Origin of the sequence: Pseudomonas sp., from assembly GCF_049301935.1 — a bacterium.
Taxonomy (GTDB): domain Bacteria; phylum Pseudomonadota; class Gammaproteobacteria; order Pseudomonadales; family Pseudomonadaceae; genus Aquipseudomonas.
Genome location: NZ_JBAQLP010000080.1, coordinates 1 through 47,542 on the forward strand (window position 1 = coordinate 1; position 47,542 = coordinate 47,542).

Sequence of the window (47,542 nt, forward strand, 5' to 3'; positions counted from 1 at the left end):
GTCCATCGTCACTGGCAGCCAGGAAGAAGCCGGCCGCGTGCTGTCGCAAGCCAAGCGCGTAATTCGCACCAACTACTCCAACCCGCCGACCCACGGCGCCACCGTGGTGGCCAGCGTGCTGAACAGCCTTGAGCTGCGCGCCCTGTGGGAAGAAGAGCTGGCCGGCATGCGCGAACGTATTCGCGGCATGCGCATGGCCATGGTCGAGCAGTTGGCCGCACTCAACTGCAAGCGCGACTTCGGCTTCGTCGCCCAGCAGCGCGGCATGTTCTCCTACTCCGGCCTCTCCGCCGAGCAGGTCGAGCGGCTGAAAAGCGAGTTTGGCATCTACGCCGTCAGCACCGGGCGCATCTGCGTCGCTGCACTCAACCAGCGCAACCTGCCGGCCGTTACGCAGGCGATTGCGGCCGTTCTCTGAGTCACCGGGGAAGTCGATCAGGTATTGACTTCCCCTTGCTAATCAGTAGGATACGCGCCGTTGTTCCGCGATAGCTCAGTCGGTAGAGCAAATGACTGTTAATCATTGGGTCCCAGGTTCGAGTCCTGGTCGCGGAGCCAGCAGTACATCGGGGTATAGCGCAGTCCGGTAGCGCGCCTGCTTTGGGAGCAGGATGTCGGGAGTTCGAATCCCCCTACCCCGACCATTTTTGGGTCGTTGGCTTAGCTGGTCGTGCAGTTGGTTTTAACCAATTACTCATAGGCCAGAAAACCATATGAACCACCCCTTCAAGCCTGCTTGAACGTAAAAACCCGCCTAGTGCGGGTTTTTTATTGGCTGTGCCTGAGTTAGCTGTTGCACATTCCTATACCCCAGCGACTCACCCAAGCAACTCAATGGGTTGAGCGGCTCTTTATAACGTTCAAACAGAATATGGCCAGGTTTCACTGGGTCACATTAGTCGTTAGCCACAGCCTGCCCAGCGCCTATCTGCAAGAGCTTATCGACGGGTCATAGCCAAAAGCCTTGGGCTCGCTATACCAGGCCCGCAGAGACCCGTTGTTTGGGCAGAGCTGAGTACTTAGGCCGCCACCGGCGACTGCTCGGGCGGGTCGGTGAGCAGATAAGCCTCGAAACCAAACTGGTTGAGCAGGTGCACCGCCAGTTCGCTGCGGATGCCGCCTTCCGGGGTGACCGCATACAGGGTGTGGCGGTCCAGGCTCTCGGCATGGGTGCGCAGATTGGCCACCGGCAGGCTGATGCTGCCGGCTTGGTGGCCGAGCCGGTACTCCATGGGCAAGCGCACGTCCAACAAGAGGAATTGGCGCTGACCCAGGCGGGTCATCCGATGCAACTGCTCACTGCTGATCTGCGGAATCAAGGTCGGGTGCACCAGTTCGACAAATAGCTCGCGTTCCAGGCGAGCCAGCACACCATCTTCCAGCATGGTGACGGTGGCCGAGCGCACCGCACCGCTGACCAGCGCTTCCTCGCCAAAAAAGTCCCCGACCTGCAAGATCTGCCGCGGCTCCTGTTGGTAGGCCGAGGGTAGCGTGACCGCCGCCCGCCCCTGTTTGAGCACGAAGAAATGCTCACCCGGCTCGCCATAACGGACCACGGCCTCGCCGCCTGCCACCTCGATAAACTCGAAACGCGCCAGCAGCTTATGCAAGTGGGGAGGCGGTAGGCGGCCAAACAAGGGAGAACGCAGCAACTTGGCCAGCCAATCGTCATGCCCCTGCTGCTCTTCGGCCTGCATGCTCAAGCTGACCACGCCGTAATCGGCACTTTGACTCCAGTTCAACAGGCGCTCAAGTAACCCCCGCTCCAGGGCGAACAGGGTGACATCACTCAAGGCCACCACCGCTTGCGCCTGCGGCTGCGTCTCGTTGAGCGCATGGCAGGCCTCCAGGCTGCCGCCCAGCATGGGTTTGCGCGTGCCCTCCTCACCAAGCCCCACCTTGCCTTCCAGCAGGTAATACAACGCCAAGGACTTTTCGCCGCGTTTGAATAGCGGGGTTCCGGCCTTGCGTTGCACATATTGCAGGCTATCCAGCGCCTGCTGCTGGTAGTGCGGGGTGAGAAAATCGAACGGGCTGAAGCGCAGCAGCAGCTCCAGTGTCAGGCGTGGTGTTGCATTGCTCATGATGATGCCCTCCGCGAGGGCGGCTGGCGCATGCTGGTTTGGGGTCAGGCGCAGCAGCTAGCCACCCATCTATTTACCCTAGTTGCATCGCCGCCAGGGGGGTAGTCCATTTCGTCTGATAGCCCTTTGCCTCTGTAACCACCGACGGCCTCGGTGTCACTGTGCGGGCCATATTGCCTCCCTTGCTATCGGCTGCGCTGCTGCGCAACGGCCCCCTCTGTATGAATAGCCCTTGGCGCCCGTGCCTGCCCGCTGCGCCCTTGTACTCGTCAGGCGCGCCTGGATAGCGATAGAGCCTTAAAACAGCCAGCCGCTGGCGGGGCAATCCGCTACTATGCGCGGCTCAACCACCATACGCGTCAGACCATGCCTGCTACTTCTCGCTTCCCTGCTGCTTATCTGTTTGCCTGCCTGCTTGGCCTGCTGGCGCTTTTCGGCCTGTGGTATGGCATTGGCCAACCGGTCGAGTTGGCGGATGCCGCAACGCCCACACACAAACTGCAGTGCGCCTCCTACACGCCGTTCGACAAAGACCAATCGCCCTTCGATCAGCCCATTGAGCTGCGCCCCGAGCGTATGGAAGCGGATGTGGCACTTTTGGCCGAACGCTTCGAGTGCCTGCGCACCTACTCGGTAACCGGCCTGGAAGAGCTGCCGAACATGGCGCGCAAGCATGGCCTGAAACTGATCGTCGGCGCCTGGGTCAGCCGTAATCCGGCCGATACGGCGGTTGAGATCGCCGGCCTGGTGAAAATTGCCAACGCCCACCCGGATGTGGTGCAGGCGGTGATCGTCGGTAACGAAGCGCTGCTGCGCAAGGAAGTTACCCCGCAGCAATTGGTCACGCTGATCGAACAGGTCAAGGCGCAGATCGAGCAGCCGGTGACCTACGCGGATGTCTGGGAGTTCTGGCTCAAGCACCCGGAAGTCGCTCCGGCCGTGGATTTCATCACCATCCACCTGCTGCCCTACTGGGAAGATAACCCCGCCGGCATCGAAACGGCCCTGCATGAAGTCGCCGAGGTGCGCCAGACCTTTGGTAATGCCTACGCACCCAAGGACATCCTGATCGGCGAAACCGGCTGGCCAAGCGAAGGCCGCCAGCGTGAAACTGCAGTGCCGAGCCTGGTCAACCAAGCCAAGTTTATCCGTGGTTTTGTCGCCATGGCCGAGCAGAACGGCTGGCGCTACAACCTGATCGAGGCGTTTGACCAGCCGTGGAAACGCATCAGCGAAGGCGCGGTGGGCGGTTACTGGGGGCTGTATGACGCCGACCGTCAGGACAAATCGATTCTCGCCGGCGCCGTATCCAACCTGCCGCACTGGCCGGTATGGCTGACCTTCAGCCTGATCATTGCTGCCGCTACTCTGCTGTTCGCCGGTCGTCCGGCATCCAGCCGCGCCGCCTTGCTGCTACCGCTGCTGGCCGCGTTGGGCGCCGGCTGTATCGGTCTATTTGCCGAATTAACGCTGGTTACCAGCCGTTACCTCGGCGAATGGCTCTGGGCTGGCGCGCTGATTGTGCTGAATCTACTGGTGCTGGCCCACGCCGCCCTGCTGCTCAGCCAGCGGACTGGCTGGCGCGCGCGGCCATTTAACTGGCTGCATAGCAAGGGCGCGCTGTGGCTAGCGCTAAGCGGCTTTGCCGGGGCGGTGACGATGCTCGCGCTGGTGGTGGATGCGCGCTACCGCAGCTTCCCCAGCGCCGCGCTAGTGCTGCCGGCGCTGGTCTATCTGTACCGTCCGGTGGGCGGTTATCGCCCTGAAATCGCCCTGCTCGCCCTGCTGATCGGCGCGGGCATTGCGCCGCAGCTGTATCAGGAAACCCTGAGCAACTGGCAGGCCCTGGGCTGGGCGCTGACCTGCGTGCTACTGGTGGCGGCGCTGTGGCGCAGCCTGCGGGTTAACGCGCAAACCGCCTGATCAGGCGGTTCGCGGCGCGCGTACCCAGCGCAGCAGCGCCAGCACCACGGCCAATACCGCCAGGCTGGCACTGTACAACACCAGCGCCGGCAGACCGAGCAGCAATGCCGGTACCGCCAGGCGCTTGCCCCAGACGCCCGGCAACACAAATGCAAACACCGCGCACAGCAACGCAGCCCAGGCCAATACGCGGAAGTGAATCAACCAGCCAAGGCTCGTGCGCACCAGGCAGGCCAACTGCTGCGGGGCGTCGACGCACAGGCCGACCCACTGCGCGCCCTCCATCAGTTGGTAACGCAGCGCCAAGCTGAGTGCCAGACACAGGGCTGCAGCAATCAGCAGAGCAGTCAGGGGCAGATAACGGGACATGGGCAACTCAGGCAGCTAAACGGCTGCGTAGGATAAGCCGCCGCGTCATGGATATCACCCTGATCTCACCTAAATCGTCGTCTCTGCGGCGAGAGGCCGATGCTCACCCCGTAGCGCATCAGCCGCCGGATCGCTGCCATTTCGGCTGTGTGATACCGATTAGCATCGGCCGCAGGCCTGGTGAAATACACGGCGCAGCTGCGCCTGAGCCGGCAACCCCTGGCGGCCCTGGAGCACATTAAGGCGAACCAGCAGGCTTATCTAAACCAGCACCAGCAACTGCTAACCTGGGCTTCGACATGACACTTACGCCTAAAACCTGAGCATTTATAACTAAACGGCACTTAGCCGAGCTTATGTGGTCAAATCGTTTCGCACCTGACCCGTTCCATCAGCATCAACCCTAGCTCTCCAGAGATTTAGCCATGTCGCACGTCCCCCGCCTGCTTGCCCTGCTCAGCTGCCTGGCCCTGACTGCCCCCGTCAGCGCCGCTGATATCGATGCCAGCAGTTATGGCTATCCGATCAGCAACCCATTTGAAGCCACCCTGGCGACCACCCCGCTCGAGCTACGCCCGGAGCTTCCGGCCGACGCCGAGATCAACCAGAGTGACTATCAGATCAAACTGCGCCCGGAGCGCGAGTTCGAGCTGCCAGACAACTTCTGGCCGGTGACCAAGATGCGTTACCGCATGGCCAAACAGTCCGGTGAAGCGCCGCTGATCTTTATCATCGCCGGCACCGGCGCGCATTACGCCAGCAGCACCCCGGAATACCTGAAGAAGCTGTTCTACGGCGCCGGTTATCATGTGGTGCAACTGTCGTCGCCGACCAGCTATGACTTTATGACCTCGGCCTCGCGCTTTGCCACCCCCGGCATTACCCGCGAAGACGCCGACGATCTGTACCGCACCATGCAGGCCGTGCGTGCACAGCATCCGCGTCTGAAAGTCAGCGCATACCACCTCACCGGCTACAGCCTGGGCGCGCTGCAGGCGGCCTTTGTCAGCGAGCTGGATGAAACCCGGCGCAGCTTCAACTTCAAGCGCGTACTGCTGCTCAACCCGCCAGTCAACCTCTACACCTCGACCACCAACCTCGACCGCATGGTGCAAACCAAGGTTGCGGGCATCGATAACAGCACCACCTTCTATGAGCTGGTGCTGGGTAAATTGACCCGTTACTTCCAGAACAAGGGCTACGTCGATATCAACGACGCCCTGCTCTATGACTTCCAGAACTCTGGCGAGCAGCTCAACGACGAGCAGATGGCCATGCTGATCGGCGCAGCATTCCGCTTCTCTGCCGCCGATATCGCCTTTACCTCGGACCTGATCAACCGCCGCGGCCTGATCACTCCGATCAACTACCCGATCACCCAGGGCACCAGCCTCACACCATTCTTCAAACGCGCCCTGCAGTGCGACTTCGACTGCTACCTGACCGAACAACTGATCCCCATGTGGCGCGCCCGCACTGATGGCGGCAGCGTGGCGCAGTTGATCGACCAGGTCAGCCTGTATGCCGTGGCCGATTACCTGAAAAACAGCAGCAAGATCGCCGTTATGCACAACGCCGATGATGTAATCCTCGGCCCTGGTGACCTGGGCTTTCTGCGTCGCACCCTGGGTGATCGCCTGACCCTTTACCCGCTGGGTGGCCATTGCGGCAACCTCAACTACCGCGTCAATAGCGACGCCATGCTGGAGTTCTTCCGTGGCTAAGCCAATCCCCCTTGCCGTGTTTTTCACCCTGTTGCTGGGCAGCAGCCTGGCGTACGCCCAGCCAGCCGTTGATGACGACGGTTTCAAGCAACCATTGCAGCGCCTGCAGTTCAACCCGGGGCTGGATCAGCGCGAGTTCGAGCGCTCGACCCTCAGCGCGCTGCAAGTCTATGACCCGCTGGAGTCGTGGAACCGCCGCGTCTATCACTTCAACTACCGCTTCGATGAGTGGGTATTCCTGCCGATTGTCGACGGCTATCGCTATATCACCCCCAAGCTGGTGCAGAGCGGCGTCAGCAACTTCTTCAGCAACCTGGGTGATGTACCCAACCTGCTCAACAGTGCGCTGCAACTCAAGGGCAAACGCGCCATGCAGACCACCGGCCGCCTGCTGCTCAACACCACCCTGGGGGTCGCCGGCCTGTGGGACCCGGCCACACGCATGGGCCTGCCCAAGCAGCGCGAAGACTTCGGCCAGACCCTTGGCTACTACGGCACGCCCGCCGGCCCCTACCTGATTCTGCCGCTGCTGGGTCCATCGAACCTGCGTGACACCGGCGGTCTGGTGGCGGATTTTGCGGCGAAAAGCCAGGTCAACTGGCTGAATGTCGCCGAAGCCAGCGTCAACCACCCGGAAATCACCCTGCTGGAAGTGGTTGATCAGCGCTCCACGGTGAACTTCCGCTACGGCCAGCTCAACTCGCCGTTCGAGTACGAGAAAATTCGCTTCGTCTACCACGAGGCGCGCAAGCTGCAGATCGCCGAATAAATCTGCGAGCTTGACCCGAGGGCCGCCCCCAGGTTTTAACCTGGCGCGGCCTTTGTCTTTTCCGGAGTCTTGATCTATGCGCGTCGCCCAACTGGCCAAAGCCGCCGCCGTCAGCAGTGAGACCGTGCGTCACTACACCGACCTTGGCCTGCTCAGGCCCACGCGCAACCCAGATAACGGCTACCAGGAGTACTCCAGCACCGACCTGCAACGCCTGCGCTTTATCGCCCGCGCCCGCCGCCTGGGTTTTAGCCTGAAAGACAGCCAGCAGATACTCGCCAGCGCCGATAACGGCGATGCGCCCTGCGCTGAAGTGCGCGACCTGCTGAGCGAACGCCTGGTGTCGCTGCAGGCGCATATCGAGGAATGCCAGCGCCTGGCGCTGGTGATGCAGAACGCCTTCGCCGACTGGGCCGACAAGGGCGAGTGCGCTCCTGATGGCCAGGCCATCTGCCATTTGATCGAAGATTTCGAGCCGGATATCGAGCGCCGCCCGACGATGCCCTGCCCCGCACACTAACCCCTAGTAGTTACTGGGCATAACGGCGAAACAAACCTGGCGGCACACCGCTGCTGTCGGTTGGCAACCAGGGGCCCTGCGGGTTACTGGCCCAGCTCCAGCCGGAATTCCAGCGGTAGTAGGTGCGCTCGCGGTAGTACAGATGAGAGGCGCCACCGACCACGTACACCCCCAATTGCGCATCCCACTGGCTGGCCACCCCAGGTGGCGGGGCAAACCTGGGGTGGTTGCTGCTGCCGCTCGGGTTGGTCACCGGTGCCGTGACCAGCGGACTCTGCACACAGGCCCCGAGCCCCAGCAGGCCGACCAGCAGCGCACCACGCCATAACAACTTCATGGCGCTTTGCTGTCAGCGCTGTCGATCAACAGCTGCTGCAGCTCCTTAGTTTTGCTGGCCAACGGCTGGCTGCTGCCGATCCACTCACCGGCCGTGGCGTTGCCGCTACGGGAGACCCGCGCGACCAGCTGCACCTGTTCAAAGCCGGAGATCTTCAGCTGCGGCATCATCGCATCGCTGTCTGACAGGCTGACTTCAGCCGGCAGGTCCGCCACGCTCAGGCGCTTGACCGCCAGCGGCATCGGCGGTCCGGAGACCGCGCGAGCGAAGATAAACACCGCATCACCTGGTTGCACCTTGGCTTGCAGCTCGGCGGCCAAGGCAACACGCACGGTCAGGCCCTGGCTGGCTGCAGGCGCAGCATCGGCCGCAGGCGCACCAAGCTGCTCACGGGCGCGGTCAATCCCGCCCTGAATCGCCATGCGTGAAGGGTCTTCGGCCGGCAGCACCGCCACCAACTGCTGCCAGCGCTCAATCGCCTGCTGAAACTGCCCGGCTTCATAGGCGGCAATGCCCAGCAGCCCGAGGCTGGTAACTTCCGCTGGGTCAGCTTTCAGCGCCTCATCGGTGAGCGCCTGCAGCTGTTCGGTCCATTGTTTGTTGCCGGAAAAATACAGCGCCTGCGCCCACTGCCCAAGCAGCTCCGGCTCACGCCCGGCTACATCTATGGCGCGTTCGAAGGCCACGGCCGCATCGCCGGCACGCTCCTGAGCCATATAGGTACGGCCGAGGAAGTACCAGCTTTCGGCGGACTTGGGATCGTTTTGCACCGCCGCTTCCAGGCGTGCGGTCATTTCCTCGATGGTCTTCGGCTGCGCAGCAAAGGTCTGCGCGCGCTCGACATCATCGATGGCGCCCCAGTGCTGGTACAGGCCATAGCCCAGCAGCGGCATCAACAGCGCGGCAATCAGCGGAATCGTGCCGCCCAGCGCGCGCTGGGTCGGCTGCGCCTGCGCGCCTTCGGTATCGGCGAGCAGCTCGCGGGCGGCCTCATCACGGCCATTGGCCAGTTGCTCGGCATTCAGCGCACCCGCCTCGTGCTGGCCTTGTAGGTCCAGCAGACGTTCCTGATACAGGGTCACGTTAAGGGCCGTACGGTCTTCTTCGGCCTGCACCTTGCGCGCACGCAGCACCGGGATCAGCAGAAACGCCAGGGCCGTCAGCAACAGCAGGCCGGCGCATAACCAGAATTCAATCATCAGTCTTTCTTATCCACAGGCGTTTGATTAAGCAGAGCAGCCAGACGCTGCTGTTCATCGGCAGACAGGCCGCTGGCGACGACGCCCGGCTTGCGGCGACGGCGCACCAGGATGACCCCAAGCAGGACGAAACCACCGACCAGCAAACCGGCCGGGCCGTACCACAGCAGCAGGGTACGTGGCGTTACCGGGGGCTTGTAGAGAACGAAGTCACCATAGCGGCTGACCAGAAAATCGATGATCTGCTCATTGCTCTGGCCCTCCTCCAGCATGCGGAAGATCTGCGCGCGCAGGTCCATGGCAATCGGCGCATCGGAGTCGGCGATGTTCTGGTTCTGGCACTTGGGGCAACGCAGCTCTTCCACCAGATTGCGGTAACGCTGGCGCTCGGCTTCAGTAGCAAATTCGTAGGTGTCGATAGCGGCCTGGGCGCTGCCGAGCAACGCCAGGCCGAGTACGGCGGCAACCAGCAAGCGCTTCATGGTTGCACCTCATCTACCAGCTCCTGATACAGCGGAGCCAGCTGCTCGCGCCAGACGCGCTCATCGATCACCCCGACAAACTTGTGACGAATGATGCCGTGCTTGTCGATCAGGAAGGTCTCGGGTGCACCGTACACGCCCAGGTCCAGGCCCAGGGTGCCGCGCGCATCGTTGATATTCAGCTGATAGGGGTCGTGGAACTCCACCAGCCACTTCTGCGCGGCGGCGTTGTCATCCTTGTAGTTGACCCCGTGAATGGTCACGCCGAGCCCGGCCAGCTTGTTCAGCACCGGATGCTCAACGCGGCAGGCCACACACCAGGTGGCCCAGACATTGACCAGCGCCGGCTTGCCCTTGAGGTCGGCCTCGGTGAGCGTCTTGCCATCCTGCACCGCTGGCAGGGAGAACGCCGGAAACGGCTTGCCGATCAGCGCCGAAGGCAGCTCGGTGGGATCGAGGAACAGCCCGCGGTAGAGAAACACCGCCACGCCGAGAAAGACCAGCAGCGGTAACAGCAGCAGTAAACGCTTCATGCCTGCGCCTCCGCCATGCCCAGCGCATCACGTACGCGGGTGCGTACCTTCATCCGGTAGCGCTTGTCGCTGGCAGCCAGGAAACCGCCAAGCCCCATCAACAGCGCGCCGAACCAGATCCAGCGGACGAACGGCTTGATATGCACGCGCACCGCCCAGGCGCCGTTTTCCAGCGGCTCACCCAGGGCGACGAACAGATCGCGGGTGATCCCGGCGTCGATGCCCGCCTCGGTCATCACCGACTGCTGCACGGTATACAGACGCTTCTCCGGGTGCAGCACGGCAATCTGTTTGCCCGCTTCGAGGATGCGCACCGTGCCTTTGTCCGAGGTAAAGTTCGGTCCTTCGAAGTGCTCGGCGCCTTCAAAGATAAACTGGTAGCCACCAATTTCCACGGATTCCCCCGGCGCCATGCGCATATCGCGCTCGAAGCTGCCCATGCTGGTCAGCACCACACCCAGGGCGCACACCGCCATGCCCAGGTGCGCCGTCTGCATGCCCCAGTAACTGCGGGTCAAGGTCGGCAAACCACGGAAAAAGCCCTTGTGGCGGGTTTTCTCGACTATATCGCGCAGCCCGGCCAGCACCACCCAGGCGGCCAGCAGGCACACGCCCAGCACCGCCCAGTTGAAGTCGCCGACCAGCAAGGTGGCAATCACCGCCAGCAGCACACTGCCGATCAGCACCGGCGCGAGCATGCTCAGCAGCCACTGCAGCGGGGTGTCTTTCCAGCGCACCAGCACGCCGACCGCGATCATCGCCATCAGCAGGCCCATTAACGGCACAAACAAGGCGTTGAAGTACGGCGGGCCGACCGACAGCTTGGCACCGGTCATGGCGTCCAGCACCAGCGGGTAGAGGGTGCCGAGCAGAATCATCGCGGCTGACACCACCAGAATCAGGTTATTCACCAGCAGCAGGGTTTCCCGCGACCACAGGGCAAAGCCAACCTGGCTCTTGACCACCGGCGCGCGAATGGCGAACAGCGCCAGCGAGCTCCCCACCACAATCAGCAGGAAGGCCAGGATAAACACGCCGCGCTCAGGGTCGCTGGCAAAGGCATGCACCGAGGTCAGCACCCCGGAGCGCACCAGGAAGGTCCCCAACAGGCTGAGGGAAAACGCCGCGATGGCCAGCAGCACGGTCCAGCTCTTGAACACGCCGCGTTTTTCCGTCACGGCCAGGGAGTGGATCAGCGCGGTGCCGACCAGCCAGGGCATAAAGGAGGCGTTTTCCACCGGGTCCCAGAACCACCAGCCGCCCCAGCCAAGTTCGTAGTAGGCCCACCAGGAGCCCAGGGCGATACCAATGCCGAGGAAAGCCCAGGCAATGATGGTCCACGGCCGCGACCAGCGTGCCCAGGCGGCGTCCAGCTTGCCGCCAAGCAAGGCGGCGATGGCAAAAGCAAAGGCCACGGAAAAGCCGACATAGCCCATATAGAGCATCGGCGGGTGAATGATCAGGCCGAAGTCCTGCAGCAGCGGATTGAGGTCACGGCCATTGGTCGGCGTGTCGAACAGCAGGCGCGCGAACGGGTTGGAGGTGATGATCAGAAACAGCAAGAAACCGATGCTGATAATCCCCATCACCGCCAGCACGCGGGCGAGCATCTCTTCCGGCAACTGGCGCGAGAATATCGATACGGCAAAGGTCCAACCGGCGAGGATCAGCCCCCACAGCAGCAGCGAGCCTTCGTGGGCGCCCCACACGGCGCTGAACTTGTAATACCAGGGCAGTGCGCTGTTGGAGTTGTTGGCCACATAGGCGACGGTAAAGTCGTCGACCATAAAGGCGTAGGTGAGGCAGATAAAGGCAAACAGCATAAAACTGAACTGGCCCCAGGCGGCCGGCTGCGCCAGGCTCATCCACTGGCGATCACCGCGCCAGGCACCGATCAGCGGCAGCGTCGCCTGCACCAGCGCCATGCACAGCGCCAGAATCATCGCCAGATGGCCGAGTTCGGGAATCATTGCGCGTACTCCGCTGGGGACGCTTGCTTGGCCGCTTTGGCTGCGTCGTGTTGCTGTTTCATACCGCTCTGCTCCAGGGCCTGCATGACCTCTGGCGGCATATAGTTTTCATCGTGTTTGGCCAGCACTTCGTCGGCAATCAACACGCCATTGGCGTCGAGCTTGCCCATGGCGACAATGCCCTGCCCTTCGCGGAACAGGTCCGGGAGGATGCCGCTGTAGCGAATCGTCACGTTCTTGGCGCCGTCAGTGACGACGAAATCGGTGTCCAGGGAGTCGCTGGAGCGCTTCACCGAACCCTCCTCGACCAGGCCGCCGGCACGGATGCGGGTGTCCTGCGGGGCGTCGCCGTTGGCGATCTGCGTGGGGGTATAAAACAGGTTGATGTTCTGCTGCAACGCGCTGAGAGCCAGGGCCACGGCGATGCCGACACCGGCGATGATCGCCAGGACGATATACAGGCGCTTTTTACGCACGGGGTTCACTTCGACTCCTCCCGGCGCAAACGACGCGCCTCGTCTTGCAGAAAACGGCGCCGCGCCAGGATGGGCAGCGCCACATTCAGCCCCAGCACAGCCAGGCTGATGGCATAACAGGACCAGACATAAGGCCCGTGGGTGCCCATGGCGAGAAATTCGCTAAAGCTGGCAAAACTCATTGGCCTTTCTCCACCAGCGTCTTGACCTCGGCTTTGGCCCAACTGCTGCGCGCTTCGCGCTTGAGCACTTCCAGGCGCATGCGCAGCAGCAGCACGGCGCCAAAGAAGCAGTAGAAGCCCAGCACCATAATCAGCAGCGGCATCCACATCTCGAACGGCATGGCCGGCTTGGAAACCACACTGAAGGTGGCGGGCTGATGCAGGGTGTTCCACCATTCCACCGAGTATTTGATGATCGGGATATTCACCACGCCAACGATGGCCAGCACCGCGCAGGCCTTGGCCGCGCTGTCGCGATTGGTGATGGCATTGCCCAGGGCGATCACGCCGAAGTACAAAAACAGCAGAATCAGCATCGAGGTCAGGCGGGCATCCCACACCCAGTAAGTGCCCCAGGTCGGTTTGCCCCACACCGCGCCGGTCAACAACGCGATCACGGTCATCCAGGCGCCGATGGGCGCAGCCTGCTGCAGGGCGACATCGGCCAGCTTCATCTTCCACACCAGCCCGACGATGCCGGCCAGCGCCAGCATCACGTAGATCGACTGGGCGAGAAACGCCGCCGGCACATGGATATAGATGATGCGAAAGCTGTTGCCCTGCTGGTAATCCGGCGGCGCAAAGGCCAGGCCCCAGACCAGACCGACCAGCAACAGCGCGGCGGCGGCAAGCGTCAGCCAGGGCAGCCAGCGACTGCTCATTTCATAGAACCACTTGGGCGAACCCCATTTGTGAAACCACGTCCAGTTCATCAGCTTACTCATCAGTGCTAGGGCTGATCCGGGCGCAGGCGGCATCCGGATCAACTGGCCATTCAGGCTTATTGTCTACTCAGCGACGCTGATCTTCAGACCAGCGGCGATGGCAAAAGGGCTCAAGGTCACCGCCAATGCGGTGAGGCTGGCCAACCACAACAGGTGGCCGACCGCCGGCAATCCTTGCAGGCTGGCTTGCAACGCCCCGCTGCCGAGAATCAGCACCGGGATGTACAACGGCAGAATCAGCAGCGCCAGCAACAGACCGCCACGCTTGAGCCCCACCGTCAGCGCCGCGCCGACTGCACCGAGCAGACTCAACACAGGCGTACCGAGCAGCAGGGAGATCAGCAGCACCGACAGACAGCGCCCCGGCAAACCCAGCATCAACGCCAGCAGCGGCGCCAGCAGCACCAACGCCAGACCGGAGAACAGCCAGTGTGCCAGCACCTTGGCCAGAACCAGAAGAGCCAGGGGGTGCGGCGAAAGGACCCACTGCTCCAGCGAGCCGTCTTCGAAATCACTGCGAAACAGCCCGTCCAGCGAGAGCAGCACGGCCAATAAGGCCGCTACCCACACCAGCCCAGGCGAAAGGCTTTGTAACAACTGCGTTTGCGGCCCCACCGCCAGCGGGAACAATGCAATCACGATGGCAAAGAACACCAGCGGGTTGGCCAGCTCGGCCGGACGACGAAACAGCAGGCGCGCTTCACGGGCCAGCAGCAGGGTAAAAACATTGCTCATGTGCTGCACTGCCCCAAATCCAGCTCGCGATAGCCGCTCGGCTTGACCGTCAATTCATGGTGGGTGGTCAGTACCACCAGGCCGCCCTGCTGACAATGCGCGGCCAGATGATTCTCCAACTGCGCCACCGCCGCTTTATCCAGCGCGGTATACGGCTCATCCAGCACCCAAAGTGATGGACCCGGCAGATACAAACGCGCCAGCGCGACCCGCCGCTGCTGCCCGGCGGACAGGGTGTGACAGGGCACATCCTCAAAACCGCGCAGGCCCACCGCCGCCAGCGCCTGCCAGATGACCTCGCGCTCGGCGGGCTGATGCAGGGCGCAGAGCCAGGCGAGATTCTCCTCGGCCGTGAGCAAGCCCTTGATGCCGGCGGCATGACCGATCCACAACAGGTTGCGCGCCAGCTCGGCGCGCTGCACCGCCAATGGGCGGCCGTTCAGGCGAATCTCACCGGCGGTCGGTTGCATCAACCCGGCCAGCAAACGCAACAGACTGGTCTTACCGCTACCGTTGGGGCCCGCCACCTGCAACATCTCGCCGGGAACCAGACGCAGCTCCAGCCGCTCGAAAAGCATGCGCCAGTCTCGCTCACAGGCGAGCGCTACGGCTTCGAGAAGAGGGCTGGTCAAGGCATCGGTACCTAAGATGGCTGGTAAAAGCTGTTCAAGTCGGCAGAGTCTTGGCCGCTATACTGACGCAAGTAGAATGCGCAGCCGAGCGCAGAGGGTGCTTACAAAAGTAGCGAGCGATGGCCAGGCAAGGCGCAATCAGCCGAAAAGGCGGAGTGTACGAGTAGTACATGAGCATTTTGAGGCGGATTTCAACGCAGCATGGCCGAGCGCAGTAATTTGTAAGCACCCTCTCAGACGGGGCGCGATTATACATGCCCAACCCCGCTACCCGCAGTGGGCATTTTCGACAGGGTGTAACCCGCCAATGAGCGAAATCAGCAGCCCACGGCCTATTGCGCCAACGCCCCCCAGCAGTCGCCCCAACGTGGTGGCCGCCGACCTGGCGTTGAAACTGCTGCAACCCATGCAAGGCCTGCTGGCCAGCGGTGAAACCGCCAAGGCTGAAGTCATCGCGCTAAAGGAAATGGCGCAAAGTTTTCAGGTGGTACTCAAGCTGACCCTGGAGAACGGTCGCCAAACCACGCTTGAGGCCAGCAGTCCACGCCCCCTGGCTCAAGGCACGGCGCTGGCGGTAACCGCCTTGTCGCCAAGCCAGCTGGCCGTGGTGCTACAAGCGGGTAGCAACAAGGCCTTGACCAGCCTGGATCTCGACCAGCTACCCGTCGGTACCCTGCTGCAGGGCAAGGTGGTGGCCCGCGAGCAACTGCTGCAAACCCGCTCACAACAGGTGATCTACAAGGTGTTGGTCAGCCTGCTCAACACCCCCCTGGCCGGCAGCAAGCTGTCCCTGGAAACCCCCTTGGCGCTGCCCTTAGGTAGCCTGCTCAGCGCCCAGGTACAAGGCAGCCAGGCGTTGAGCTTCCTGCCGCTGAGCGGCCGCCTCGATCAACTCGCGCTGAGCCAGCAACTGGGCAACCAAAGCAACCGCCAAGGCTCCCTGGAAGGCCTGTTCAGCGCCCTGCAAGGGCTGCGCGGTAATGCCGAAATGAGTGAAGGCCTGCGCACCAGTATCGACAAACTCTTCGGCGCCCTGCCCGACGCCGCGCAACTGAGCAGCCCCAAAGGCCTGGCCATGGCCCTGGAAAACAGCGGCATCCTGCTGGAAAGCAAGTTGCTCGGCGGTCAGGGCCAGGCGCTGCCGACCGACCTGAAGGCCAACCTGCTGCGCCTGATCACCCAATTGCTGCCTAACCTCTCAGTCGGCACTCCACTGGCCGCTGCCACTGCGGCCACTGCTGGCTCAGCCCTCGCCCTGGCGATGCCCGCGCTGGCCCGCGACCTGCTCGGCAGCCTGGGCAAAGCCACCAGTCGCCAGCAAGCGCTGAACTTCCCCCTGCCCTCACGCCTGCTGCAGGCGATGGAGGGTGAAGCCGACCTGGAAACCCTGCTGAAGCTCGCCGCTGCAGCCATCTCGCGCCTGCAGACCCACCAGCTCTCCAGCCTGGCGCAGAGCCAGGTCGGCCCGGATGGCAACCTGCTGACCACCTGGCAACTGGAACTGCCCATGCGCAACCAGCAGGAGCTGGTGCCGTTGCAGGTAAAAATCCAGCGCGATGAAAGTAACCCGCAAGGCAAACCCGAGAAAAAGCAAACCCTGTGGAAAGTCGAGCTGGCCTTCGACCTTGATCCGCTGGGCCCTCTGCAAGTGCAGGCGCAACTGGCCCACGGCCGCCTGTCCAGCCAGCTGTGGGCCGAACGCAGCAACACCGTCAGCCTGATCGATGGCGAACTGGACAACCTACGCCAGCGCCTGAACGCCGCCGGCGTGCAGGTTGGCGAGCTGACCTGTAGCCAGGGCACGCCGCCGCGCGGGCCGCGCACAACCCTGGAACAACGCTGGGTGGATGAAACCGCATGAAGAAGACCACACCCCGCCAAGCCATCGCCCTCACCTACGACGGCCAGAAGGCGCCCGTACTCAGCGCCAAAGGTGATGACGAGTTGGCCGAAGCCATTCTGGCCATCGCCCGCGAATACGAAGTACCGATCTACGAAAATGCCGAGCTGGTGCGCCTGCTGGCGCGACTGGAGCTAGGCGATGCGATTCCCGAACAGCTGTATCGCTGTATCGCGGAAATCATCGCCTTTGCCTGGTACCTGAAGGGTAAAGCGCCGGCCGGCAGTGAACGCGATAGCGATATCACGCCGCCGCTGCGCCTACTGGAAGGGCCGGCAGATTGAATGCTTCTTGAGGATTGGCAGAATCAGGAACCTTGCAGTTTGGCCTGCTGCATTTTGCTCACCAACTCAGCCTCGGCCTTGCTTAGTCCGCAGGACTGGGTCAGATCATCCACACTGGCGCCCATGCCCGCCAGACGCGCAGCCTGGGTAAACGACAGGCTGCTGGGGTCACGCTGCTCGATCTGATTAAGCTTGTCCGGCAGCGGCGCGACGACCCGGCGCAGCTCATGTAACTCCTCGCCCATCTGCACACTGCCGGTCAGGTAGGCATCCAGACGCCGGCTAAGCTCCTTAAGCCGCCGATCCCGCACTGCATCACGCTCGCCTTGCAGCTTTATGGCCTCGCGCAGCTGCCGGGTCAGCCAGACGCACGCGCCTATCAGCCCCAGGCAAACCAGGGCCAGTGCGACCAGCAGTGCGTCGAGCATGACCTAGAAACTCTCCAGATCGGACCACTCTTCTTCACTCATCATCTTGTCCAGCTCAACCAGAATCAGCAGCTCGCCGTTCTTGTTGCACACGCCCTGGATAAACTTGGCGGACTCGTCATTGCCGACGTTCGGCGCGGTTTCCACTTCCGATTGGCGCAGGTAAACCACCTCAGCCACGCTGTCGACCAGGATGCCGACTACCTGCTTGTCCGCTTCGATAATCACGATACGGGTGTTATCGGTCACCTCGGTGGAGTCCAGACCGAAGCGCTGGCGCGTATCGATCACGGTGACCACATTACCGCGCAAGTTGATGATGCCCAGCACATAGCTCGGAGCACCCGGCACAGGGGCAATCTCGGTATAACGCAGGACTTCCTGCACCTGCATCACGTTGATGCCATAGGTTTCGTTGTCCAGGCGGAACGTTACCCACTGCAGGATCGGATCTTCAGAGCCTTGTGCCGAACTTTTCTTCATGTTCCTAGCCTCGTCATAAACCGCTCGCGGCGGTAATCGCGGGGGTATCCCCCGCGGTCATTACTATAGTTGCAAAGCTGCGCACATCGCACAGCCCGGCGTTATTCAGTGAACCCGGTTGGCCGCCATGCGTTTGGCCGCACCACTGGTGATCAGCTCAGCTAAAGAGGCGATATCCAGCAAGGCGCACATGTGTTCGATCACCGTGCCGGCCAGCCATGGCCGCTGGGTGCGCTGACTGCGCCATTTGACCTCGTTGGGGTCGAGGCGAATCGAGCGGCTGACCTGATGCACCGCCAGCCCCCATTCGTAACCCTGCACGGAAATCACGTACTGTAGCCCTTCACGAAAATCATCGCGGTAGCGGTCTGGCATCACCCAGCGCGCGGTATCCAGCACCTTCAGGTTACCGGCCTGGCACGGCAGTATGCCGAGAAACCAGTCTGGCTGGCCAAATAATGGCGTGAGTTCCTGACCTTCCAGGGGATAAATCGAGCCCAGGCACACCAGTGGCACCGCCAGGGTCAGCCCGGCCACGTCGAACAACAGGCATTCAAACGGCCCTTGGGCCCAGTCAGGCCGGCCCTGCAGCACGGGTTCAGGCACCAGCACCGCGGGTGGCGTCTCGACCACCACGGCCGCTTCAACCACCGCCGGCGGTGGCTCGACCTGAACTGCAATTTGCGGCGCAGGCATCTCAAGGGTGGGCAGCACCAACGGCCGCGGCGCCAGCTCAGCCACAGGTTTGGCCGTCACGGCGTGCGCCTGCGGCATGCTGCGGGCATCGCGCACCTGCTCCTCCAGCACCGCGGCTTCGAACTCATCCAGCGTGATGCTTTCGGCAAACTCGACGGCAGCCTCCTGCAACAAGCCGTCCAGATAGGACTGCAAGGCCAGTTGCGAACGTGTAGCGGTGGCGAGGGGACGACTCATGAATACAACCCGCAATAACAATCTGTACAGACTATCGGCAGCGCTAGCGGCAGACTTGAGCCTATATCTTCAGCATAGCCGTTCATCTCAGGCGACCTGTGCGGCAATCTGCTGCGACAACAGGTGCTTGAGCAGTGCCCGGTAGGCAAGTACGCCACGGCTATTGGTGTCGAACCTGGACGGTGTAAGCCCCGCCCGGCTGGCATCGCGCAAGCGCGTATCCACCGGAATATAGGCCGGCCACAGATGCTCAGGGTAACTGTTGCGCAACATCCGCAGCGTGCCCATGGAAGCCTGGGTACGCCGGTCAAACAGGGTCGGCACTATGGTATAAGGCAACGCCTGCTGACGCGAACGGTTGATCATCGCCAGGGTATTGACCATCCGCTCCAGGCCTTTGACGGCCAGGAACTCGGTCTGCACCGGAATTACCAATTGCTGGCTGGCAGCCAGGGCGTTGACCATCAGCACGCCGAGCAAAGGCGGGCTGTCGATCACCGCATGATCGAAATCTTGCCAAAGCTGCGCCAGGCTCTTGGCAATCACCAACCCCAGGCCACTCTGCCCGGGTGATTGGCGCTCCAGCGTGGCCAGCGCGGTACTGGACGGCAACAGGGCAATACGCTCATCGCTGGTAGGCAGCAATAATTGCTGCGGTAAACCGCGCGGCACGCTGCCCTTATGCTGAAACAGGTCAAAATTGCTGTGCTCCAGGCTGTCCGGATCGTGCCCGAAATAGCTGGTCATCGAACCGTGCGGATCCAGGTCAACCACCACCACGCGCTTACCGGCATCGGCCAGAAGCCCCGCCAACGCGATCGATGTGGTGGTCTTGCCGACTCCACCTTTTTGATTAGCTACTGCCCAGACTCTCATCGTTATCATCCTCCCGGAACAGCTGCAGCCTGACCGAGAACGGGGCCACCCTTATGGGGCCGGCGACGGGGGATTGACGGCATCCGCTTGCGGGGCCGGCGTTGCGGGGGCTTTTGCAGGTTGCGTGCCAGCCCGTTGCAAGGCCGCATCGGGTTTGGCATTGGCACTGCCCACACCACTCACGCTACGGCGTACATCCAGATTGCGCGAGATCACCAACACCACCCGGCGATTGCGCCCACGGCCCTCGGCGGTGCTGTTATCGGCAACGGGCTGGAACTCGCCATAACCGACTGCCGCCAGCCGACTGGGGTTGACCCCATCCATTGTGAGCATCCGCACGATACTGGCAGCCCTTGCGGTAGACAGCTCCCAGTTGGTCGGAAACTGCGCGGTCTGGATCGGCAGGTTGTCAGTAAAGCCCTCCACATGAATTGGGTTTTCGTAGGGCGCCAGAATTTTGGCCACTTTCTCGATAATGTCGAAAGCCGCATTGTTGGGGATGGCATCGCCGCTGGTAAACAGCAAACTGGAGCTGAGCTCAATCTCGATCCACAACTCATTACCACTGACCTTGAGCTGTTCGGACTGAATCAAGTCGCCGAATGCCTCGCGCACGCTGCTGGCGATGTTCTGCAGATCATCGGCAGATGACTGCGCGCTTTCCTCATCCACCAGCGAACGGTCCGGCTCAGTGGTGCGCGGCCGCAGCTCCCCCACCGGGATCGGCTTGATCGCCCGATCGGGCTGGTTGAACACCCCAGTCAGGCTGTCGGAAAGAATCTTGTACTTGCCTTCATTGATCGATGAAATCGAATACATGACCACAAAAAACGCGAACAGCAAGGTGATGAAGTCAGCATAGGAGACCAGCCAACGTTCGTGGTTTTCATGTTCTTCGTGATGACGCCTGCGGGCCATGTGCTGTTCCCATCAATCCATAAAGCCTTGCAGCTTCAATTCGATGGAGCGCGGGTTTTCACCCTCGGCAATCGACAGGATGCCTTCGAGCAGCATTTCGCGATAACGCGACTGGCGCTGGGCAATGGCCTTGAGTTTGTTGCCAATCGGTAGCAGCAGCAGGTTGGCAAACCCCACACCGTAGATGGTGGCAACAAACGCCACGGCAATACCGGCCCCCAGCTTGCTCGGGTCGGCCAGGTTGCCCATTACATGAATCAAACCCATCACGGCACCGATAATGCCGATGGTCGGCGCATAGCCACCCATGCTTTCAAACACCTTGGCCGCCTGAATATCACGGCCTTCCTGGGTGTACAGATCGACTTCGAGAATACTGCGAATGGCTTCCGGCTCTGCGCCGTCAACCAACAGTTGCAAACCTTTGCGCGCATAGGGATCGGTTTCGACATCTGCCACCGCTTCAAGGCCGAGCAAGCCTTCCTTGCGCGCGGTCATGCTCCAACCAACCACCCGATTGACGCCACCGGCCAGATCCACCCGTGGCGGAAAAAAAATCCAGCTTATAATGGCCAGAGCGCGCTTAAACACGTTCATCGGCGCCTGCAAAAACGCCGCGCCCAGGGTGCCACCGATCACGATCAATGCCGCAGGTCCATTGAGCAACGCGCCGGCATGGCCACCTTCGAGGTAGTTGCCGCCGAGAATGGCGACAAAGGCCAGGATGACCCCAATTAGACTGAGGACATCCATTAAATGCAGGTCTCCGCCAGGTGCCTGCCAATGTCATCCAGCGGGTAGACGGCGTCGGCCAGATCGGCTTTAACGATGGCCATCGGCATGCCGTAAATCACACAGCTGGCTTCATCCTGTGCCCATACCTGACTGCCACCCTGCTTGAGCAGGCGCGCCCCTTCACGGCCATCGGCACCCATACCGGTCAGCACCACGGCCAGCACTTTGTCCGCGTAGGATTTGGCCACCGAACCAAAGGTGATATCGACACACGGCTTGTAGTTCAGACGTTCATCGCCAGGCAGAATCTTCACCACGCCACGCGCATCGACCATCATCTGCTTGCCGCCAGGTGCCAACAGCGCCAGACCTGGGCGCAATACATCACCGTCTTCGGCTTCCTTGACACTGATCCGGCAGAGCTTGTCGAGGCGCTCGGCAAAGGCCTTGGTAAAGGCGGCCGGCATATGCTGGATCAGCACAATCGGTGCCGGAAAATTGGCCGGCAACTGGGTCAGCACACGCTGCAGCGCCACCGGCCCACCGGTCGAGGTGCCTATCGCAACCAGCTTGTAGGACTTGCGCTTAGGCGCAGCACTGGCAACCGCCGGCGCGGGTGCCATAACTGGGCGCGCCAGGGTGCTGGTACTCGTTGCAGGACGTGTCACTGGCTTGGTTTGCGCAGCAGGTGTCGCGGCAGGCGCAGCCACAGGAGGCAGGCTCAGGCTGCGGCGGTTACTGCGAGCAATGGTATGAATTTTTTCGCAGAGCAGTTGTTTGACCCGCTCGGGGTTGCGCGAAATATCCTCAAAATTTTTCGGTAGGAAATCCACCGCACCCGCTTCCAGCGCATCCAGGGTAACCCGCGCGCCTTCATGAGTCAGCGAGGAGAACATCAGTACCGGCGTCGGGCAGCGCTGCATGATATTACGCACGGCCGTGATGCCATCCATCATTGGCATCTCGTAATCCATGGTGATCACATCGGGCTTAAGCGCCTGCGCCTGTTCGATGGCTTCACGGCCGTTAGTGGCGGTGCCGATTACTTGAATATTCGGATCGGCTGAAAGAATTTCTGACACACGCCGACGAAAAAAGCCGGAGTCATCAACCACCAACACCTTAACCGCCATAAACACTCCTAACCAACGCGACAGACACTTGCGCCGTTAACAATCAGATACGTCGCGCATAACGTTTAAGCATGCTCGGCACGTCAAGAATCAGGGCAATACGTCCGTCACCGGTGATGGTTGCACCTGACATGCCTGGGGTGCCCTGGAGCATTTTGCCCAGGGGCTTGATCACCACTTCCTCCTGGCCGACCAACTGATCGACCACAAAACCGATACGCTGACTGCCAACGGTGAGGATCACCACATGCCCCTCACCCTGCTCCACATGGGCGGCATTACCGATCAGCCAACGCTTGAGGTAGAACAGCGGCAGGGCCTTGTCACGCACGATCACCACTTCCTGGCCGTCGACCACATTGGTGCGCGACAGGTCGAGGTGGAAGATTTCGTTAACGTTGACCAACGGGAAGGCAAACGCCTGATTGCCCAGCATCACCATCAGCGTCGGCATGATCGCCAGGGTCAGCGGCACCTTGATGACGATCTTCGAGCCTTGGCCCTTGACCGAGAACACGTTGACCGTGCCATTGAGCTGGGAAATCTTGGTTTTCACCACGTCCATGCCCACACCGCGACCGGATACATCGGAAATTTCGGTCTTGGTCGAGAAACCCGGCGCAAAAATCAGGTTGTAGCACTCGAATTCGTTGAGACGCTCGGCGGCATCCTTGTCCAGTAGGCCTTTTTCCACAGCCTTGGCCCGCAGCTGGTCAGCATCCATGCCCTTGCCGTCGTCAGAGATCGACAAGAGGATGTGATCGCCTTCCTGCTCGGCGGACAGTATCACCTTGCCGCCACGCTGCTTACCCGAGGCCTCGCGCTCCTCCGGCATCTCGATACCGTGGTCGACCGCGTTGCGTACCAAGTGCACCAACGGGTCGGCCAGGGCCTCGACCAGGTTCTTATCCAGGTCAGTTTCTTCGCCGACCAGCTCCAGATTGATCTCTTTCTTGAGCTGGCGCGCCAGATCGCGGACCAGCCGTGGGAAACGCCCGAAGACCTTCTTGATCGGCTGCATGCGGGTTTTCATCACCGCCGTCTGCAGGTCAGCCGTGACCACATCCAGGTTGGACACCGCCTTGGACATGGCCTCATCGGCACTGCTGGACCCCAGGCGCACCAGGCGGTTACGCACCAGTACCAGCTCACCAACCATGTTCATGATTTCATCCAGCCGCGCGGTATCGACCCGCACCGTGGTTTCCGCCTCGCTGGGCGGCGCAGCCTTCTCGGCTACAGGCGCGGCGGCCGGTGCAGCAGGTGCCTTGGCTGGTTCAGCCTTGGCAACAGGTTTAGCGGCAGCCTTGGCAGGCTCCGCCGGCTTGGCGGTGGGCGCAACGGGCTTGATCGCTTCAGGCTCGACAAACTTGCCTTTGCCATGCAGCTGATCGAGCAGGGCTTCAAACTCATCGTCGGTGATATCACCGCTCGGCGCAGCAGCCGGCTCAGCTTTGGCCGCCGGCGCGGCAGCTGCCGGGACAGCTGGCGGGACAAACTGGCCTTTGCCATGCAACTGATCGAGCAGCGACTCGAATTCATCATCGGTGATTTCATCACCAGACGCCGCTGGCACGGCGGCAACAGGCGCAGCGGGTGCAGCAACAACCTCAGGCGCTGCGAACTGACCTTTGCCGTGCAGTTGGTCAAGCAGCGACTCGAATTCATCATCGGTGATTTCATCACTGCTGGCAGCGCTGGGGGCTTGCGCCGGCGACCCATCCAGAGCGCCCAGCAACTGCTCGAATTCACTGTCGGTGATATCGCCAGCGGCCTGTTCAAGCTGAGGCTCGGATTCGGCAAGTGCATCATCTGACGTAGCCGCATCGTTGCCTGCCGGCTCAGCCAGCCGCGCCAAGGCGGCCAAGAGCTCAGGCGTCGCCGGGGTCAGATCGGTACGCTCACGCACCTCGGTAAACATGCTGTTGACGGCATCCAGTGCTTCCAGCACCACATCCATCAACTCGGAGTCGACGCGCCGTTCACCCTTGCGCAGGATGTCGAAGACGTTTTCTGCAATATGGCAGCACTCCACCAGCTCATTGAGCTGAAGAAAGCCGGCGCCACCTTTGACGGTATGGAAGCCGCGAAAAATAGCGTTGAGCAGATTCATGTCATCCGGGCGACTTTCCAGCTCTACCAGCTGCTCAGACAACAATTCAAGAATCTCGCCGGCCTCTACCAGGAAGTCCTGGAGGATTTCTTCATCGGCGCCGAAGCTCATAAGACGTGCTCCTAAAATCCCAGGCTGGAAAGCAGATCGTCAACATCATCCTGATTGGATGCGACGTCTTCACGCTTATCGGCATGAATCTGCGGACCTTCACCATGGGAAGGCTCTTTTTGTTGTTCTTGTTCGGCACGCAGCAGCTCGTGGTTGTGCTCGATGCCGGCAATCTGGTCGACCTGGCTAGCCATCAGCACCAGTTTCAACAGGTTGCTTTCAACCTCGGTGACCAACTGGGTGACACGCTTGATCACCTGCCCAGTCAGATCCTGGAAGTCCTGCGCCAGCAGAATATCGTTGAGGTGGCCGGACAACTTGGCACCATCACGCTCACTTCGAGCGAGAAACAACTCGACACGCTTGGCCAGTTCACGGAAACCATCGGCGCTCATCTCGCGACGCATAAAGCGCCCCCAGTCGGCGCTCAGGCTGTGCGCTTCATCACTGAGGTCATTAACCAGTGGGGCGCTCTGCTCAACCAGGTCCATGGTGCGATTGGCCGCTTTCTCGGTCATCGTCACCACGTAATTCAAGCGTTCGGTAGCGTCGGTGATTTGCGAAACCTCAGTGGCGTGCGGCACACGAGGGTCCAGTTGGAAGTTGACGATGGCGTTGTGCAGTTCACGGGTCAGCTTGCCGACTTCGTGATACAGGCCGCGGTCACGCGCCTTGTTGAGTTCATGTATCAACTGTACCGCTTCACCAAAGTTACCCTGTTCCAGGCTATCTACCAGTTGGCGAGCGCTGTGCTTCAGGGACGACTCAAGGTCACCCTGAGCGGAATCTTTATGTTCCATAGCAACCTCATGGCAGACATCAGCCGTTGACCCGTTCGAAGATCTTTTCAATCTTCTCTTTCAGTACCTGAGCAGTGAACGGCTTGACCACATAACCGTTGACCCCCGCCTGGGCTGCTTCGATGATCTGATCACGCTTGGCTTCTGCGGTCACCATCAACACCGGCAGGGTTTTCAGGCGTTCATCGGCGCGCACCGCGCGCAGCAGGTCAATCCCGGTCATGCCGGGCATGTTCCAGTCAGTTACCAGAAAATCAAAACTGCCGCTTTGCAGCATGGGCAGCGCGGTGACGCCATCATCGGCTTCCGCTGTGTTGGTGAACCCCAAGTCACGCAGGAGGTTCTTGATGATCCGTCGCATCGTTGAAAAATCATCAACGATTAGGATTTTCATGTTCTTGTCCAAGTCGACCTCCGTACAGTCCCGAACGCACCCAGCAACCTGTATGCGCTTTTAATCGTGAAACCGGCCCAGCGTTCGCGAATGCTGCTCAGTGTGCGCGCCACTCGCCTAAACGAGCGCGTAAACGAGCGGCACATTGACTGTGTAATTGGCTTACACGTGATTCGCTAACCCCCAACACTTCGCCGATCTCTTTCAGATTCAATTCTTCATCGTAATATAGCGCTAACACCAGGCGCTCGCGCTCCGGCAGGTTGGCAATGGCATCGGCCAGGGCCGCCTGAAAGCGTTCATCTTCCAGATCACGAGAAGGTTCGAGGTGGTTGCTGCCAGCGTCTTCACCCAGCCCGCCGTGTTCGCCGTCCTGCAACAGGTCGTCGAAACTGAACAGGCGGCTGCCTAAAGTGTCGCCAAGAATGCCGTAGTAATCCTCGAGACTCAATTGGAGTTCGGCCGCAACCTCTTGATCTTTAGCGTCTCTACCCGTTCTGGCCTCAATTATTCGAATTGCATCGCTGACCATGCGGCTATTACGGTGCACCGAACGTGGCGCCCAGTCACCTTTGCGCACCTCATCGAGCATCGAGCCGCGGATGCGAATACCGGCGAATGTCTCAAAACTGGCGCCTTTACTGGAATCGTATTTTTTTGACGCTTCGAGCAGGCCGATCATCCCGGCCTGGATCAAATCATCAACCTGCACGTTGGCCGGCAGACGGGCCAGCAGGTGATAGGCAATGCGTTTGACCAGGGGCGCATAGCGCTCGATCAACTGGTGCTGGGAATCCTGCGCCTGTGCCTTGCTATACATACGAAGTCCAGAGGCTGCTGTCATATGGCCGTGTCCGCGATCGGCTGCTGCACCAGACGCTCAACGAAAAACTCCAAATGACCGCGCGGATTGGCCGGTAGCGGCCAAGCGTCGACTTTCTGGGCTATCGCCTTGAACGCCAGCGCGCACTTCGAGCGCGGGAAGGCTTCGTAGACCGCGCGCTGCTTCTGCACGGCCTTGCGCACGGACTCGTCATAAGGCACTGCGCCTACATACTGCAGGGCAACGTCGAGAAAACGGTCAGTGACTTTGGTCAGCTTAGCAAACAGGTTGCGACCTTCCTGCGGGCTGTGGGCCATATTGGCCAATACGCGGAAGCGATTCATGCCATGGTCGCGGTTGAGCAGTTTAATCAGCGCGTAGGCGTCGGTAATCGAGGTCGGCTCATCACAGACCACCACCAGCACTTCCTGAGCGGCGCGTACGAAACTGACTACACCATCACCAATACCGGCGGCGGTGTCGATGATCAGCACATCGAGGTTGTCGCTGATGTCGCTGAAGGCCTGGATCAGCCCGGCATGCTGCATGGGCGATAGCTGCACCATGCTTTGGATACCAGAGGCTGCCGGCACGATACGAATGCCTCCTGGCCCCTGCAGCAATACATCGCGCAGCTCGCACTCGCCACTGATGACGTTTTCCAGGGTGCGTTTGGCGCTCAGGCCAAGCAGCACATCAACGTTGGCCAAGCCCAGGTCGGCGTCCATCAGCATCACCCGGCGACCGAGGTCAGCCAGGGCCAACGCCAGGTTCACCGAGACATTGGTCTTGCCGACGCCACCTTTGCCGCCGGTCACCGCAATCACCTGTACGGGATGCATACCCATATTTCTACACACCTTGTCTAACTTCGACTGGAGCCATTTGGCCGGCTAAACGCGGTTCAACCCCAACAGCCTGACACTTAACTGACGCGTCGTGCGGGTTGCTGGTAAAGGTCGGCAAACATCTCCGCCATTGTGTCCTCGCTCGGGTCTTGAGTGGCCTGCAGGCCTACGGCGCGGCTGACCAACTGATGACTGCGCGGAACCTGCAAATCATCGGGAATGCGTGGCCCATCAGTCAGATAGGCTACCGGTAGACGCTGGCTAATAGCCAGCCCTAAAACCTCGCCCAGGCTGGTGGCTTCATCGGCTTTGGTCAGGATGCAGCCAGACAAGCCGCAGCGCTTATAACTATGGTAGGCGGCTTTCAGCACTTGGCCCTGGCTGGTGGCCGCCATGACCAGATAATTTTTGGCGTTGACGCCACGACTGGCCAGGGTTTCCAGCTGCATGCGCAGGGCCGGATCGTTGGCTGGCAGGCCGGCGGTGTCGATCAGCACCACACGCTTGCGCGCCAGCGGCGCCAGGGCCTGAGTCAGCGACTGACCGGGGTCGACCAGGGTCACCGGAACATTGAGGATGCGCCCCAACGTTTTAAGCTGCTCCTGGGCGCCGATGCGGTAGCTGTCCAGGCTGACCAGGGCGATGTGCTGCGCGCCGTACTTGAGCACGTAGCGCGCCGCCAGCTTGGCCAGGGTGGTGGTCTTGCCCATGCCGGCCGGGCCCACCAGGGCGATCACACCGCCCTCTTCCATTGGTTCCTGCTTCGGCGTTTTGATCGCGTGTGCCAGGTGCGCCAGCAACATGCGCCAGGCCTGACGGGGTTCAGTCACGGTACTGACACGCTCCAGCAGCGCTTTCGACAATTCGGCCGACAACCCCATACGCTGCAAACGGCGCCACAGGTTGGCTTGCTGCGGACGGCGGTTCTGCAACTGGCCCCAGGCAATCGAGCCCAATTGCACTTCAATCAATTCACGCAGGCCGTGCAGCTCGAAACGCATGGCATCCAGGGCGCGCTGATCGCTGGCCGCAGCAGGCGCAGCCTGAGACTTGCGCATCACGGCAGCCAGGCTGTCGGCAGGCAGGCTGTCGGCAGCGCCAAACAGCTGACGGTCCTTGCCGGCATCGACCAGCGCACGGGTGGTCAATTCGGCCTGCGCCGTGGCGATTTTCGCCTGGGTCTTGCGCAGCTCGGCTTCCAGCGCCGGGTTGGCCTGACGGGCCGGTGCGGCTGGCACCTGATAATCCAGCGCGGCGGTCAGTTCGACACCGCCGGCGACCCGGCGATTGCCAATGATCGAGGCATCGGCACCCAGCTCATCACGCACCAGTTTCATGGCGGTACGCATATCGGCGGCGAAAAAGCGTTTGACCTGCATGGCCTGTAACCTCGGTTAGTTCTGCCCCACCGTCGCAACGATGGTGACCTGCTTGTTATCCGGAATTTCCTGGTATGCCAGTACATGGATACTCGGAACCGCCAGCCGCGCGAATCGCGAGAGCATCGCCCGGACCGGACCGGCCACCAGCAGTATCACTGGCTTGCCGAGCATCTCCTGGCGCTGCGCCGCTTCCACCAGGGAACGCTGCAGCTTCTCGGCCATGCCCGGCTCCAGGAGGATGCCCTCCTCGGAGCCTTGACCGGCCTTCTGAATACTGTTCAGCAATATCTGTTCCAACCTGGGCTCCAGGGTGATCACAGGCAGCTCCAGCTCTAGTCCCACAATGCTTTGCACGATTGCCCGGGCCAACGCGACACGCACCGCCGCCACCATCGCGGCGGGATCTTGACTCTTGCCAGCGACATTCGAGATCGCCTCGGCGATGGTGCGGATATCACGCACCGGCACCTGCTCCTGCAGCAAGCTCTGCAACACCTTGAGCAGGGTCGACAGGGAAATCATCCCCGGCACCAGCTCCTCGGCCAACTTGGGCGAGCTCTTGGCCAACAGCTGCATCAGTTGCTGCACTTCCTCATGCCCGAGCAGCTCGTGGGCATGCTTGTGCAGCACCTGGTTGAGGTGAGTGGCGACCACGGTGCTGGCGTCCACCACGGTGTAACCCAGGGACTGCGCCTGATCGCGCTGGCTCGGGTCGATCCACACCGCCTCCAGGCCAAAGGCCGGGTCTTTGGCGGCGATGCCGTTGAGCGGGCCGAACACCTGGCCAGGGTTGATTGCCAACTCGCGATCCGGGTACACCTCGGCCTCGGCCACGCTGACACCCATCAGGGTCAGGCGATAGGCATTGGGTTGCAGGTCGAGGTTGTCGCGGATATGCACCGAGGGCATGAGAAAGCCCATTTCCTGGGAGAGCTTCTTGCGCACCCCCTTGATCCGCGCCAGCAGCTGGCCACCCTGATTACGATCCACCAAGGGAATCAGGCGGTAACCGACTTCCAGGCCGACCATATCCACCGGGGTCACGTCATCCCAGCCCAGCTCCTTGACCTCCTGGGCCTTCTGCGCCGGCAGCAGTTCCTGCTGGCGCTGCACTTCCTTGATCTCGTTTTCCTTGGTCGCACGCTGTTTGTTGGCAATCCAGTACGCGGCAGCGGCAGCCACCAGGCCCAGGCTAATAAAGGAGAAATGCGGCATGCCGGGTACCAGGCCCATGGTGATCATCACCGCAGCCGTCACCGCCAGCGCGCGTGGCGAGGCGAACATCTGCCGGTTGACCTGGGCGCCCATGTCTTCGGAGCTGGATACGCGGGTGACCATGATCGCCGCGGCAGTCGACAGCAGCAGCGAAGGAATCTGCGCCACCAGACCGTCACCGATGGTCAGCAGGGTGTAGATGCGGCCCGCATCAGCAAAGCCCAGGTCATGCTGGAAGATGCCGATGGCGATGCCGCCAATCAGGTTGATAAACAGAATCAGCAGACCGGCAATCGCATCGCCACGGACAAACTTGCTGGCCCCGTCCATGGAACCGTAGAAGTCTGCCTCCTGGGAGACCTCCGAGCGGCGCTTCTTGGCTTCGCCCTGATCAATCAGGCCGGCATTCAGGTCGGCGTCGATGGCCATCTGTTTACCCGGCATGGCATCCAGGGTAAAACGCGCGCTGACTTCGGAAATCCGCCCGGCGCCCTTGGTCACCACCACAAAGTTGATGATCATCAAGATGGCGAACACCACGATACCGACCACGTAGTTGCCGCCGATCACCACTTCGCCAAAGGCCTGGATCACCTTACCCGCGGCATCGTGACCGTCCTGACCGTGCAGCAAGACCACCCGTGTGGACGCCACGTTAAGCGCCAGGCGCAGCAAGGTAGCCGCCAGCAAAATGGTCGGGAATACCGCGAAGTCCAGCGGGCGCAAAGCGTAGATCGCCACCAGCAGCACGACAATCGACAGGGCAATACTGAAGGTGAACAGCACATCGAGGAGAAACGGTGGAATCGGCAGCATGACCATGCCGAGCATGACCAGCAGCAGCAGCGGGATGCCCAGATTGCCCTGCTTCAACCCCGACAGGTTGCTGCGCACATCACCGATCATTTGCGAGCGATCTATTGCCACTTCCCTACCCCAGCCCATTCAATCTTTTGACGCCGAGCGCGCCTTTGGCAGGGTTTTGCAAGAAGCTGTCCAACTTTGCCTATCAAGACATCTATCGCGTAGTGATAACCCGTAGGATGGGTTAGCCGCTTAGCTGATGCCCGATCAAGGCAGCGTATTGCGCGCGGCGTAACCCATCATTGCGCCATGCCTGCCAAGGCCATGTTGGGTTACGCGGCAGTCGCATGACGCGTTTGCCTGCCCCCATCGCATGCGCCGCTAACCCAACCTACTCACTATTCGTCGCGACGCAGGTCCGGCGGAATCGGCATTTCCGGCAGCGGCCCTGGACGCTTGCCCTTACCCGCCTGGTACTGGCGCAGCTGGTAGACGTAAGCCAGCACCTGGGCGATGGCCAGGTACAGGCCGGCGGGGATTTCCTGATCCAGCTCGGTGGAATAGAACACTGCCCGCGCCAGAGCTGGCGACTCCAGCACCATCACCTTGTGCTCATTGGCGATTTCGCGAATCTTCAAGGCAGTGAAGTCGCCCCCCTTGGCCAACAGCACCGGTGCGCTGCCCTTGGCGGGGTCGTACTTCAAGGCCACGGCAAAGTGCGTCGGGTTGGTGATCACCACGTCGGCGTCCGGCACCTGCTGCATCATGCGCCGCTCGGCCATTTCCCGTTGCAGCTGGCGAATCCGCTGTTTGACCTCGGGTTTGCCCTCGCTGTCCTTGTATTCGTCGCGCACTTCCTGCTTGGTCATCATCAGCTTCTGCTTGCTGCTCCAGAGCTGGAATGGCACATCCACGGCGGCAATCAGAATCAACCCGCAGGACATCCACAACGCGCTCCAGCCCACCACAAGGGCGGCATGCAGAATGGCCGACTCAATCGGCTCATGGACAATCGCCAGCAGGTCGTCCTGCCAGGCCGAGAGTACCGCGATGCCCACCAGCAGAATCAGGGTGAACTTGGCCAGGGCCTTAAGCAACTCGGCCAGGGCCTGCACGGAAAACATCCGCTTGAGCCCCGCCAGCGGATTCATTCGGCTCAATTTGGGCGCCATGGCCTCGGCAGAGAATATCCAGCCGCCCAGAGAAATCGGCCCGGCGATGGACACAATCAGCAGCAGGATAAACAGCGGAAACAAGGCCTCAAGGGCGATCTGCCCGGAAGCGGCGAACCACAGCCCCATGCTGCGTTCATCCATGATCACGTCACGGGGGAGCGAGAAGTTGCCACGCATGATGTCGAGCATGGCATTGCCCATACTGCCGCCGAAGGCCAGCAGGCCGCCAAAACCGCCGAGGGTGACCGCCAGGGTATTGAGCTCTTTGGAGCGGGCAATCTGGCCCTTTTCACGGGATTCGCGTAGGCGTTTCTCCGTGGGTTCCTCGCTTTTATCGGCACCGCTTTCGGATTCGGCCATCGGGGGGCTGCTCCCATTTCATTCACGGTCGCGCCGGAATCTGTTTTTGCGCGAGGCAAGGCACGAGATGCGCGGTTTGGTCATTCCAAATAAGCATCGAGAAACGCAGCATCGCACAAAAACAGATCCGGCCCTTCGGGTTGCGCGGGAAATGGCCCCCGCCGTTGTTGCAGGACTTGGCAAGGGAATAACCATTACCTGCGTCCTGCGCCTAGCCGGGGGGCATTTCTCGCGGCAACGCGCCCCGCGAATAAAACGGGAACAGCCCCCTAACTCGCCCGCGCCATTTCACGCAAGAATTGCAACGCCTCGGAGGCAAACACTTGGTACTGCGCGAGGATATCGGCCATGCCGATCCAGACGATGACCAGGCCCAACACCAGCGTCAGCGGAAAACCAATGGAGAAGATATTCAACTGCGGCGCGGCACGGGTCATCACCCCGAACGCCAGATTGACCACCAGCAGCGCGGTAATCGCCGGCAAGACCAGAAGCAAGGCGGCCCCCAGTACCCAGCTCAGTTTATTGGCAATTTCCCAGTAGCTGTCGACCAGAAAGCCACTGCCCACCGGCAGGGTAAAGAAGCTCTCGGTCAGTACCTCGAACACCACCAGGTGGGCGTTCATGGCGAGAAACAGCAGGGTCACCAGGATCATAAACACCTGGCCGATCACCGGCACCGAGATCCCGTTGGCCGGGTCGACCATGGAGGCAAAGCCCAGGCCCATCTGCATGGCGACGATCTGCCCGGCAATCGCAAATACCTGGAAGAACAGCTGCAGAACAAAGCCCAGCATCATGCCAATCAGAATTTCCTGAGCGATCCAGATAAACGCCTGCACGCTGATCGCATCGATCACCGGCATCGGCGGCAGGGTCGGCATGATCGCCAAACAGATGGCCAAGGCCAGATACAGGCGCACCCGCGCCGAAACCAGCTGAGTGCCAATGATTGGCATAAACATCAGCAGCGCAGCAATGCGAAACAGCGGCAGCATAAAGCTGCCCACCCAGGCGCCGATCTGCTCGTTGCTTAGCTCGAACATGTCAGCCGATCAGCATTGGGATGTTCATGATCAGGGTCTCGGTGTATTCCATCAGCTCGCGCACCAGCCAGGGACCGGCAAAGATCAGACTGAGCAGGATCACCAGCAGGCGCGGCAAAAAGCTCAGGGTCTGTTCGTTGATTTGAGTCGCCGCCTGAAACATCGCCACCAACAGGCCCACTATCAGACTCGGCACCACCAGAATCGCCACAATCATGGCCGTCAGCCACAGGGCGCCACGCAGCAGATCAACGGCTATCTCGGGAGTCATGGCTAGGTGCCCCCAAAACTGGCGGCCAGAGTGCCCATGATCAGCGCCCAGCCATCGATCAGCACAAACAGCATGATCTTGAACGGCAGGGAAATGATCAGCGGCGAAAGCATCATCATGCCCATCGCCATCAGGATACTGGCCACCACCAGGTCAATGATCAGGAACGGGATAAAGATCATAAAGCCGATCTGGAAGGCGGTTTTCAGCTCGGAGGTGACAAACGCCGGCACCAGAATGGTCAGCGGCGCCTCTTCCGGCGCGGTGATATCAGTACGTTTGGACAGGCGCACAAACAACTCCAGATCACTTTCGCGAGTCTGTGACAGCATAAAGTTCTTGATCGGCCCTTCGGCCTTGAGGATCGCCTCCTGCGCCGGCATCTGCTCGTTCAGATAGGGCTGCAGCGCCTCGCGGTTAATCTGCTCGAACACCGGCGCCATGATAAACATGGTCAAAAACAGCGCCAGCCCGACCAGAATCTGGTTCGACGGCGTCTGCTGCAACCCCAAGGCCTGACGCAGAATCGAGAAGACGATGATGATCCGGGTAAAGCTGGTCATCAGCATGACAAACGCCGGAATAAAGCTCAGCGCGGTCATGATCAGCAGGATCTGCAGGCTGACCGAATACTCCTGCTGCCCAGCCGCGTCGGTGCTCAGGGTAATGGCCGGGATCGACAGCGGGTTGCTGCCCGATTGAATCAAGCTGCTGGCAGTCGGTGGATCGGCAGCCAACGCCAGCGAAGCACCCAGGCTAAAAACCAATACCAGCAACAAACGCAGCATCAAGACTTGTCCTTCTGGTCCTTGCCCAACAGCTCCATCAGGCGCTGGGCAAACTCGGTCGAGGCCGGTTCGGCATCCGGCAAATGCACCGGTTCTTTCAGCACATGCAGCGCGGTGATGGTGCCTGGCGTCAGCCCCAGCAACACCTGCTCGTTGCCCACCTGCACCAGCAGCAGGCGATCACGCGGTCCCAGGGCCTGGGTTGCCAGCACTTTGATCACCTGGCCGCCACGCGGCACGATCTGCTGCACCCGGCGCATCAGCCAGGCCAGCAGAAAGATCAAACCAATCACCAGCAGCAGGCCCAGCAACAGCTGCACCAGCTGCCCGCCCATGCCCGTTCCGGCAAGGGGTACCGCCGTTTGCGCTGCCGGCTCGGCAGCCATTGCCGCAACAGGTAGCGCCAGGCCCAGCAGAAGGGTTCTATGCATGGTTAGCGCAGCTTCTTGATACGTTCGCTGGGGCTGATCACGTCCGTCAGGCGGATGCCGAACTTTTCGTTCACCACCACCACTTCGCCGTGGGCAATCAGGGTGCCGTTGACCAGTACATCGAGCGGCTCGCCGGCCAGGCGATCGAGCTCGATCACCGAGCCCTGGTTAAGCTGCAGCAGGTTGCGGATGGTGATATCGGTATTGCCGACTTCCATAGAGATCGACACCGGGATATCCAGAATCACATCCAGATTCGGCCCTTCCAGGTTAACCGGCAGATTGATCTTCGGCGCGCTGTCGAACTCTTCCATCGGCGCACGCGGCGCCGCAGGCCCCGGATCGCTGGCGGCGAGCATAGCGTCGATATCGTCCTGCCCGGCATCGCCGGCCTCGGACAATGCAGCCGCCCACTCATCGGCAAGCGCCTGTTCCTCGGGGGAAGTGGCTTCGTTTTGGTTTTCGTCTGCCATCGTTTTTCCTCGGCTGGCGTTGAATGGGGGATTAGCGGTTACGCTCAATGGGGCCGAGCACCTGCAAAGCCAGCTTGCCTTTGTGCGCCCCCATCTTGACCTTGAATGAGGGCACGCCATTGGCGCAGAGCACCACATTTTCCGGCAGTTCCACCGGTATCACATCACCGGGTTGCATATGCAAAATGTCGCGCAGCTTGAGCTGACGACGGGCAACCGTCGCGCCCAGGGGCACGCTGACGCCGAGAATGTCTTCACGCAGCGCCTTGATCCAGCGCTCATCCTGATCGTCGACATCGGACTGGAAGCCGGCGTCGAGCATCTCGCGAATCGGCTCGATCATCGAATAAGGCATGGTGATATGCAGGTCGCCGCCACCGCCGTCCAGTTCGATATGGAAGGTGGACACCACGATCACTTCACTGGGGCTGACGATGTTGGCCAGCGCCGGATTCACTTCCGAGTTGACGTACTCGAAGTTGATATCCATCACCGCGTGCCAGGCTTCCTTGAGGTCAACGAACGCCTGATCCAGCACCATGCGCACCACGCGCAGCTCGGTGGGAGTGAACTCGCGACCTTCGATCTTGGCGTGGCGGCCATCACCGCCGAAGAAGTTATCCACCAGTTTGAACACCAGCTTGGCGTCGAGAATAAACAGACCGGTGCCGCGCAGCGGCTTCATCTTCACCAGGTTGAGGCTGGTCGGCACATACAGCGAGTGCACATATTCGCCGAACTTCATCACCTGCACCCCACCCACCGCCACATCGGCGGAGCGGCGCAGCAGGTTGAACATGCTGATACGGGTATAGCGGGCGAAGCGCTCGTTGATCATCTCAAGCGTCGGCATGCGCCCACGGACAATCCGGTCCTGGCTGGTCAGGTCATATTGTTTGACGCTTCCCGGCTCGGCGTCGTCCTCGGTTTCCACCAAGCCGTCATCGACGCCATGCAGCAGGGCATCGATTTCATCCTGGGAAAGCAGGTCTTGCACAGCCATATACGGCTCCTGGTTACTGCAATACGAGGTTGGTGAACAGCACTTGCTCGACCGTGACCTTGCCGGTCTCTTTCTCGGCCAGCTCCTGCACGCTGGCGGTCGCCTGCTGGCGCAGCATTTCCTTACCCACCGGGGTGATCAGGGCAGCAAAATCCTGACCGGAAAACAGCATCACCAGACGGTTACGCAACACCGGCATATGCACCTTGAGCGCATCCAGCGCTGCCTGATCGCGGGTCATCAGGGCCACACTGACCTGCATATAGCGGGCGCGGCCCTGATGGTTGAAGTTCACCACAAAGGCCGGCGACAGCTCTTCATAGATGGCCGCCTGCTTGACCGGCACGGCTGGCTCGGCGCCGGCTTGCGCCTTGGCCTCCTGCGCGTCGGCGTCCTTGTTGCTCAGAAAAAACCAGGTGCCCCCCACAGAAAGCCCCATAGCCAGCAACACAGCGAGCACCATGATAATGATCAGCTTCATTTTCCCGGCGGGTTTCGGCTCGGCACTTGCCGGCGCTTGCGCTGCTTCTTTCTTAGCCATGCCAATAATCCGTCGTTATTCGGAGTTCTATCCGTTTTCAAAGGGTTACGAGCAAGTGTTATGCCAGCCTGTCAACAAACCTGCTCAATACGGGTAGCCCAGCACCTGAGGGTGATACGGCCAAGGCATCGGGTAAACCCACGCCCCAAACACAATCGCCCGGCTCCCACACAACGGGAGCCGGGCGACATGCAGTTTAGATCAGTGGGCCATGCAACTACAGCAGCAAGCGCTCTATGCGTAGTAATCAACCAAGCCACGGGCACTCACAGACGTCGTGCGCGCCGATTCGACAGTGCTTAAATGCAGCTCATCATCCGCGCCGAGCAATTCGCTGGAGGAGCCACCGCGACCTTTGCCACCATCGCCCTCCTGCCCTTGCCAGCCACGACTGAGCGACTGATCGGAGACATTAACGTCCAGCTGGTTCATGCCCTGCTGAGCGAACAGCTCACGCAAGCGGTGCATCTGCGAGTCTAACGCCTCACGCACCCCGGCATGCGGGCTTGCGAAGGTGACCTGGCTCTGCTCCTGGTTGACGCTGATACGCACTTCCAAACGGCCCAACTCGGCAGGGTCGAGCTGAATCTCGGCAGATTTGAGGTTCTGACTGGACATCAGCATCACCCGATCCACCACCGCTTCACTCCAGCCCCCCTGCTGCATAGGCACTGCTTGACCGGCCAACAGCGGCGCGCGCGTGTGAGTGGTCTGCTGGGTGATCGCCTGAGTCAGGGCGCTGAGCTTGCTGACGAAGTTTTCTGCCGAGTTATTGGCCGTACCCTCCTTCAGCGCCTCCAGCCCTTTACCGGTCAAGGCCTCCAATTGCAGCTCCGGCAACTCCAGAGAGTCCTCAGTCACCGGCTGGGCCTCTTCGACTAAGCGACTGGCCAGCATGCTCTGCCCCGGATTCTGTGCAGCGTTCTGCGCAGCTGGAGTCAACTGACTGTGTAGCGTGGCATGGTCGATCTTGGCATTTTCCTTGGCCCCCATTTCCAGCGCCAGGCGCACCGCCGGCAGCTGGTTGAGCGCATCCAGTTCAGCATCGAAACTGGCCTCGGTCATGCTCGCCGGCCCCGAACTGGTCAGATTACCCGTCGTCACCAGCAATGGCTGAACGTCGCTCGCCACGTCCAGCTCGCCAGTTTCTTGCTCGACCGGCAGTTCACCGGTAATACCTAGCAGCAGAAGAGGATCGAGCACCACGCCCTCGACTGCCGGCTCGCTCGGCAAAGGCTTGCCGCTATCGGCAAGCTCGGCCTGGCCAGCGGCAGCCAGCACCTGCTCATCTTGCGGTTGCTCTTGCTCAAGCTTGCTCTCATGTGCAGGTTTGGCAGGCGCATCACTGCGTTCTGCAGCCTTGGCCTGACGCTCCCTGGCATACACCTGAGAGAAGCTGGACGCCTCATTGCTATTGGGCTGCGCGGGTTTTTCCGGCGGTTTTGATGCAGCGGCCCTGGGCTTTACTTCAGGTGCCGACTTGAGCAGCAGATCGGGGGCAACGGACATGGATACTCTCCGTTCGGGGTTGGTCGTACGGAGAGTTTTGCAAGGCGCGGGCCAACTTATTGGCAGGCAGGTGCAGCGGGGTGAAATACAGCAGTAAAGGGGCAGAAACAGCAAGACTAGTGCCGATAACGCTGCCGCTCGGACTTAAGCAAGATGCGCACGATGGCAAATTCACGCTCGATCTGCTCGACCAGCTCGGGGGCCAGCGCCAACTGCTCGCGGCGCCCGGCCTCCTCCAGCTGTTTGCACAGCCCGGCCAGCATCGGCGCGCCCATATTGCTGCAACTGCCTTTAAAGCTGTGCGCCGCCAGCCGCAGGCTCTGTGCATCGGCCGACCGCTCTGCCTGACGCAATACCAACAGGCGCTCTTCGGAGTCGATCAGAAAGGTATCCAGCAGCACCGGATATTCATCCTCCATGACGTCCTGCAAAGCCGCCAATACTGCGCTATCAAGGTGAATATCGGACAACGGCTTGCTCCCCTCGCGTGATGCGCTGGATTATGCCCCAGGCAACCAGGAAAACTCCACGCGCACCCCCGGTTCGCCGTCGCCCCAACTGCAGCGCTCACTCAATTGCCTGACCAGCGCCAGCCCGCGACCGCTCAAGCTATGGGCATCGCGCGGCTCAACTGGCAATTGTTGGGCATCGAAGCCCGAGCCGCTGTCTTCAACCCGCACGATCAGCCGCCCGCCGGCACCCTCCGGCTGCAACTGCAGGTGAAAACGCACAAAGCCGTCGGTCAATGCCGCCAGGCGCAGGCTGCGTTGACGGTAGTACTCGGCGAAACCCTCGGCATTCGCCTTGAGCGCCGAGTCCAGGCCCAGCACGCCATGTTCCAGCGCATTTGAGTACAGCTCGGCCAGCACGCTGAACAAGGCGCCGCCCTGGGGCCGCAGCCCCTGCACCTCAAGCAGCAGCTGCAAGAGAAACGGCAACGGATTGAAATGGCGCAGGGTTTCCCCGCGAAACTCGAAGCTGGCCGACCAGTCCAGGGAATGGCTCTGGCCATTGTCGGCAAAGGCCAGCGGCGGCCGGCTCAGCTCGGCGTCATTGACCAGGCTGACCTCCAGCAGGCTGACATCATCCTGCTGCTCGCCACTGAAATGGGTCAGCGCCTGCTGGATCTCGGCGAACAGCGCGGTCGGCTGCCGATTAGCCGCGAACACCTCAAGCAAGCGCTCCTCGCCAAACAACTCACCCTGCTTGTTACAGGCCTCCAGCACGCCATCGGAGAGCAGGAACACCCGATCCCCCAGCGCCAGTGGATAAACCTCGTATTTGTCGTTGAACGCGGTCGGCTCCAGCACCCCCAACGGCAAATGCCGCGACACCAGCGGCAAACGCTCACCACTGCCGCGCAGCAGATAACCATCTGGCAGGCCGCCATTCCACACCTCGACCACCTGACGCTGGAAACTGATATTCAGCAGCGTGGCGCAGCAGAACACCCCGACCGGGAGAATACGTTTGAGCTTGGCGTTGATCTCGCGCAGCACTTCGGCCAGGGAGTAGCCCTTGGCCGTCATGCCATAGAACACCTCGGCCAGCGGCATCGCACCGATGGCGGCGGGCAGACCGTGGCCGGTGAAATCCCCCAACAACACATGCATGCCGCCGGACGGTTTGAACGCAGCCAGCAGCAGATCGCCGTTAAACACCGCGTAGGGGGATTGCAGGTAGCGGATATTCGGCGCATCCAGGCAGCCGGAGTGGGTCACCTTGTCGAACACCGCCTTGGCCACCCGTTGCTCGGTGAGCAGGTGTTCGTTGTGTATGGCAATCAGGTCGCGCTGCTGCAGCACGGTGTCCTGCAGGCGCCGCAGGCGGTCCATGGCCTTGATCTTGGCTTCGAGAATCACCCGGTTATAGGGCTTGGCGAGAAAATCATCACCACCGGCTTCCAGGCAGCGCACCAGCGCTTCGCCCTCGGTCAATGAGGTCAGAAAGATGATCGGCACCAACTCATCGCCGGCCGCCTGTTTGATTCGTCGCGCGGCCTCGAAGCCATCCATGATCGGCATCAAGGCGTCCATCAGCACCAGCTGCGGACGCTCCTGTTCGAACAGGGCCACCGCCTCCAGGCCATTGCTGGCGGTCAGTACGCGGTGTCCCTGACGGCTGACGATGGTAGACAGCAGCATGCGATCAGCCGCGTTGTCCTCGGCGATCAGAATGGACAGACGCTCTGGCATGGCACGCGCCCCGCTCAGGCGATTTTGAACAGCTGCTCGAAATTCGAGATGGCGAGGATCTTGCGCACATCCGGGTTGCAGTTGAGCAGGCGGATCTGCGCGCTGTCGCCACCGGCGTGATCGCGCAGTAGCAACAGCATGCCCAGCGCCGAGCTGTCCAGGTAGGTGGTGTCCTTAAGGTCTACAACATAGCGCTGCGGGGTGCTGTTGACGCGCTCGTAGGCATTGCGAAATTCCTGATGCGCACCGAAATCGAAGCGTCCCTGAATCAGAATGGTCAGCTCTTGCCCATCGGATGAGGGCAGCGAGGTGATGGCCATGAATTACTCCTATCAACGAAAAGACCAGGCCGCACGCTCAGGTGGACCCGACTGCAGGTTATGTATGATCAAGATGTAGCATCGCAATGCCCGGGCGGCAACTGTTTAGGTTGTGTAGATCTATCGCGGCGGGATAATTGACGCTTAAGACGGCGAATCACGGGTGGATATGCGCTGCGAGAGTTCATCGAGGAGCTTTTGCTCACGCTTGTCTTCGGCCAGACGCGCTTCGTCCTGATAGCGTTTGACCAGTTTGCGTAAGCCTTCCATACGGGCGTATCGCTGCTGCCAGACCTCGCGCACCTTTTCCATGTTGGCGCGGTGCCAGTCGACGCTGTTGCGCTGCTGGCCGATGGCGGTTTCCAGTTGGGTGAGAAAACGCTGATAGTTCATCAGCCACTGCCCGGACACCCCGCGCTGGCCTTCGCTGATCCACTGCTGCTGGTAATCCCCGCGGTAGCGTTCCAGGTCGCCCAGCTGCACCTCGGCCTGGCGCAGCAAGCCCTGGCAATGACCCAGCTGCAAGGCCGCCTCGCGCTCGGCCCGTTCGGCCATCTCGACCACCGGGGCCAGCCGCGCGGCGCGGCTCTGCGCCATGGCTTACGCACCTGCAGCAGCGGGGTTGAAGGTCGCGGCCAGCTGCGCGCTGCTGCTTTCCAGGCTTTCGTTGTCCTGCAGGCCTTGCCGCAGGTACTTGACCATGGCCGGCTGACGGGCGATGGCCAAATCGGTGTCGGCATCGCCGCCCGCTACATAGGCGCCGACGCTGATCAGGTCACGGCTCTGCTGATAACGCGACCACAGCTGTTTGAAGCGCTGAGCCAGACGCATATGTTCGGCACTGACCACCTGCGGCATCACCCGGCTGATCGAGGCTTCGATATCGATGGCCGGGTAATGCCCCTCCTCGGCCAAGCGCCGCGACAGCACGATATGGCCGTCGAGCACGCCACGGGCGGCGTCGGCGATCGGGTCCTGTTGGTCATCGCCCTCGCTGAGTACGGTGTAGAACGCGGTAATCGAACCGCCGCCCTTCTCCGCATTACCGGCACGCTCCACCAGCTTGGGCAGGCGGGCAAATACCGATGGCGGATAACCCTTGGTCGCCGGCGGCTCGCCAATGGCCAGGGCGATCTCGCGCTGGGCCTGGGCAAAACGGGTCAGCGAATCCATCAGCAACAGCACGTTCTTCCCTTTATCGCGGAAGTACTCGGCAATTCGCGTGCAATACATCGCCGCGCGCAGGCGCATCAGCGGCGCATCGTCAGCCGGCGAGGCGACCACCACCGAGCGTTTGAGGCCCTCGTGACCGAGGATCTCGTCGATAAATTCTTTAACCTCACGGCCCCGTTCGCCGATCAACCCGACCACGATAATGTCGGCCTCGGTAAAGCGCGTCATCATGCCCAGCAGCACCGACTTACCCACGCCGGTACCGGCAAACAGGCCCAGACGCTGACCACGCCCCACCGTCAGCAGGCCGTTGATCGAGCGGATGCCAACATCCAGCGGTTCGCTGATCGGGTGGCGGTTGAGCGGGTTGATCGCCGGGCCATCCATCGGCACCCAGTCTTCGGCTTTCATGCCGCCTTTACCATCGAGGGCGCGGCCGGTGCCATCGAGTACCCGGCCGAGCATCGACATGCCCATGGGCAAACGCCCGGTATCCGGCAGCGGCACCACGCGGGCACCAGGGGCGATGCCGGCCAGGCTGCCGACCGGCATCAGGAAGATCTTGCCGTTGGAGAAGCCCATGACCTCGGCCTCGACCTGCACCGGGTGATAGCTGTCGTCGTTGATCACCAGGCAGCGGCTGCCCAGGGCGGCACGCAGGCCTTCGGCTTCCAGGGTCAAACCGACCATGCGGATTAAACGGCCCTCGACTTGCGGCTGGGTCGGCAGTGCCACGGCCTCGCTGTAACCGGCCAGGCGCTTGGCAAAACTCACCCGATCAAGGCGCATTCGGGCTCGCCTTGGGCATCTCTAGGTCGATATGCAAATCGGCTTGCAGCGGGTGCACCGCCTGTTCGCGCTGCTGCTCGAACAGCTGCTTGATCGCCTGATTCAGGCGGGTTTCCACGCTGGCGTCGATGCGACTGAGCTCGCTTTCCACCCGGCAACCGCCCGGCAGTAACGAAGGGTCTTCGAGAATTCGCCAGCTCTCTTCGTGGCGTTCGCGCAAGGCCTTGATCATCTCGAAATCTTGCGGATTAAGGTGAATGCGAATGTTGCCGGCCCCCATCGGCAGCAGCTTGAGTGCCTCGCTGAGGACCTGACGGATCTGGCTGGAGTCGCTGGCCAGCTCACGCTGAATCACCTGGCGCACCATCTGCCCGAGCAGGCTGATCATGGCTTCTTCAAGCTGCTGATCCTGTCCGGCAATCGGCTCGAACAGCTGGGTCATCAACTGCTCCAACCCGGCCATTTTTACAGCCAGGGCCATATCGGCTTCCTGCTTGGCTTTCAGCTGGCCGGCGTGAAAGCCGTCCTTCTCGCCGGTGGCAAAACCTTCGTTGTAGGCGTCCTGGCGGATCGCCTCCAGCTCGCCCAACGTCAAGGGCTTGACGTCTTCCAGCGCCACCTCTTCGCTCTCGACCGGCACCTGCCCGCTCGCCTCAAGCGGCTGCGCGCACGCCGGGTCCTCTGCCGCAGGTTCAGGCGTTTCCACTTCCGGGTCGAAGCTGGGCAGCGCCCACACATCCACACCCTTGAGGTCCTTGGCGCGAATCAGCTCGCTGGGCGGCTCTTTACTGGACATAGGTCAAACCATTATTGGCCATGGGTTAGACCATTTCCTCGCCGCCTTTGCCGCCCAGGACAATTTCCCCGGCTTCGGCCATACGCCTGGCGATGGTGAGGATTTCCTTCTGCGCGGCTTCTACGTCGCTGACGCGCACCGGGCCCTTGGCTTCCAGATCGTCGCGCAGCAGCTCGGCGGCACGTTTGGACATGTTTTTGAAGACCTTTTCCTTGATCGCCTCGTCGGCGCCCTTGAGCGCCAGCACCAGCACGTCCGAGGACACCTCGCGCAGCAGCGCCTGGATGCCGCGATCATCAACATCGGTAAGGTTGTCGAAGACGAACATCAGGTCCTCGATCTGACTGGACAGGTCCTCATCGACTTCGCGGATCGAGTCCATCAGCTGGCCTTCGATCGAGCTGTCGAGGAAGTTCATGATATCGGCGGCACGCTTGACCCCACCGAGCGCGGCGCGGGTGGTGTTGGCGCTACCGGAAAACTGCTTCTCGAGAATCTGGTTGAGTTCCTTGAGCGCCGCTGGCTGTACGGTATTCAGCGACGACACGCGCAATACGATATCCAGGCGTACCTTGTGGTCGAAGTGGCCCAGTACTTCACCGGCCTGATCGGGATCGAGGTAGGCGACCACAATCGCCTGAATCTGTGGATGCTCGTAGCGGATAACATCCGCCACCGCGCGCGGCTCCATCCATTTCAGGCTGTCCAGACCACTGGTACTGCCGCCCAGCAGGATACGATCGATCAGGCTACCGGCCTTGTCTTCGCCCAAGGCCTGGGTGAGCATCTTGCGAATATAGCCATCGGCACCAACGCCCAGGCTGGTCTGATCGCCAACGATATCGACGAACTCGCCCATCACCTGCTCGACCTGTTCGCGGTGCACATTGCGCATGCCGGCCATGGCCACGCCGACCCGCTGCACTTCCTTCGGGCCCAGGTGACGCAATACCTGGGCCGCGTCGGTTTCACCCAGCGACAGCAGGAGGATAGCCGCCTTGTCGACCTTACTTAGCTTGGTGAGGCGGGCGTTGTCGTTACTCATCGGCGTTGATCCACTCTTTTACAACTTGAGCCACACGGCCTGGGTCTTCGGCGACCAGACTCTTGATGGCGTTCAATTGCGCATCATACCCCTCACTCGGACTGGGCAGGAGGATGCTTTGCGGGCCGCCCAGGCTTACGCGATCCTCGGACAGATCACCGCCCAGCGCGCCCATTTCACCGAGTTCAACATCGCCACTGCGGCCATCGCCCTGGCCTCTGCCGCCGCCGGTGATGTTGTTGAGCACTGGGCGCAGTACACCAAAGACCAATACCAGGATAAACAGTACACCGAGCACTTGTTTGACCACATCCCAGAACCACGGCTGGGTGTAGAACGGAATCTCAATTATCTCCTCGCCCACTTCGGCGGAGAACGGCGTATTGATCACGCTGACGCTGTCACCACGGCTGGCGTCGAAGCCCACCGAGTCCTGCACCAGGCGGGTAAAGCGCGCCAGGTCATCGCTGCTCCACGGCACGCGAGTGGTTTCACCGCTGGCCGCATCGACCTTGACCTGATCATCCACCACCACGGCCACCGACAGCCGGCGCAAACGGCCCTGCTGCTGCTTGGTGTAGCTGATCGAACGGTCCAGCTCGAAATTTCGCGTGGACTGTTCACGCTTGTCCGCCGGATATGGCGCGAGCATGGCCAGGCCGGTGGCCGGGTCGATGATCTGCGCGCCGTTGGCATCCAGCAGCGGCTGCCCGGCGGCAACCGGGCCCGGCACCGCAGCAGCGCCGCCGCCGGCCTGTTCAGGCGCTGCCGCCGCACCCGGCGGCTGATTGGCCAGGGCACCCGGCACACCCTGCGGCGGCAGGCTGCTGGTGCGCTGTTCGTTGACCTGTTGTTCGCTGCGCAGTGCCGGTTGATCGGGGTTGAACATTTCCGAGGTGGATTCCACCGCGCTGAAATCCACATCCGCCGACACTTCGGCCTTGTAGCGGCCCGAACCCAGCACCGGCTGCAGAATATTGTGCACGCGCTGGGTAAACAGGCTTTCCATGCGGCGGCTGTAGTCGAACTGCTTGCCGGCCATGGTCAGCTCGGACATTTCCTGAATATCCGAGAGCAGGTTGCCCTTCTGGTCGACCACCGTGACCTGGGCCTTGTCCATTTCCGGCACGCTGCTGGCGACCAGATTGACGATGGCCATCACCTGGCTTGGCTCCAGGCCGCGCCCCGAATACAGCTCGACCAGCACCGAGGCGCTGGGCTTGCGTTCATCGCGCACAAACACTGAACTCTTTGGAATGGCCAGGTGTACGCGGGCCGACTTAACGTTGTTCAGGCTGGAAACGGTGCGCGCCAGCTCGCCTTCCAGGCCACGACGGTAACGGGTGGCCTCCATAAACTGGCTGGTGCCCAGGCCTTGTTCCTGATCGAGAATCTCGAAACCGACGCTGTTGTCGGTCGGCGCTACGCCAGCGGCGGCCAGGCGCATGCGGGCACGGGCCAGGTCATCGGCCTTGACCAGCAGCGCGCCGGAATTGGGTTCCACGGTGTATTTGATATCGGCGGCGGACAGCGTCTCCATCACCTGGGACGCGTCCATACCGTCGAGGCTGCCATACAGCGGCTGATAATCGGGCTGCTGCGACCACAGCACCACGGCAAAGCCGATCGCCACGCTGGCGGCCAGGCCGACCAGCAGGCCGATCTGGCGCAACATCGACATATCGGCGAGGTTTTCCAGAAAGGTCAGGCCGAACAGCGGTTTCTTCGGCTCACTACCACCGGTGGTGGCAGGTACGTTTGCAGCGACGGCTTCAGCCATGATTCAGCCCTACCCTTAAACCGGCATCTGCATAATGTCTTGATAAGCCTGAACCAGCTTATTGCGCACCTGGGTCATGGCCTGAAAGGAAACGCTGGCTTTTTGCGACGCGATCATCACGTCCGTCAAATCCACGCCGCTGGTGCCCATTTCAAAGGCGGTTGCCAATTTATTGGAGGCCTGTTGGGTTTCGTTGACCTTGCCCACCGCCTGCCCGAGCATCTCGGAAAAGCTCGGTGCACCGGGCTCCGGCGTGCTGGCGACAGGCTTCTGACGCGCCATGGCGTCGGCCTGCATGGAACGCATCTCCAGCATCAAGCGATTGAATTCAACACCCTGGCTCATCACTACCTCCACTGGCCGCGGTTTTTTTGTGGCGTGCTATCCGTAGCAGCCACCCTTCGGGTCGTCGCTACGCGACGGCCAAAATGGCTCCCGGCCATTTTTTGACGCTTCGCGGCGTTTGCAGAGGTATTGCAACAAGGGTGCCAGATTTCCAACTGGGGCTTAGGGCCTATTTGCGCGCCTGCGAGCGGAGATACAGAGCCTCGACCTTCTCCCGCGCCCAGGGCGTCTTGCGCAAAAACGTCAGGCTGGACTTGATGCTCGGGTCGCTTTTGAAACAGCGGATATCAATCCGCTCGGCCAAGCCGTCCCAGCCGTACTGGGCCACCAGGGCAGTGAGAATGGCTTCAAGGGTGACGCCATGCAGCGGGTCTTTCGGTGATTGTGTCATGCAGAACCTTACGGACAGCTCGATTGAGGCAAACCCCGCCACCTTAGCCAAACCAGCGGCCAACCAAAAGCGCAGCGCGGTGCTTGAGATTTTATTTCGAACATAAAAAATGGCCGGGAGCCATTTTTAACGTCGCGTAAAGACGCCACCCGCTGGGTGCGACCTTAATGGCAAGCCATAAAAAATTGTCTGGAACAATTTTTAACGTCGCGTAGCGACGGCCCGAAGG

The 47,542-nt window shown here is 61.2% G+C and carries 52 protein-coding genes and 2 tRNA genes; 9 read left to right on the top strand and 45 right to left on the bottom strand.

What is annotated here, in order from left to right:
* The 3 genes from WA145_RS11110 to WA145_RS11120 all read left to right on the top strand — a co-directional run.
* On the top strand, positions 1 to 418 hold a 418-nt coding region (locus WA145_RS11110), incomplete at its 5' end, for an aminotransferase class I/II-fold pyridoxal phosphate-dependent enzyme (protein WP_422581635.1).
* 64 nt (positions 419 to 482) lie between these two features.
* Positions 483 to 558, top strand: a tRNA-Asn gene (locus WA145_RS11115).
* Positions 559 to 567: 9 nt separating this feature from the next.
* Positions 568 to 644: transfer RNA gene (locus tag WA145_RS11120), tRNA-Pro, on the top strand.
* A gap of 375 nt (positions 645 to 1,019) precedes the next feature.
* Here WA145_RS11120 and WA145_RS11125 read toward each other — a convergent pair.
* Positions 1,020 to 2,084: a cyclic nucleotide-binding domain-containing protein gene (locus WA145_RS11125; protein ID WP_422581636.1), complete on the bottom strand. Its 1,065-nt coding sequence runs from the start codon at positions 2,082 to 2,084 to the stop codon at positions 1,020 to 1,022.
* A gap of 366 nt (positions 2,085 to 2,450) precedes the next feature.
* Between WA145_RS11125 and WA145_RS11130 the strand changes: the two genes are divergently transcribed.
* On the top strand, positions 2,451 to 4,007 hold the full coding sequence (locus WA145_RS11130) for a beta (1-6) glucans synthase (protein ID WP_422581637.1): 1,557 nt from the start codon (positions 2,451 to 2,453) through the stop codon (positions 4,005 to 4,007).
* Here WA145_RS11130 and WA145_RS11135 read toward each other — a convergent pair whose 3' ends face one another.
* The gene (locus tag WA145_RS11135) at positions 4,008 to 4,376 is read right to left on the bottom strand and encodes a hypothetical protein (RefSeq protein WP_422581638.1); all 369 of its coding nucleotides are present in this window, start codon (positions 4,374 to 4,376) and stop codon (positions 4,008 to 4,010) included.
* A 425-nt stretch (positions 4,377 to 4,801) separates the two neighbouring features.
* Here WA145_RS11135 and WA145_RS11140 point away from each other — a divergent pair, with 425 nt between their 5' ends.
* From WA145_RS11140 to WA145_RS11150, 3 genes are all read left to right on the top strand, one after another.
* A complete protein-coding gene (locus WA145_RS11140; protein WP_422581639.1) occupies positions 4,802 to 6,100 on the top strand; it encodes a serine/threonine protein kinase in 1,299 nt (432 codons plus the stop codon).
* Between the two features lie 16 nt (positions 6,101 to 6,116).
* Positions 6,117 to 6,869: an MlaA family lipoprotein gene (locus WA145_RS11145; RefSeq protein WP_422581678.1), complete on the top strand. Its 753-nt coding sequence runs from the start codon at positions 6,117 to 6,119 to the stop codon at positions 6,867 to 6,869.
* A 76-nt stretch (positions 6,870 to 6,945) separates the two neighbouring features.
* On the top strand, positions 6,946 to 7,389 hold the full coding sequence (locus tag WA145_RS11150) for a MerR family transcriptional regulator (protein WP_422581640.1): 444 nt from the start codon (positions 6,946 to 6,948) through the stop codon (positions 7,387 to 7,389).
* A 10-nt stretch (positions 7,390 to 7,399) separates the two neighbouring features.
* On the opposite strand, the gene WA145_RS11155 is transcribed toward WA145_RS11150, so the two are convergent.
* From WA145_RS11155 to ccmA, 10 genes are all read right to left on the bottom strand, one after another.
* Positions 7,400 to 7,726 (bottom strand): hypothetical protein, encoded by a 327-nt coding sequence (locus WA145_RS11155; RefSeq protein WP_422581641.1) that lies wholly within the window; start codon positions 7,724 to 7,726, stop codon positions 7,400 to 7,402.
* Positions 7,723 to 8,925: a c-type cytochrome biogenesis protein CcmI gene (ccmI, locus tag WA145_RS11160; protein WP_422581642.1), complete on the bottom strand. Its 1,203-nt coding sequence runs from the start codon at positions 8,923 to 8,925 to the stop codon at positions 7,723 to 7,725. The genes WA145_RS11155 and ccmI overlap by 4 nt, the downstream gene beginning before the upstream one ends.
* Complete coding sequence (locus WA145_RS11165; protein WP_422581643.1) at positions 8,925 to 9,407, bottom strand: cytochrome c-type biogenesis protein; 483 nt, start codon at positions 9,405 to 9,407, stop codon at positions 8,925 to 8,927. Before WA145_RS11165 ends, ccmI begins: the two co-directional genes overlap by 1 nt.
* Positions 9,404 to 9,940, bottom strand: coding sequence for a DsbE family thiol:disulfide interchange protein (locus WA145_RS11170; protein ID WP_422581644.1), 537 nt, complete (start codon positions 9,938 to 9,940; stop codon positions 9,404 to 9,406). Before WA145_RS11170 ends, WA145_RS11165 begins: the two co-directional genes overlap by 4 nt.
* Entirely contained in the window at positions 9,937 to 11,910 is a 1,974-nt protein-coding gene (locus WA145_RS11175; protein ID WP_422581645.1) for a heme lyase CcmF/NrfE family subunit, read from the bottom strand. Before WA145_RS11175 ends, WA145_RS11170 begins: the two co-directional genes overlap by 4 nt.
* A complete protein-coding gene (gene ccmE, locus WA145_RS11180; protein WP_422581646.1) occupies positions 11,907 to 12,395 on the bottom strand; it encodes a cytochrome c maturation protein CcmE in 489 nt (162 codons plus the stop codon). The genes WA145_RS11175 and ccmE overlap by 4 nt, the downstream gene beginning before the upstream one ends.
* Positions 12,392 to 12,568 carry a heme exporter protein CcmD gene (gene ccmD, locus WA145_RS11185; protein WP_304864305.1) on the bottom strand — a complete coding sequence of 59 codons (177 nt, stop codon included), beginning with the start codon at positions 12,566 to 12,568 and terminating at the stop codon, positions 12,392 to 12,394. Before ccmD ends, ccmE begins: the two co-directional genes overlap by 4 nt.
* Entirely contained in the window at positions 12,565 to 13,323 is a 759-nt protein-coding gene (locus WA145_RS11190; RefSeq protein WP_422581679.1) for a heme ABC transporter permease, read from the bottom strand. The genes ccmD and WA145_RS11190 overlap by 4 nt, the downstream gene beginning before the upstream one ends.
* A 72-nt stretch (positions 13,324 to 13,395) precedes the next feature.
* A complete protein-coding gene (ccmB, locus tag WA145_RS11195; protein ID WP_422581647.1) occupies positions 13,396 to 14,067 on the bottom strand; it encodes a heme exporter protein CcmB in 672 nt (223 codons plus the stop codon).
* Positions 14,064 to 14,699 (bottom strand): cytochrome c biogenesis heme-transporting ATPase CcmA, encoded by a 636-nt coding sequence (gene ccmA, locus WA145_RS11200; protein ID WP_422581648.1) that lies wholly within the window; start codon positions 14,697 to 14,699, stop codon positions 14,064 to 14,066. The genes ccmB and ccmA overlap by 4 nt, the downstream gene beginning before the upstream one ends.
* A 307-nt stretch (positions 14,700 to 15,006) precedes the next feature.
* Here ccmA and WA145_RS11205 point away from each other — a divergent pair, with 307 nt between their 5' ends.
* Positions 15,007 to 16,560 (top strand): flagellar hook-length control protein FliK, encoded by a 1,554-nt coding sequence (locus tag WA145_RS11205; protein WP_422581649.1) that lies wholly within the window; start codon positions 15,007 to 15,009, stop codon positions 16,558 to 16,560.
* Positions 16,557 to 16,883 (top strand): EscU/YscU/HrcU family type III secretion system export apparatus switch protein, encoded by a 327-nt coding sequence (locus WA145_RS11210; RefSeq protein WP_422581650.1) that lies wholly within the window; start codon positions 16,557 to 16,559, stop codon positions 16,881 to 16,883. The genes WA145_RS11205 and WA145_RS11210 overlap by 4 nt, the downstream gene beginning before the upstream one ends.
* A gap of 23 nt (positions 16,884 to 16,906) precedes the next feature.
* On the opposite strand, the gene WA145_RS11215 is transcribed toward WA145_RS11210, so the two are convergent.
* The 33 genes from WA145_RS11215 to WA145_RS11375 all read right to left on the bottom strand — a co-directional run bounded on the left by WA145_RS11215 (position 16,907) and on the right by WA145_RS11375 (position 47,313).
* On the bottom strand, positions 16,907 to 17,311 hold the full coding sequence (locus WA145_RS11215; RefSeq protein ID WP_422581651.1) for a DUF2802 domain-containing protein: 405 nt from the start codon (positions 17,309 to 17,311) through the stop codon (positions 16,907 to 16,909).
* Positions 17,312 to 17,314: 3 nt separating this feature from the next.
* Positions 17,315 to 17,794, bottom strand: a complete 480-nt coding sequence (locus WA145_RS11220; protein ID WP_422581652.1) for a chemotaxis protein CheW — start codon at positions 17,792 to 17,794, stop codon at positions 17,315 to 17,317.
* Positions 17,795 to 17,899: 105 nt separating this feature from the next.
* On the bottom strand, positions 17,900 to 18,727 hold the full coding sequence (locus WA145_RS11225) for a CheW domain-containing protein (RefSeq protein WP_422581653.1): 828 nt from the start codon (positions 18,725 to 18,727) through the stop codon (positions 17,900 to 17,902).
* 87 nt (positions 18,728 to 18,814) lie between these two features.
* The gene (locus WA145_RS11230) at positions 18,815 to 19,603 is read right to left on the bottom strand and encodes a ParA family protein (protein ID WP_422581654.1); all 789 of its coding nucleotides are present in this window, start codon (positions 19,601 to 19,603) and stop codon (positions 18,815 to 18,817) included.
* Positions 19,604 to 19,654: 51 nt separating this feature from the next.
* Entirely contained in the window at positions 19,655 to 20,524 is an 870-nt protein-coding gene (motD, locus tag WA145_RS11235; protein ID WP_422581655.1) for a flagellar motor protein MotD, read from the bottom strand.
* A gap of 12 nt (positions 20,525 to 20,536) precedes the next feature.
* Positions 20,537 to 21,277, bottom strand: coding sequence for a flagellar motor protein (locus tag WA145_RS11240; protein ID WP_422581656.1), 741 nt, complete (start codon positions 21,275 to 21,277; stop codon positions 20,537 to 20,539).
* Entirely contained in the window at positions 21,277 to 22,392 is a 1,116-nt protein-coding gene (locus WA145_RS11245; protein WP_422581657.1) for a protein-glutamate methylesterase/protein-glutamine glutaminase, read from the bottom strand. Before WA145_RS11245 ends, WA145_RS11240 begins: the two co-directional genes overlap by 1 nt.
* A gap of 43 nt (positions 22,393 to 22,435) precedes the next feature.
* Positions 22,436 to 24,616, bottom strand: a complete 2,181-nt coding sequence (locus WA145_RS11250) for a chemotaxis protein CheA (protein ID WP_422581658.1) — start codon at positions 24,614 to 24,616, stop codon at positions 22,436 to 22,438.
* Positions 24,617 to 24,627: 11 nt separating this feature from the next.
* The gene (locus WA145_RS11255; RefSeq protein WP_422581659.1) at positions 24,628 to 25,416 is read right to left on the bottom strand and encodes a protein phosphatase CheZ; all 789 of its coding nucleotides are present in this window, start codon (positions 25,414 to 25,416) and stop codon (positions 24,628 to 24,630) included.
* A 19-nt stretch (positions 25,417 to 25,435) separates the two neighbouring features.
* Positions 25,436 to 25,810: a chemotaxis response regulator CheY gene (locus tag WA145_RS11260; RefSeq protein WP_178091816.1), complete on the bottom strand. Its 375-nt coding sequence runs from the start codon at positions 25,808 to 25,810 to the stop codon at positions 25,436 to 25,438.
* 97 nt (positions 25,811 to 25,907) lie between these two features.
* Entirely contained in the window at positions 25,908 to 26,654 is a 747-nt protein-coding gene (fliA, locus tag WA145_RS11265; protein ID WP_160015347.1) for an RNA polymerase sigma factor FliA, read from the bottom strand.
* Positions 26,651 to 27,481 (bottom strand): flagellar synthesis regulator FleN, encoded by an 831-nt coding sequence (gene fleN / locus WA145_RS11270; protein ID WP_304864332.1) that lies wholly within the window; start codon positions 27,479 to 27,481, stop codon positions 26,651 to 26,653. Before fleN ends, fliA begins: the two co-directional genes overlap by 4 nt.
* A 77-nt stretch (positions 27,482 to 27,558) precedes the next feature.
* Positions 27,559 to 28,860, bottom strand: coding sequence for a flagellar biosynthesis protein FlhF (flhF, locus tag WA145_RS11275; RefSeq protein ID WP_422581660.1), 1,302 nt, complete (start codon positions 28,858 to 28,860; stop codon positions 27,559 to 27,561).
* 15 nt (positions 28,861 to 28,875) lie between these two features.
* Positions 28,876 to 30,999 (bottom strand): flagellar biosynthesis protein FlhA, encoded by a 2,124-nt coding sequence (gene flhA, locus WA145_RS11280; RefSeq protein WP_422581680.1) that lies wholly within the window; start codon positions 30,997 to 30,999, stop codon positions 28,876 to 28,878.
* A gap of 281 nt (positions 31,000 to 31,280) precedes the next feature.
* Positions 31,281 to 32,417, bottom strand: coding sequence for a flagellar biosynthesis protein FlhB (gene flhB / locus WA145_RS11285; RefSeq protein ID WP_422581661.1), 1,137 nt, complete (start codon positions 32,415 to 32,417; stop codon positions 31,281 to 31,283).
* A 269-nt stretch (positions 32,418 to 32,686) separates the two neighbouring features.
* Entirely contained in the window at positions 32,687 to 33,463 is a 777-nt protein-coding gene (gene fliR, locus WA145_RS11290) for a flagellar biosynthetic protein FliR (protein ID WP_422581662.1), read from the bottom strand.
* A gap of 1 nt (position 33,464) precedes the next feature.
* Positions 33,465 to 33,734, bottom strand: a complete 270-nt coding sequence (fliQ, locus tag WA145_RS11295; RefSeq protein WP_422581663.1) for a flagellar biosynthesis protein FliQ — start codon at positions 33,732 to 33,734, stop codon at positions 33,465 to 33,467.
* A 2-nt stretch (positions 33,735 to 33,736) separates the two neighbouring features.
* Positions 33,737 to 34,522: a flagellar type III secretion system pore protein FliP gene (gene fliP / locus WA145_RS11300; RefSeq protein WP_422581664.1), complete on the bottom strand. Its 786-nt coding sequence runs from the start codon at positions 34,520 to 34,522 to the stop codon at positions 33,737 to 33,739.
* Positions 34,522 to 34,953 (bottom strand): flagellar biosynthetic protein FliO, encoded by a 432-nt coding sequence (fliO, locus tag WA145_RS11305; RefSeq protein WP_422581665.1) that lies wholly within the window; start codon positions 34,951 to 34,953, stop codon positions 34,522 to 34,524. Before fliO ends, fliP begins: the two co-directional genes overlap by 1 nt.
* Positions 34,954 to 34,955: 2 nt before the next feature.
* On the bottom strand, positions 34,956 to 35,426 hold the full coding sequence (fliN, locus tag WA145_RS11310; RefSeq protein ID WP_422581666.1) for a flagellar motor switch protein FliN: 471 nt from the start codon (positions 35,424 to 35,426) through the stop codon (positions 34,956 to 34,958).
* A 31-nt stretch (positions 35,427 to 35,457) separates the two neighbouring features.
* Entirely contained in the window at positions 35,458 to 36,429 is a 972-nt protein-coding gene (fliM, locus tag WA145_RS11315; RefSeq protein ID WP_422581667.1) for a flagellar motor switch protein FliM, read from the bottom strand.
* 13 nt (positions 36,430 to 36,442) lie between these two features.
* Positions 36,443 to 36,970, bottom strand: coding sequence for a flagellar basal body-associated protein FliL (gene fliL / locus WA145_RS11320; protein WP_422581668.1), 528 nt, complete (start codon positions 36,968 to 36,970; stop codon positions 36,443 to 36,445).
* 234 nt (positions 36,971 to 37,204) lie between these two features.
* Complete coding sequence (locus WA145_RS11325) at positions 37,205 to 38,479, bottom strand: flagellar hook-length control protein FliK (RefSeq protein ID WP_422581669.1); 1,275 nt, start codon at positions 38,477 to 38,479, stop codon at positions 37,205 to 37,207.
* A gap of 116 nt (positions 38,480 to 38,595) precedes the next feature.
* Positions 38,596 to 38,949 carry an Hpt domain-containing protein gene (locus WA145_RS11330; RefSeq protein WP_422581670.1) on the bottom strand — a complete coding sequence of 118 codons (354 nt, stop codon included), beginning with the start codon at positions 38,947 to 38,949 and terminating at the stop codon, positions 38,596 to 38,598.
* A gap of 30 nt (positions 38,950 to 38,979) precedes the next feature.
* Entirely contained in the window at positions 38,980 to 40,674 is a 1,695-nt protein-coding gene (locus WA145_RS11335) for a SpoIIE family protein phosphatase (RefSeq protein ID WP_422581671.1), read from the bottom strand.
* 14 nt (positions 40,675 to 40,688) lie between these two features.
* Positions 40,689 to 40,994, bottom strand: coding sequence for an STAS domain-containing protein (locus tag WA145_RS11340; RefSeq protein ID WP_090252075.1), 306 nt, complete (start codon positions 40,992 to 40,994; stop codon positions 40,689 to 40,691).
* A 144-nt stretch (positions 40,995 to 41,138) separates the two neighbouring features.
* Positions 41,139 to 41,591, bottom strand: a complete 453-nt coding sequence (gene fliJ, locus WA145_RS11345) for a flagellar export protein FliJ (RefSeq protein ID WP_422581672.1) — start codon at positions 41,589 to 41,591, stop codon at positions 41,139 to 41,141.
* 3 nt (positions 41,592 to 41,594) lie between these two features.
* Positions 41,595 to 42,956: a flagellar protein export ATPase FliI gene (fliI, locus tag WA145_RS11350; protein ID WP_422581673.1), complete on the bottom strand. Its 1,362-nt coding sequence runs from the start codon at positions 42,954 to 42,956 to the stop codon at positions 41,595 to 41,597.
* Positions 42,946 to 43,752 carry a flagellar assembly protein FliH gene (fliH, locus tag WA145_RS11355; protein ID WP_422581674.1) on the bottom strand — a complete coding sequence of 269 codons (807 nt, stop codon included), beginning with the start codon at positions 43,750 to 43,752 and terminating at the stop codon, positions 42,946 to 42,948. Before fliH ends, fliI begins: the two co-directional genes overlap by 11 nt.
* Before the next feature lie 25 nt (positions 43,753 to 43,777).
* The gene (gene fliG, locus WA145_RS11360; protein WP_422581675.1) at positions 43,778 to 44,797 is read right to left on the bottom strand and encodes a flagellar motor switch protein FliG; all 1,020 of its coding nucleotides are present in this window, start codon (positions 44,795 to 44,797) and stop codon (positions 43,778 to 43,780) included.
* Positions 44,790 to 46,577, bottom strand: coding sequence for a flagellar basal-body MS-ring/collar protein FliF (gene fliF / locus WA145_RS11365; RefSeq protein WP_422581676.1), 1,788 nt, complete (start codon positions 46,575 to 46,577; stop codon positions 44,790 to 44,792). The genes fliG and fliF overlap by 8 nt, the downstream gene beginning before the upstream one ends.
* 15 nt (positions 46,578 to 46,592) lie before the next feature.
* Positions 46,593 to 46,922, bottom strand: a complete 330-nt coding sequence (gene fliE, locus WA145_RS11370; protein WP_090252062.1) for a flagellar hook-basal body complex protein FliE — start codon at positions 46,920 to 46,922, stop codon at positions 46,593 to 46,595.
* A gap of 169 nt (positions 46,923 to 47,091) precedes the next feature.
* Positions 47,092 to 47,313 (bottom strand): VF530 family DNA-binding protein, encoded by a 222-nt coding sequence (locus WA145_RS11375; protein ID WP_422581677.1) that lies wholly within the window; start codon positions 47,311 to 47,313, stop codon positions 47,092 to 47,094.
* Between the last annotated feature and the right edge of the window lie 229 nt (positions 47,314 to 47,542).

Bases quoted from the DNA above. Each gene is read 5' to 3' on its own strand.
- WA145_RS11125 (WP_422581636.1), bottom strand. From the start codon at position 2,084: ATGAGCAATGCAACACCACGCCTGACACTGGAGCTGCTGCTGCGCTTC.
- WA145_RS11130 (WP_422581637.1), top strand. From the start codon at position 2,451: ATGCCTGCTACTTCTCGCTTCCCTGCTGCTTATCTGTTTGCCTGCCTG.
- WA145_RS11135 (WP_422581638.1), bottom strand. From the start codon at position 4,376: ATGTCCCGTTATCTGCCCCTGACTGCTCTGCTGATTGCTGCAGCCCTG.
- WA145_RS11140 (WP_422581639.1), top strand. From the start codon at position 4,802: ATGTCGCACGTCCCCCGCCTGCTTGCCCTGCTCAGCTGCCTGGCCCTG.
- WA145_RS11150 (WP_422581640.1), top strand. From the start codon at position 6,946: ATGCGCGTCGCCCAACTGGCCAAAGCCGCCGCCGTCAGCAGTGAGACC.
- WA145_RS11155 (WP_422581641.1), bottom strand. From the start codon at position 7,726: ATGAAGTTGTTATGGCGTGGTGCGCTGCTGGTCGGCCTGCTGGGGCTC.
- ccmI (WP_422581642.1), bottom strand. From the start codon at position 8,925: ATGATTGAATTCTGGTTATGCGCCGGCCTGCTGTTGCTGACGGCCCTG.
- WA145_RS11165 (WP_422581643.1), bottom strand. From the start codon at position 9,407: ATGAAGCGCTTGCTGGTTGCCGCCGTACTCGGCCTGGCGTTGCTCGGC.
- WA145_RS11170 (WP_422581644.1), bottom strand. From the start codon at position 9,940: ATGAAGCGTTTACTGCTGCTGTTACCGCTGCTGGTCTTTCTCGGCGTG.
- WA145_RS11175 (WP_422581645.1), bottom strand. From the start codon at position 11,910: ATGATTCCCGAACTCGGCCATCTGGCGATGATTCTGGCGCTGTGCATG.
- ccmD (WP_304864305.1), bottom strand. From the start codon at position 12,568: ATGAGTTTTGCCAGCTTTAGCGAATTTCTCGCCATGGGCACCCACGGG.
- ccmB (WP_422581647.1), bottom strand. From the start codon at position 14,067: ATGAGCAATGTTTTTACCCTGCTGCTGGCCCGTGAAGCGCGCCTGCTG.
- WA145_RS11205 (WP_422581649.1), top strand. From the start codon at position 15,007: ATGAGCGAAATCAGCAGCCCACGGCCTATTGCGCCAACGCCCCCCAGC.
- WA145_RS11210 (WP_422581650.1), top strand. From the start codon at position 16,557: ATGAAGAAGACCACACCCCGCCAAGCCATCGCCCTCACCTACGACGGC.
- WA145_RS11215 (WP_422581651.1), bottom strand. From the start codon at position 17,311: ATGCTCGACGCACTGCTGGTCGCACTGGCCCTGGTTTGCCTGGGGCTG.
- WA145_RS11220 (WP_422581652.1), bottom strand. From the start codon at position 17,794: ATGAAGAAAAGTTCGGCACAAGGCTCTGAAGATCCGATCCTGCAGTGG.
- WA145_RS11225 (WP_422581653.1), bottom strand. From the start codon at position 18,727: ATGAGTCGTCCCCTCGCCACCGCTACACGTTCGCAACTGGCCTTGCAG.
- WA145_RS11230 (WP_422581654.1), bottom strand. From the start codon at position 19,603: ATGAGAGTCTGGGCAGTAGCTAATCAAAAAGGTGGAGTCGGCAAGACC.
- motD (WP_422581655.1), bottom strand. From the start codon at position 20,524: ATGGCCCGCAGGCGTCATCACGAAGAACATGAAAACCACGAACGTTGG.
- WA145_RS11240 (WP_422581656.1), bottom strand. From the start codon at position 21,277: ATGGATGTCCTCAGTCTAATTGGGGTCATCCTGGCCTTTGTCGCCATT.
- WA145_RS11245 (WP_422581657.1), bottom strand. From the start codon at position 22,392: ATGGCGGTTAAGGTGTTGGTGGTTGATGACTCCGGCTTTTTTCGTCGG.
- WA145_RS11250 (WP_422581658.1), bottom strand. From the start codon at position 24,616: ATGAGCTTCGGCGCCGATGAAGAAATCCTCCAGGACTTCCTGGTAGAG.
- WA145_RS11255 (WP_422581659.1), bottom strand. From the start codon at position 25,416: ATGGAACATAAAGATTCCGCTCAGGGTGACCTTGAGTCGTCCCTGAAG.
- WA145_RS11260 (WP_178091816.1), bottom strand. From the start codon at position 25,810: ATGAAAATCCTAATCGTTGATGATTTTTCAACGATGCGACGGATCATC.
- fliA (WP_160015347.1), bottom strand. From the start codon at position 26,654: ATGACAGCAGCCTCTGGACTTCGTATGTATAGCAAGGCACAGGCGCAG.
- fleN (WP_304864332.1), bottom strand. From the start codon at position 27,481: ATGGGTATGCATCCCGTACAGGTGATTGCGGTGACCGGCGGCAAAGGT.
- flhF (WP_422581660.1), bottom strand. From the start codon at position 28,860: ATGCAGGTCAAACGCTTTTTCGCCGCCGATATGCGTACCGCCATGAAA.
- flhB (WP_422581661.1), bottom strand. From the start codon at position 32,417: ATGGCCGAATCCGAAAGCGGTGCCGATAAAAGCGAGGAACCCACGGAG.
- fliR (WP_422581662.1), bottom strand. From the start codon at position 33,463: ATGTTCGAGCTAAGCAACGAGCAGATCGGCGCCTGGGTGGGCAGCTTT.
- fliQ (WP_422581663.1), bottom strand. From the start codon at position 33,734: ATGACTCCCGAGATAGCCGTTGATCTGCTGCGTGGCGCCCTGTGGCTG.
- fliP (WP_422581664.1), bottom strand. From the start codon at position 34,522: ATGCTGCGTTTGTTGCTGGTATTGGTTTTTAGCCTGGGTGCTTCGCTG.
- fliO (WP_422581665.1), bottom strand. From the start codon at position 34,953: ATGCATAGAACCCTTCTGCTGGGCCTGGCGCTACCTGTTGCGGCAATG.
- fliN (WP_422581666.1), bottom strand. From the start codon at position 35,426: ATGGCAGACGAAAACCAAAACGAAGCCACTTCCCCCGAGGAACAGGCG.
- fliM (WP_422581667.1), bottom strand. From the start codon at position 36,429: ATGGCTGTGCAAGACCTGCTTTCCCAGGATGAAATCGATGCCCTGCTG.
- fliL (WP_422581668.1), bottom strand. From the start codon at position 36,970: ATGGCTAAGAAAGAAGCAGCGCAAGCGCCGGCAAGTGCCGAGCCGAAA.
- WA145_RS11325 (WP_422581669.1), bottom strand. From the start codon at position 38,479: ATGTCCGTTGCCCCCGATCTGCTGCTCAAGTCGGCACCTGAAGTAAAG.
- WA145_RS11335 (WP_422581671.1), bottom strand. From the start codon at position 40,674: ATGCCAGAGCGTCTGTCCATTCTGATCGCCGAGGACAACGCGGCTGAT.
- WA145_RS11340 (WP_090252075.1), bottom strand. From the start codon at position 40,994: ATGGCCATCACCTCGCTGCCCTCATCCGATGGGCAAGAGCTGACCATT.
- fliJ (WP_422581672.1), bottom strand. From the start codon at position 41,591: ATGGCGCAGAGCCGCGCCGCGCGGCTGGCCCCGGTGGTCGAGATGGCC.
- fliI (WP_422581673.1), bottom strand. From the start codon at position 42,956: ATGCGCCTTGATCGGGTGAGTTTTGCCAAGCGCCTGGCCGGTTACAGC.
- fliH (WP_422581674.1), bottom strand. From the start codon at position 43,752: ATGTCCAGTAAAGAGCCGCCCAGCGAGCTGATTCGCGCCAAGGACCTC.
- fliG (WP_422581675.1), bottom strand. From the start codon at position 44,797: ATGAGTAACGACAACGCCCGCCTCACCAAGCTAAGTAAGGTCGACAAG.
- fliF (WP_422581676.1), bottom strand. From the start codon at position 46,577: ATGGCTGAAGCCGTCGCTGCAAACGTACCTGCCACCACCGGTGGTAGT.
- fliE (WP_090252062.1), bottom strand. From the start codon at position 46,922: ATGAGCCAGGGTGTTGAATTCAATCGCTTGATGCTGGAGATGCGTTCC.
- WA145_RS11375 (WP_422581677.1), bottom strand. From the start codon at position 47,313: ATGACACAATCACCGAAAGACCCGCTGCATGGCGTCACCCTTGAAGCC.